Source organism: Streptomyces sp. a15 (assembly GCF_059026085.1).
In genome coordinates this window covers 1-56394 of sequence record NZ_JBWLKM010000027.1, presented here as the reverse complement: position 1 = coordinate 56394, position 56394 = coordinate 1, and the positions used below count along the sequence as shown (strand labels likewise).

The following is a 56394-nucleotide window of genomic DNA, read 5'->3' as shown; positions in this document are numbered from 1 at the left end:
GCCCGTCGGGGCTCGGCGTCGACCGGGCGTGGCATGTCTGTGGTTGTCATCGGTTCTCCACCCGCCGGTTGACCATCAGCTGGATGAGCGCGACGCCCATCAGGAAGAGCATGAGCACGAACGACGCGGCGCTCGCGTAGCCGATCTGGCCTGCCTTGAAGCCGGTTTGGTAGATGTACTGGACAAGCAGGTTGTTCGATGTTCCGGGTCCGCCGTTGTTGAGGGAGGCGAACAGCGGGTATTCCTTCATCCCGTGGATCGTGTTGAGCAGGATGACGATGAAGGAAGTGGGCGCGATGCTCGGCAGTGTGATGCTGATGAACTGGCGCCACGGACCGGCGCCGTCGAGCGCGGCCGCCTCGTAGTACGACGTCGGTACGTTCTTGATCGCCGCGATGAACAGCAGCATGGAGAAGCCCGTCCAGGCCCAGGATGCCGCCACCACGACCACCATCAGCGACAGGTCCGCGTTCGACTGCCACGGCACGGCGCTTCCGCCGAGCTTCTCGATGAGGTAATTGACCAGTCCGAAGTTCTCACCGAACAGCCACCGCCACAGGACACCCACGACGATGGGCGACAGAAGCCACGGGATGAAGAAGAAGACGCGGGCGACCGACACGCCCTTGGCGTGCTTGCTCACCAGCACGTTGGCGATGAGCAGCGAGAACACGAAGTTCAGCGGAACGAAGAGCACGGTGTACAGCAGCGTCCGGGTCCCCGCGTCGTAGAACGTGGAGTCCCCGAACAGCTTGCTGTAGTTGTCCAGTCCGATGTACTGGAACGCCCCCACACCCGTGTAGTTCGTGAACGAGTAGACGAGCCCGATCACCGCCGGCCAGACGAAGAACAGTGCGAAGAGCACGACATTGGCCGCGATGAGAACGAGCGGCGCAAGGGTGTACTTACTGCGTCTCCTGGGCGGGCTCACGGACACGGCGGACACGTCCGAGGCGCGTTTTGTCATCTTCCTGACTCCGTGCTGGGGGATGGGATTGCTGTGGGCTCACGCCATGAGCCCGGCATCACAGGGCCGGCAGGCCCGGGCGGCGGTGTCTCGACCCCGCCGCCCGGGCCTGCCGGCCTACGCTCAGCCGCCGACCTGCTGGTTGTAGCCGTCCACGATGTTCTGCAGGGCCTTGTCGGCCGACTGCTGGCCGTTGATCGCCTTGCCGAGCTCCGTCTTGGTCGGGTCCTCGGTGAGGCTCTTGCCCTTCAGCACCCAGTTCGTCTGCGCGCTGTTGAAGTAGCCGGAGATCGGGTCGTAGAGCGGGATCGACTCGTTGTACAGCTTGAACGCCGCCTGCGCCGCCTCGGACTTGAAGGGGTACTGCGGGTTCAGACCGCTCTCGACCGGCAGGAACCCGGACGCCTCGCACAGCGCCTGGTAGTGGGCCGGCTCGTACAGCCAGGACAGGAACTTCGTCGCGGCGGTGGCCGCGTCGGCGTTGTTGTTGAAGCCCACCGTCATGCCGCCGCTGTTGACGTCGCTGGCCTGCACCGGCTGGGCGGGAGTCGGGACGCTCGCCCACTCGAACTTCTTGATGCTCTCCGCGAAGGCGGGAACCTGCCACACGCCGGACCAGTAAGCGACGACGTCACCGCTCTGGAACATGGCCGACGGGTCGGCGCCGCTGGTCCACACCGACTTCGGCATGGTCTTGTCGTCGTTCAGTCCGACGAAGTAGTCCACGGCCTTCTTGGTCGCCGCGTCCGCCGAGAACTTGCCGGAGGAGTCCGCGTGGACGTACTTCCCGCCCATCTCGTACACCATGGCGCGGAGCCGGGACGGCGACTGGTCGAACGTCAGGGAGTACTTGGCCTTGGTCTTCTCCCGGACCTCGTTCGCCGCCTTGATGAAGTCGGTCCAGGTCCAGGTCTTCTGGGGCGAGGTCGGGAAGGAGACGCCGGCCTTCTCGAAGAGTGACTTGTTGATGAACATGCCGGACGCGGTGACGTCCGAGGGGATGGACAGCACCTTCCCGGACGAGTCCTTGGCGACGAAGTTGGCGTTGATCTTGTTGGTCTTGTCGTTGGCGATGGAGCTGAGGTCGATCAGCTTGTTCGACCAGATCGGGTCCAGCTTCGGCACGGCCGCCACGTCGGGCAGGGAGTTCGCCTGCGCGGCGTTGCGCAGCTTCGCGTCGTAGCCGTCGTAGGGGATGTTGACCAGCTTGACGTCGACGCCGGTTTCCTTCTTGTACTGCGCCACCATCTTCTTCCAGCCCGCGTCCTGTCCCGGAACCGTGGAGATCCAGAACGTCAGCGACTTGGAGTTACCGCCCGAGTCGGATCCCGACCCGCCGCAGGCGGAGAGCAACAGGGCACCTGCCGTGGCCACGGCAGCGAGGGGAACCAGGCGGCGTATACCGCCGCGGCCGAGTCGGCGGGAGCGCCGCACACCCACACTGGTCATGTTCGATCCCTTTTCGTCGTAGCAGAAGAAGCACGGCGCCAGCCGAGGCGGCACGGGTGCATTGTGCAGGGGATTTCGCTTTCCGGGGGCACGGCCTCGCCCGGCCGCGTCGCCTTGACGGGTGGGGTCCCCGGCCATGACGGCCGACGTCGCACAAGCACGCCCTCGTGCGGCTGCCGTACTTCGCGTACGGGCGGGAGGCTCACCCCGAGTCGGCGTCCCGGCCGACTTAGAAAGCGCTTGTCCGGACATTGGCAGACCGAGTCGGAAGCCGTCAATCCTTCGCCCGCGCGGGCTCGGTCACGGTTTGGACTCCCCGGGCGACGGCGAGCCTGGAGGCGCCGACGACCGTGCCGAGTTCCCCGACCGTGCTGCTGACCACTTCGGTGGGCCAGCTCAGCCGGTCCAGCTCGGCCCGTACCCCGGGCAGGAGCTGCGGGTCCGCGCCGGTGCTGCCGCCCAGCACGATCAGTCCCGGGTCCAGCACGGCGGTCACCGCGGCGGTGAGGCGGCCCACGTCCGTGGCATGCCGGCCGACGACCGTGCGGGCCGGGGCCCGGCCCTCGGCGGCGAGGGCGAAAAGCTGCTCGGCGGTGCGGGGGCACGGTCCGTCGGTGCCCTGCCAGGCTTCGGCGGCCCGCCGCAGCAGCGAGCGGGCGCCGATGTACTCCTCCAGGGCCTCCTGGCGCGGCTCGCTGCCGTCGTCCCAGGGGTAGGGCAGCCGGGCCAGCTCTCCGGCGGCGCCGTTGGCTCCCCGCAACACCTGGCCGCCGATCACGATGCCGAGGCCGATGCCCACGCCGATGCGCAGGTAGCCGAAGGTGTGGTGACCGCGCGCGGCGCCCTCGTGCAGCTCGGCGAGGGCGGCGCAGTTCACGTTGTTCTCGAGGTGGAGGGGAACACCCGACGGCAGTGCGACGGCCATGGCGTCGAAGACGGGGCCGGCCTTGGCGGTCGCGGGGCGCATACCGGCGCCTTCCTTCTCCCGCGCGGTGACATCGCCGACGGCGACGACGACCGTGCGCAGCGGGGCGTCGGCGGGCAGCGCGAAGAGGGCCTCGCGCACGACGTCGGCGGCCTCCGCCCGGGAGCCGGTGGCCTGGGTGAGCAGGCTGCCGTCCAGGGCGCAGCCGCGCACCCGGGTGAGGGCGGGTCCGAGGTCGACGGCGAGGACGGCGCCGGCCGCCGGTCCGAGTCCGTATACGGCGGCGGAGCGGCCCGTGCCGCTGGAGGAGGTGCCCGAGCAGGCCGCGAGCCGGGCACCCTCCAGTTCCGCCACGGCGGAGGACACCGTCGGCTTGGACAGTCCCGCCAGGCTCGCGAGCTGCGGCCGGGTCGCGCTGCCCGCCCCGGCGAGCACGGCGAACACCGCGCTCGCGCTCTCGGTCAGGCGGGGCGCTTTCGCCACGTCGTGTTCCACAGTTCTCCCACACAGGTCAAGGCCGCGCTCCCGGGTCGATCGTCTTCGCGGGAAGCGGCGATGGGATGCCCTGGCGTCGCGGATTTCCCCACCGCGCCGGCCGGGCGGGCCCTTGGGTGGTCGAGTGTGCGATGCCTATTGACACGCACTGTACTTCGTTAGTTAACTTCCTAACGAACGTCACGGTACTCGCCTGCCGTGGTCCGTCAGAGGCCCGTCCCGGGGCTTCCCTAGTTCTTCGATTTCCCCAACTCCCCCTGCCCCAGGCACGGTTCGCCCACCGTCGCAGCCAAGCGCAACGACGAAAGAGGATCCGTGCAGGACTCCCCCTCGTGCCCTCTCGTGGTCGGCATCGACGTGGGCGGCACCAAGACGCACCTGCGCGCCTTCGCGGGCGAGCAGGCCGTCGCCGATCGCGTCCGGCCGAGCAGCGGCTGGCGGCCGCACGACCCCGTGGCCGCGGCCGGCTGGCTGGCCGCGCTGGTCGCCGAGGCGCTGCCGGCGGGCGCACGCCCGTCGGCCGTCGCCGTGGGCGGGCACGCCTGCGAGACGCCCCGGCAGTGCGCCCAGATCCGCACCGCGCTGCAACTCCACTTCGACGCGCCCGCGCAGGTTCTGGGCGACGCCGAGCTCCTCGTACCCGCCGCGGGACTGGACCGTGGCGTCGGTCTGGTCGCCGGCACCGGTTCGGTCGCGGTCGGCCGGCTCGACGACGGCAGCCCCGTCCAGGTCGGCGGCTGGGGTGCGTTGCTCGGCGACGAGGGCGGCTCGGCCGGTCTGGTCCGTGAGGCCGCGCGGGCCGTGTGGGCGGCGCACGACCGCGGCGAGGAACCCGACGAACTGGCCAAGGGCCTCATCGCCGCGTTCGGCGTCGCCGAGGTACCGGCGCTCGGGGCGGCACTGGAGAACGCCACGGACGTCTCCGCCGAGTGGGGCCGGCACGCACCCGTGCTGTTCACCGCCGCCGAGGCGGGCTCCTCTCTCGCCCGTACGGTCATCACCGAGGGCGGCAGCGCGCTGGCCTCGCTCGTCGGACGACTCGCGGCACGCGGGGTCGCCGTCGACGACGTGGTGGTCGCGGGCAGTACCGTCCTCGCCCAACCCGCCCTGTACGACGCCTTCGTGTCGTCCCTGGCCGCCCTGGTGCCGGGGGCCCGGCCGAGGCCGCTGACGGTGGCGCCGGTCGAGGGGGCGGTGGCGATGGCCCGTTCACTCGTATGACAGGTGGCGGACGCCGGATCATCCCCGATCCGACACGACTCGCCCGTAGATCTTCGCTCGTACGGCTCGGGAAAGCGCATTCGGCCCTCATGCCACGCGTCGCCCCGCGAGCCGCCATCGATCGCACCATCTTCTTCTTACTCCCGGCCGCAGGGCCGATGAACTCAAGAGAGGCAGACGCATGCCGTCACCAGCCGGGCACCCCTCCCCCTCGTCGCTCCGTGACCGCGCCGTGAACCGAAGGGGGTTCCTCAAGACGTCCCTCGGTGCCTCGGCCGGTGTGCTGGCCGCGCCCACGCTCGCCACCTGGCTGGCCGCCACCGACGCGAAGGCGGCCACGGCCTTCGCCGCGTTCGTCGACGACTACAAGACCAACATCGTCGCGAACACGACGCCCGAGACCAACGCCGTGGTCCGCGCCCTCGGCGGCTTCGCCAAGGTGTGGAAGACCGGCGACGCCTGGAACACCGGCACGCCGCTGATGCCCGAGGTGCTGCGCGCCAACATGCGCTACTGCGCCCGCATCACGGCCGCGCGCACGGAGGCGCAGGCGAAGGAGGCGTTCGTCTACGACCGCCAGCACCAGAGCTACGCGATGATCGGGGCCCTCGGCCCGCTGGCCGACCTGTACCGGGCGGGCGCCAAGGCGGTCACCTCGATCACCAGCGCTCCCGAGGGCACGCCGGCCACCACGATCAGCGACGCCGTCCCGGCCGGCGCCCCCGCGGGCTCCGCGGTCGGCGCGGGCTCCTACGACTCGGCGCTCGGCCAGGTCGCCAAGCTGGTCGACACCGTGCGCGGCCCGTTCGCCTCGGGCAACCCCGCCAAGTTCACGTTCCAGTACCCGCGCCCGTGGCGCATGAACGAGGACAGCGAGGTCGTCGACACCGGCGCGAAGGACGCGCTCGGCTACCCGGTGTACGACTCCGAGGTGGTCGTCGTCACGCAGCTGCTGCGGCAGCGCAGCACCAACGCGGCCGAGGACGGCGGCTTCCCCAGCGGTCACACCAACGCCTTCCACCTGGCGGCCCTGGCCTTCGCGTACGCGGTGCCCGAGCGGTTCCAGGAGCTGGTGACCCGCGCCTTCGAGCTGAGCCACACCCGGATCATGTCGGGCATGCACTCCACCGTCGACGTCCTCGGCGGCCGGATCATGGCCACCGCCCTGGCCGCCGCCGCGCTGGCCGACCCGGCGAACGCCGGCCTGAAGGCCGCGGCCCGCGCCCAGGCCCTGGCGTACTTCCAGGAGAAGACCGGTACGACGCCGGACACGCTGTACACGTACGCCCACTCGGACGGCTCCGACCCGTACGCCGACCGGGACGACAACGAGCGTGCCGTCAAGCCCCGGTTGACCTACGTGCTCACCCGGCACGGTCGCAACGAGCCGCTGACCGTGCCGAAGGGCGCCGAGGTGCTGCTGGAGACGCGGCTGCCGTACCTGGACGCGGCCCAGCGCCGCGAGGTGCTACGGACCACCGCGCTGCCCTCCGGATACGTCCTGCTGGACGGCTTCGAGCAGTGGGGGCGCCTGAACCTGTTCGCCGCGGCGGACGGTTACGGCTCCTTCGACGCCGACGTGACCGTCACGCTCGACGCCGCGGCCGGCGGTTTCCGGGCGGCCGACAGTTGGCGCAACGACATCGACGGCGACGGCGGTCTGACCAAGGGCGGCACCGGCACGCTGACTCTGACGGGCCACAACCGGTACACGGGCGGCACCGTGCTCAAGGACGGCGTGCTGGTCGCCGGTTCGGCGCACGCGCTGGGTCACGGTGATGTGCGGGTGACTGGCGGGACACTGACGCTGGGCAAGTCGCTGCAGGTGCACGGCACGTACGCGCAGGAGTCCGGCACGCTGGAGGTGACGCTGCGTTCGGGTCAGGAGCCGGTCCTGGAGGTGACGCGCCGGGCGGTGCTCGGCCGGGGCAGCACGCTGTCGCTGAGCCTCGACGCGAAGCGGCCGCCGGCCGCGGGCAGCACGGTCCGGGTGCTCGGCGCCCCGGTGCTGCGCGGCCAGTTCGACCGCGTCGAGCTGAACTCCGACACGCTGCGGGCCGTACCCGTCCACACGGCGGAAGGTCTGTCGGTACGACTCCTGAAGCGGTAACGCCCCCGGTGGCGGGAGCTGATGCAGAGTAGGCGCATGAGACGCCCCTGTTTCGCTCCCGCCACCGCCCGCCCGGTGTCACCGCGGGGCGGATGATGACGCACGAACGGCACCCGGTCCTGACGCCGGCCCCTGGGGCGCCCGACGTCCGGCCGGCGTGGCGTTCACGGTCCCGCACACGGTGGCTGGTGCCGCTCCTCGTGGTCGTGCTGCTCGCCCAGATGGCCGCCGCGATGGTGACCACCGCCGTCCAGCAGACCCCGACCATCGACGAGCCGGTGTACGTGGGGACGGCCGCCGACTATCTGCACGAGCACCGCCTGCGCTTCAACCCCGAGCACCCGCCGCTGGGCAAACTGGTCGTCGCCGTCGGCGTGGCACTGGCCGACCCGCACGTCGATCCGTCCTTCACGGGCGGCCAGGGCCGCTTCGGGCAGCACCTCCTGTACGAGTCCGGCAACGACCCCGGCCAGCTGATGCTCTGGGCCCGTCTTCCGGTGATCGCGCTGACGCTGCTGTTCGGCCTGGTCGTCTTCGCCTTCGCCCGTGAACTCACCGGTCCGGTGGGCGCGTTGGCGGCGCTCGCCCTGTACGCCTTCTCCCCCGACGTCATCGCCCACGGCTCGCTGGCCACGCTCGACGTGCCGATGGCCGGGTTCCTGCTGACGTCGGTGTGGCTGCTGTGGCGTGCACGCCGACGGCCTCGGCTGTATCTGCCGCTCGCCTCAGTGGCGCTCGGGGCGGCCCTGGCCACGAAGATGAGCGCGTTGGCGGCGTTTCCGGTGCTGCTGGTGCTGGCCGCCGTGTCGATGTGGTGCGCGGGTGCGGGTTCGGGTTCGGCGGATCGGCGGACGCGGCTGCTGCGGGCGGCCGGGGCGGCCGCCGTCGTGGCGCTGGTCGCCGTGGCCGTCGTATGGGCGTCGTATCTGGCCGTCGATCCGCTGCTGCGCTGGTCGCCGCAGCAGTATGTGCCCGTCGTGCGCGGGCGGCGGGGGCTGCTGGTGGAGCTGCTGCCGTTCCCGGAGGCGTTCCGGGACGGGATGCGGATCCAGTTCGCTCTGGAGAACCGGCCGTGGGAGGGCTTCCTGTTCGGCCAGGTGTACACCGGGTCCCTCTGGTACTACCTGCCGGTCGCGCTGCTGGTGAAGACGCCGCTCGGGATGCTCGCGCTGTGGGCGGCCGGTGCCGTCGCGGTGGTGGCGGTACGACGCCTGCGGCCCGTGGCGCCGTACCTGCTGCTGCCGTCCGCGGTGCTGCTGGCGGCCTCCATGGAAGGGGCGCGGGACTTCGGCACCCGGTACGCCGTCTTCCTGCCGATGTTCCTGGCGGTGGCGGCGGGCTGTGTCCTGGTCGTGCGGTGGCGGTGGGCGCCGGTGCTGACGGCGGCGCTGGTGCTGTTCGTCGCGGTCAGCTCCGTGCGGACGTTCCCCTACTATCTGCCGTACTCCAACGAGGCGTTCGGCGGGCCGTCGAAGACCCGGCTCAGGCTGCACGACTCCAACGTCGACTGGGGCCAGGACCTCGGCCGACTCGCCGACCGGCTGCGCGAGCGGTACCGGGGGGAGCGGGTCTGGCTGGTGTACAAGGGCAGCGGGGTGCCGTCGTACTACGGCATCGACGCGTCCGATCCGCTTGCGGTACCCCGCGGTGCGGTGCGCGGACTGCTGGTCGTGTCGGACTCCTCGGTTGCCAAAGCGAAGGGCCGGCTGGCCGAGTTGATCGAGAGCAGTCGTCCGATCGACCAGGTCGGCCATTCGATCACCATCTATCGCCGCTGACCTCCGCTCCTAGTGGGCCGCGTACTGGAAACCGTCGGCGCTCACATGCGACATCACGCTGCTGGCCACGCGGTAACGGCCGTTGGGCACGTGCGCCGACCTCGTGATGTGCACGGCGAGCGGGCCCGCCCACTCGTAGCCCTTGTGTTCGGCGTGCCGCATCAGGCTGTCGGTGAGCGCCTGGCCCACGTTGGTGCCCCGCCGCGTGAGTTCGTCGTGGACGGAGTCGGCGAGTTCGATGTCGTAGGCGTTGGGGACCACGACCCTGCTCTCGCTGCACACGACCACGTTGCTGTCGCACTCGCGTCGCAGCGCGTCGACGAGTTCGACGGGTTCCTTGTCGAAGACCCGCGCCCACAGCGCCTCCCACCGGTTCTCCAGGGCCTGTTCCACCGCGCTGAGTGCGCTCATTCGCCTCTCACCTGCCGAAGGGTCTGGTTGCGGGGTGCCGCCGGTTTCGAAGCTCGTCGCCGGTCGTCACCGAAGGGCTGTCGCGGGGGCGGGTTCCCGTGCGGAACGCGCGTATCCGTCCTTTCGGCGGGTCGGTCCGTCGCTCGGGCAGGTCGTCGGGCCCTTGCGCGCAAGCCCTGGTCGCCACGGTGTGTGAGCTATGTTGAGGCACTGTGGGAGACAAAGGAGGCGCAGCCGTGCCATCGCCGCAGCAGGCACGCGCCCAGGCGTCCGCGATCACCTCGGGGAAGACCGCACCGGAAGCGGAGGCCTCCCCGACTTCCCAGCTCAGGGGCCTGTTCGACCGGCCACGGCTGTCCCCTGGGCAGCGTCGCATCGCCCAGTACCTGATCGAGCACATCACCGAGGCGGCCTTCCTTTCGATCACCGATCTCGCGGAACGCGTCGGCGTGAGCCAGCCGTCGGTGACGCGTTTCGCCGCGGCGGTGGGCTTCAGCGGTTACCCCGCGCTACGGGAGAGGCTCCAGACGATCGCCCTCGGCACCCTCGCGGGCGGTCCCCCCGCGGCGGAGGAGAACGGCAGCAACGAACTCCAGGCGGCGGTCGACGCGGAGATCGACAACCTGGAGAACCTGCGACGCGACTTCGCCGACCCCGACCAGGTGATCGACATCGGCCGCAAACTGTCCCGGTCGACCCCGCTGACCATCCTGGGCCTGCGCATCTCGGCGTCCCTGGCCGAGTACTTCGCCTACGCCGCGCGCCGGGTCCACCCGGACGTGCGGCTGGTGACCCGGGGCGGCAGCGTCGCCTACGACGCCCTGCTCCAGTCCCGCGAGGCGGGCGGCACCTGGGTCCTGGCGTTCTCGATGCCCCGGCACGCCCAGGAGACCCTGACCGCCGTACGGGTCGCGCGCAGCGCCGGACTCCAGGTCGCCCTGATCACCGACCTGGCACTCGGGCCGGTGGCCGACGAGGCGGACGTCGTCTTCGCCACCGGCACCGGGTCCCGTCTGGTCTTCGACTCCTACGCCGCGCCCGGCGTGATGGCCGCCGCGCTGCTCCAGGCCATGACCGACGCCGACCCGGAACGCACCCAGGCCCGGCTCGAGGACTACGAGCAGATCTCCGACCAGCACCAGTTCTTCCTGCGGGACTGAAACCCACTTCCCTCACATCAGGGCACAAGGGGGTCATCCGTCACATATCCCGCATGAATGTTTTCATGCGTCTTGCAAACCGGACGGCATATATAAATACTGCTCAGGGATCACACCCCGGCCATTCCGGGACACACGTTCCGCTACCCCGCATCCGCCCGCACAGAGACGACGGTCCGCCCATGCGCACGCTGCACCACACCTCGCGCGGGCACCGTCTGACGCCACGGGCCTCTGCACGGACACCTGAAGCCGCCGTCTCCTACCCGCGTCGGCGCCCAGGGTGTTCGGTCGGGCATCGCCTGCGCGAGCGCCCGTGGCGGCCCCGGTCATCCCCTGGACCGGGGCCGCACCAAACCGTCGGACCACCCCCCACGACGCCGCACACCCGGGAGCGATGACCATGCCCCTGACGACCACGCGAACCACCACGCGGATCAGCCCGGACTGGCCGTGCCAGGTCAAGAACCCCGGCAGCTACGACTGGGAGCGCTCGGCGGCCAAGTGGCTGCGCGAACTGGTGCCGGCCCGCTACGCCAGCTACCCGGCCCTGATCCGCCACCCCGTGCTGCTCGCCCGGCACGCGCAGATCCAGGTCCAGCAAGAGGTCCGGGTCGCCCGCACCGCCCTGCAGACCGCCCGGGCCGACCTGCCCGGGCTCGGCATGCCGGAGTCGGTCATCGAACACACGATCAAGCTGTACGCGGCGGAGGTCCTGCAGCTGCAGCACATCGCCCGCAGCGTGCGGGCGGTCACCCAGGCCCTCATCGAGCACGGGCACGGACGCTGACCCTTCCAGGGGCATGAGGCGCGTCTGCCGTGGCACACGTGGTGAGCATGAGCACCACCGATGTACGGCGGGGCGATCCGGTCACCACGGTCCTCACCTGGCGGGTACGCCCCGGCCACGAGCACGAGTTCGAGCACTGGACGCACGGGATCACCCGCTGCGCCAGAGCCTTCCCCGGCAACGAGGGCGTCTCCTGGCTGCGGCCCGAGGACGGTCACCTCTTCCACGCGGTGCTGCGCTGGTCCGATCCGCACCGGCTGGCCGCCTGGCTGGAGTCGGACGAGCGGGCCGCGTGGCACGAGCGGATCGAGGGCATCGCGACCGAGATCGGCAGTGAACGGCAGTCGACGACGGGACTGGAGACCTGGTTCGCCCTGCCCGGCACCACCGTGCAGGCCCCGCCCCGGTGGAAGATGGTGCTCACCACCTTCCTCGGCGCCTATCCGCTCACGTTCCTGATCCAGTGGCTGGCGGCGCCGCGCGCGTTGACCTGGCCCCTGCCGCTGCGTGCCGCCGTGTTCCCGGTGCTGCTGCCGGCCCTGACCTACCTGGTCATGCCACGGCTGAGCCGCCTGCTGCGGCTGTGGCTGTACCCGCCGCCGGACCGCTGACGGGTGCGCGGGAGGACGGTGCGGCAGCGGGGGTCAACGAGCCCGCCGACGCCCGGCTTCACCGGTGCGTGCGATCTCCCTCCAAGGCCGCGATCGAAGCACGCCTGATGTGCGATGCTCAACGCGTGACGAGCGAGCCCGCCAGCCCCGCCGAGTCCGGCGCCGCGCCCGACATGGCAGCGCTGGCCAAGGTCGTCGCCCGGCAGCATGCCGAGATGGACCGGCTGCGTGACCAGGCGGCGACATCGGCCGTCCTGGAGCGGGCCAAAGGCGCCCTGATGGCGCTGACCGGCTGCACGCCGGACGCCGCGGGCGAGGAGCTGCAGCAGCGCGCCAAGGCCGGGAACCGTACCTTGCTGGAGGAGTGCTGGATCACCCTCGGCGGGCTGGTGCCCCCGCTGCACCAGTCCCCACCGCGGCCCGAGCCCCCTCTCTCCGAGCCCGCCGGTTTCCCCGTCGGCGTTCCCAAGCCCGGCGTGCCTGCCACCCGGGACACCCTCGAAGCGCACGGCACCTACGCCACGGACGACGCCTTCGCCGCGCTCAGCCGGCTCGGCGAGGCCCTGGTCCGCGTCGGCACCCCGCAGGACCTCGCCCGGTGCCTGCTGGACCACCTGGCGCCCGAGGCGGGCGCCGACGCGGTCATGATCTTCCGGCGCCTGCCCGCAGGCGGGCTGGAACTCGTCGGGCACGCCGGCATCGAGGACACTCTGGCCGCCCAGTGGCGTCAGGTGCCTCCGCTGACCGGGATCGCCGCCCTGGAAGCGCTGCTGGCACGGGAGCCGCGCTGGCTGGAGGACATCGACTCGGACCGGGAGCGATACCTCCTCATCGGGGACCCGCCCGAGCGCTGGCGCTCGCGCGCCTGGCTGCCGGTGCCGGCCGGGGACACCGCCGAGGTCTGCATCGGCGTCCTGCGCGGCCGCGGCGAGCCCTTCACCCCGCCGGTCCGGCAGCTCCTGCGCGCCGTCGCCCGGCTGTGCGCGGGCCGGCTCCGGGCGTTCGGCGCCCGGCAGGAGTACGCCGCTGACGGTGCCGCCCAGGCGGTGTTCGACGCGCTGCCGGGCGCGGCGATGCTGCTCTCCCCGCTGACGGCCCCCTCGGGGGAGGTCGAGGACTACCGCATCGACGCGGCGACGGCGGACGCGGTCGACGTCGTAGGCCGTACCGGCCGCGAGCTGGTCGGGCACCGGATCCTGGAGTGCTTCCCCGGCATGGCGGACGAGGAGCTGTGGCACGGGTGCCTGCGCACGCTGCGGACCGGGGAGCCGTTCGAGGGTCCGCCGTTCGCCCACCAGGAGGTCGTGGCCGGTTCCGCGGAGCTCTCGACGTACTCGGTGCGGGTGGCGCGGCTGGGCGGCGGGCTGGTCCTCGCCTGGGTCCGGCAGGACTCCTCGGACCGGCAGGAGCAGCGGCTGGCGGACGTGCAGCGGCTGGGCAACCTGGGCTGGGCGACCTGGAACCTGGTCACCCACGAGGTCAACTGGTCGTCCCAGGTCTTCGACATCCTGGACCGGGACCCCGCACACGGCCCGGTCCAGCTCACCGACCTCCCGGGCCTCGCGCTGCCCGAGGACGTGCCGGTGCTGGCCCGCTGCGTCCGGGAACTCGTGCGCGACGGGCGTCCGTTCGACATCCCGTTCCGGATCAGGACGGCGGACGGGGTCCGGCATCTGCGTGCCGTCGCCGAGGCGGTGCCGGCCGCCGACGGCACGCCCGTCGAGGTGCACGGCTTCGTCCAGGACCTCACCGCACAGCGCAGCGCGGAACTCGCCCTCGTCAAGAGCGAGCAGGAGATCCTGACCCAGCACCTCGTGCTGCGCGCCGAGCGGACGCTCGTCGCCCGGCTCCAGCACGCGCTGCTGCCGCTGCCCACCCGGCCGGTGCGGCTGGCCGGCCTGCGCGTCGAAGTGGCCTACCTGCCCGCCCAGTCGGGGATCCATGTCGGCGGCGACTGGTTCAGCGCCATCGAACTGCCCGACGGCGACGCCCTGTTCGTGGTCGGCGACGTCGCCGGGCACGGCATCGACGCCGTCGCCACGATGGCGCAGCTGCGCTTCACAGCGAAGGGCATGGTCATCACCGGCTCGTCACTGACCGGTGCGCTCGCCCGTCTCAACGCGCTACTGCTGCACTCCCGCGACTCCCACGGCACCGCGACCATGGTCCTGGCCCGCTACACCCCCGGCGAGCGCCGGCTGGTCTGGGCGCAGGCGGGCCATCCGCCGCCGTTGCTGCTGCGCGACGGCGAGGCGCGCTATCTGGGCCGCCCGGGCGGGATGCTGCTCGGGGCGAGCTCCTCGCCGGTGTACCAGGAGGCGGAGTGCCGCCTGGAGCCCGGAGACCGGCTGATGCTGTACACGGACGGGCTGGTCGAGCGGCCCGCCGAGGGCATCGACCTGGGCCTGGCGCGGCTCGCCGAGGCGGTCGTCGCCCACCACACGGACGAGCCCGGCTCTTTGAACCCGTTGCTCGCGGCGCTGCTGGAGGGCGAGCGGCGGGACGACGTCTGCGTCGTCGACGTCCGGGTGCCCACCGAGCCGGAGTGACACGCGGCGACGGAGCGGCGAGGGGGTAGCGGCCCTGTCGTCCTTCAGCCGTCCCGCGGTGCCGGTCTTCAGTCGTCCGGTGCCGGTCTTCAGTCGTCGCCGCGATGGCGCCAGTACCAGAACGCGCCCACGACGAGGGCCAGCAGGAACACGGCGGGCAGTACCAGGCCCGGGACACGGGAGGCGCTCATCGGCGTGGCCTTCGGCTGGGGGGTGCGGGGTCCCTCGCTCAGGGAACTGCCCATGCTGACGGCAGCCACTCCGTGGGCGCCGCCACTTTCCCGATGTGTTGCCGGGTGTTCGAGCAGCGGGGCAGAACCTCAGTCCACCGGGTGACCGGGTGCGATGGTGCGGGCGTCGTCGAGCCGCAGCAGCGGTCCGTCGTCGGCCTGCTCACGCTCGCCGCCGGCCACCGGTTCGAGGACGAAGCCGACGTGATCGCCCCCGTCGGCGCGCAGCACGACCGCGCCCACGAACCAGGCCGCCGCGTCCTCCAGTACGAGCGCCCCGCCGTGCTCCTCCCGCACGCCGACATGCTGGAACTTGTCCGTCGTGTCGCCGGTGCGCCCGCCGAACAGCTCCGCAAGCTCCCGCTGTCCGGGGGTGAGCAGATGCACGGCGAGGAACGGAGCGTCCTGTGCGACGCGGTAGGTGTGGTTCACCTTGGACAGCCATACGACGAAGCGCACCGGCCGGATGGAGCACTGCGAGGCGAACCCGACCAGACAGCCCGCCCGCTCCCCGTTCGCCGTGGCGGTGACCACGCACATGTCCGGGTCCAGCCGGTCGATGAACGCGTCGATGCCCGCCATGCTCACGTCGCTCCCGTTCGCTGGATGTCTCGCGACGGGTACCCCGGTTTCGGACGGCCTCCCGTCAGCCGCCCGTACGGGATTCCAGGGCGAGCCGGGTGTCGTCGCCGTAGACGCCGGTCTCGTCGCCGCGGATGCCGTACCAGACCTGGAAGCGGGCCACCGCCTCGGTCAGGGTGGCGTCGTAGCTCCCACTGGTCGAGCCGTGGTCGTAGACGTTCGGGATGCGCAGCAGGCGTTGCTGGAGGTCGGTCACCTCGGCGCCGGCGGCTCCTTCGCGGAGGGTGCCCGGGCCGTCGGGGTCGGTGGCGGCCGAAGCCGTGGGCGTGGCGGAGGTGGGCGTGGACGGGAGGGCGGGCTGTGCCGCACTGGCGTCGCTCCGGTCGGGCAGCAGGAAGGCGCAGCCGAAGCCGATCAGGGCCGCCGCTGCGACGGCGCCCACGACGGCGGTGCGACGCAGGCCGGGCACACGGCCGACGGGAACGGCGCCCCGTGCGGGGTGGTGGTCGCTCGAAGTCGGGTGGCCGGCGGAGGTCACCTGCCCGTTGTCCGCGACGGGAGGCAGTTCCTGCGTCTCCGCCTCGACGGGAGACAGCGGCACCACTTCATAGTCCGCGGTGTGCTCCCGGCGTTCCTGGTACGCCCCGGTCTGCTCCCGGAACTCCCTGATCAGCTCCGCGAGGGCGTCGGTGTTGCGCGGGCGCAGCACCCGGACCGGTTCGAGGGGCGGGCCGTCGGGTCGCTCGGGCGGCTGCCCGCGATCGGTCGGCTTCGGCATACAGCGTCTCCTCCCGTCCCCTCCGCAGGGACCTCCGGCATCCCCCGGGGAGTGATACGCACCTGCCGCACGAGGAGTTCAGTCCCTGCGCCGTTCCGCGGCGAGGAACCGGTGCAGGGACGCCTTCATCGCCGTGACGAAGGTGTCCCTTTCCTTGTCGCTCAGGGCGTCCAGGGACAGGTAGGGGTTGAGGTCCTCCAACTCGACGAGCAGGACCTGCCCGTCCGGGGCACGGCAGGCGTCGACCCGCTGGATGCCGTGGTCGATGCTGTTCCAGTCGATGAACCGCCGTGCGAAGGCCAGGTCCTCGGCGGTGGGTTCGTACGGTTCCAGCTGCCAGCGCCGGTCGGGGTGCGGAGCGTAGAGGGCGTACTGGACGTCGTCGTCGACGAAGTAGAAGGACACCTCGTAGGCGAAGTCGACGCACGGCTGCACCAGGACCTCCCCGTCGACCAGGTCGCGCACACCGTCCGCGGGCACGATCCGCAGGCCCACGGAGTCGGCGCCGAGCTTCGGCTTGACGGCGTACCGGTCCGTTTCGGGCAGCCGGTGCAGATCCTCCGGGCGGTCGACGGTGGGGATGACCGGGTACCCGGCGGCGCTCAGGTCGAGCAGGTACTGCTTGCCGGCCATGTCGGCCTTGCCGGAGAGCGTGTTGTAGACGCGGGTGCCGTCGGCGATCGCACGTTCGCGGAACGCCTCGTACGCCACCTGGTGGCCCAGGACCGGACCGCTGTTGCGGACGACGACGCCGTCGAAGGTGCCCATCAGCGCGGCCGCGTCCCGCGGGTGGCACAGGGCGAGGTCGAAGTCCTCGCGCAGGCGCGAGGTGAGGAAGATGTCCTCGTCGCAGTAGCGCCGTCCGCGCGCCTGATAGGCCAGGTCGGTGACGTACAGGAGACGGGGGCGGGCGCGAGACACGGGACTCCTCGGCGGTTGGGGAGGGTCCGATCGTATGCGACGTACGTTCGACGAACTAGACGAACTAAGGGGGGACGTCGTGGGCACAGAGAGCACTGAGTTCCCCCCAAATGATGCACTGAGTGCCATCGACCCCGGTCAGATGCTACTTTCCCGTCCATGAGCTCCAGCAGCGCAGCGCCCACGCCCCGTCGCGGTGAGAGGGCGCAGGCGGCGGCCGCGAAGCCGCCCATGCGGGACGCGCTGGTCGCGGCGGCCTTTCAGCTGTTCCTGGAGCGGGGATACGAGCAGACCACGGTCGACGACATCGTGGCGCTGGCCGGGGTCGGCCGGCGGTCCTTCTTCCGTTACTTCCCCTCGAAGGAGGACGTGGTCTTCCCCGACCACGAGCGGTGCCTGGCCGACATGACGGAGTTCCTCGCGGCCGGCGACGACGCGGACGAACCGGTGGGCCGGGTCTGCGACGCGGCCCGGCTGGTGCTCCGGATGTACGCCGAGAACCCGACGTTCTCCGTGCAGCGCTACCGCCTCACCAAGAAGGTGCCGGGCCTGCGCGCGTACGAGCTGTCCGTGGTGTGGCGCTACGAGCGGGCCCTCGCCGAGTATCTGCGGGGCCGGTTCACCGGCCGGCGCGACGGGACCCTGCGGGCCGACGTGATCGCCGCCGCCGTGGTCGCGGCGCACAACAACGCGCTGCGCTCCTGGCTGCGTTCGGACGGACAGGGCGACGCCGACACCACGGTCGACCACGCCCTCGGATACGTCCAGTCCGCCTTCGGCGACCCGCCCGCATGCCCCGGCGGCGAGCAGCCCGAGGACGTGGTCGTCGTGGTCTCCCGGCGCGGGGCGCCCCTGTGGCGGGTGGTCCAGGAGATCGAGACCACACTCGGTCGCGACTGAACCCGGCACTCGGAAGCGCACACCCACTCGAGGGTTCCGCGATAAGGGGTACGGAGTACCTTTACGAGTGGCACTGAGTGCCATACCCTGAGGGCGTGCACGGTGGCACGGCGAACCGGGCACGTGCGTGCACGGTGACCCGCGCACGCGGATTCCGGCCGAGTGCAGGGAGTTGACCAGCGTGTACCACCCCTCAGGAAGCGTTGTTCGTCAGACAGCCGGCTCCGCGACGGGCCTCCTGGATCCCGGAGTTCCGGACCGCAGGAGCGCGGACACGGACGCCATCCTCTTCCAGCGCTGCACCTGGTGCGGCACCGCCATGTACCACCGGCTGCTGTGTCCGGTCTGCCAGGGCAGCGACCTGCGCACGGAGCGCAGTGAGGGCGCCGGGACGGTCCGGCACTCCACGGTGGTGCACCGCAACACCCCCGCCGCGCGGAACGTGTCCCTGATCGAGATGGCCGAGGGCTTCGTCGTGCGCGGCCGCGTCATGGGCCCGCCGATCGGCATCCACAGCGGGGACCGGGTCCGGTTGTCCACCGCGAAGGACCCGGTCCGGGGCGAGCCGGTCTTCCAACTGGTCGACGAGCCCTACCGGGCCTGGAGCTGACGAGGACCGCACCTCCCCGCCTCACCCCTCCCCCACCCCGGGCACCAGCTCCCCCACCGCCACCGGCCGCCCCGTCTCGAAGCACCGGTTGGCGGCCAGCCCGACCGCCAGCGCGAGCGCCCCGTCGCGCTCGGTGGCCGTCGGATGCCCCTCGGCCCCGAAGTCGGCAGGCGCACCCTCGTCCGCGCTCCCGAACAGCGCGTCGAGCATGCGCGGGTCACCCCCGCCGTGGGCCTCGTGGGCGGTCTCGAGCGGGACGTCGACCGGGGGCCGCCACAGCGGGCGCAGGGTGAGGCGCGCCCCGCCCGCGTGTTCGGCGGCGGTGTCGCCGTGCAGCGCGCCGCGGCCGGAGCTGATCCGGATCCGGGGCGGCTGCCAGCGGCTCTCCTCCACCTCGAGTTCAAGGCGGCCGACGCTGCCGTTGAACATGACCCGGTAGCCCTCCCACGGGGAGTAGGCGGTCAGGTGGTACGTCATCGTCGCGCCGCGGGTGTAGCGGACGAGGACCGCCATGTCGTCCTCGATGGTGACGGGGCCGTCGAAGACGTTGCGGTCGCGGAGGTAGCCGTCGTCCTGCTCGGCGTCCAGGTAGAGGGCGCGCAGGGTGTCGTCGGCCGCGAGGTCCAGGGCGAAGGGGTCGTCGGCGGCGGGGGCGGCGCCGTGGGCGCGGTCGTAGGCGCGGCGCAGTCCGTGGCGTTCGCCCGCCTCACGGCCGTAGAAGCCGAGCCGTCCGTAGCCGAAGACCTCCTGCGGCCGGTCGGCGAGCCACCAGTTGACCAGGTCGAAGTGGTGGCTCGACTTGTGCACCATGAGGCCGCCGCTGTTCTGTTTCTCCCGGTGCCAGCGGCGGAAGTAGTCCGCGCCGTGCCGTACGTCGAGCAGCCACTCGAAGTGCACGGACAGCACCTCGCCGATCGCGCCCTCGGCGAGCAGGGCCCGGACCTTCTCGTGCACCGGGTTGAAGCGGTAGTTGAAGGCGACGGTCAGGGTGTTGCCGGTCTCCCGGACCGTGTCGAGGATGCGGGCGCAGCGCTCGGCGTCGACGGTCATCGGCTTCTCGGTGACCACCCGGCAGCCGGCTTTCAGGGCCGGGACGATGTAGCGGTCGTGTTCGGCGTCGATCGTGGTGACGACGACCTCGTCGATGTCCTCCTTGGCGAGCAGGTCGGCGAAGCGGTCGGGTTCCCACTGGGTGGCGGCGGGTTCGCCGGGTGCGGTGAGCAGCCGGTTGTGGAAGGCCATCCGGGTCGGGCTGGGGTCGCAGAGGGCGGCTACGCGATGGCCGGGGCGTTCGGCGAGGGCGCGGGTGAACATCTGGGCGCGGTGGCCGGTCCCGACGACGGCCGCGCGGTGGTGGGCGGTTCGGCTCATGGAAAGCGCTTCCCCCGCCATGCTCCCGACTAGTCCTGCGCGCCCTGCTGGCTTGATCGCATCGCTCGGCTCCGGTCATTTCCCCTTCACAGACAACCCACAGCACCCTCCCTTCCGTCCTTTGTGACGCGAGAGGCGTCCGGGACCAACGAGGCGCCTGCGCTTGGGTTTTGAGGAGGGGACCATTGATCCGTGCCCGGCGAATATGTGTGACCGCCGTGGCGGTGCTGGCGGCCCTGGCGAGCTCGCCAGGACTGGCACAGGCCCAACAGCCGCCCGACGTGGGGCGGTCGACCGCGCATGCCGACAACGGGCTGCCGCCGGGCTGGCGGCTCACCGGTCAGGGCGAGGCGCGTGAGCTGGTCTGGCGTGCGCCGAAGACCGTGCCCATGGGGGACGCGCGCGTCGAGTTCCATGCCGAGGGCCGGCTGCTCGGGGTGCCGCAGGCCGGGAAGGACGGCCGGACGTTCCGGCTGAACCTCGGCGAGGCCCGCTCGGAGGAACTGACCGACCTTCAAGTCATGGCCGGGGGAAGGCGGTTGGACGCGAAGGCGACCGATGGGGCCGCTCGGCCGCGCGAGCGGGACTCCCGTGCCGCCGAAGAGCCGCCGGCCCCGCTGCCGGCGGGCGGTGTCGACCCCGGCAAGCCCGGCTCGTACCGCACGGTCACCGGCGAGTACGACCTCGACCCGGTGAAACTGCCCGGGTTCCCCGCCCCGGTCGAGATGCGTGCCGAAGTCGTGGCCCCGCAGGGCGCCACCGGCAGCCGCCCGCTCGCACTGTTCCTGCACGGCCGCCACTCCACCTGCTACAAGCCGGGCGCCGAGGACGACGTGAGCGGTGACTGGCCCTGCCCGGCCGGTACAAAGCCGATCCCCAGTCACAAGGGCTACCTGCGCGACCAGAAGCTCCTGGCCTCCCAGGGCTATGTGACGGTGTCGATCTCGGCGAACGGCATCAACGCCCAGGACTGGGACGCCGAGGACGCCGGTGCGCAGGCGCGCTCCTCGCTGGTACGGCAGCATCTCGCCCGCTGGGCCGACTGGTCGGCCCGCCCCTCCACCGCCCCGGCCGTCGTACGCGAGGCACCGAAGGCGGACCTGTCCCGCGTCCTGCTCGTCGGCCACTCGCGTGGCGGAGAGGGCGTGAACCGGGCCGCCATGGACAGCCTCTACCCGCCGCCCGCCGCCCAGGACGGCTATCGGGGCCCGGTGCGCTGGAAGGTGCGCGGCACCGTGCTCATCGGACCGACCATCTTCGGCCAGAATCCGGTCGCGGACGTGCCGTCGGTGACGATCCTGCCGGGCTGCGACGGCGACGTGTCCGACCTCCAGGGCGAGGTGTACGTCGACGGGACACGCGGCGTCAGCAAGGGCACCGCGCTGCACAGCGCCGTCTACATGGTCGGCGCCAACCACAACTACTTCAACAGCGAGTGGACCCCGGGCCAGGCCGAGGCGCCCGCCTGGGACGACTTCTGGGACGACGAGGAAGCACCCGACCCGGTGTGCTCACCGAGCGCCGCGACCCGGCTGACCGCCGACCAGCAGCATCAGGCGGGGGCCACCTACATCGCCGCCGCGGCCCGGCTGTTCGTCGGCGGCGACGACCGGGTGCTCCCCTTGCTCGACGGCTCGGGCAGGCGGGCGCCCTCGGCGGACCCCGCCCGTGTCCTGACCCACGCGGTCGGTGCGCGCCGCAGTGCCGGACTCCTGCCGGACGGCCCGGTGACGGTGACCGGCGCCGAGCTGTGTTCGGCGATCGACCCCGACTCGGCCGCCGCCTGTCTGGACCCCGAGGCCGCCGGTTCCTCGCCGCACTTCGCATGGTGGGAGACGGAACGGGAGACCGGCCGCCGCGCGGTCGCGCTGAAGTGGTCGACGCCGGGAACGGCGGCGCGCGTCAGCCCCTCCCAGCCGCTCTCCCTCGCCGGTTCCAAGGATCTGGCGCTGCGGGTCTTCGTGCCGCCGAACACGACCGGCACGAAGCTCGACGTCGCCGTCACCGACGCCTCGGGACGCCGGGCCGCACTCGGCCAGGTACAGGTGGACGGGCTGCCCGGCAGCGATCGCACCTCCTCGTACTGGGCGCGCGAGGTCCGCGTCCCGCTGGCTGCCGCCGCCCGGGCCGGTCTCGACCTGAAGCACGTCAAGTCCCTTGAGCTGACCCCGCGTTCGCCGTCGGGGCAGGCCTGGCTGATGGACGCCTGGGGCTGGGCACCCGGCACTCCGGCGGTGAAGCCGGCGGCACTGCCACGCGTCGACATCGGCCGCACGATCGTCCAGGAGGGCGACTCCGGCACCCGCACCTACCGGGTCCCGGTCGAGATCTCCGGGCGCGGCAGCGGCCAGGTCCGCGTGTATGTCCTGGACCCGGACACCGGTCTCGGCACGGACAAGCTGGTGACGGTACGGCCGGGCAGCAACGCCATCGACGTACCGGTCGAGGTGAAGGGCGACACGCGCTTCTCCTACGACGTGCAGCACGACATCGTCGTCAAGGCGGTGCGCAACGCGGTGGTCGGCTCGCACCGGGGCGGGGTCACCGCGCAGAACGACGACCCCGAGCCCGTGGTCACCCTGACGCCGGTGACGGACCGGGTGACCGAAGGGGAGACGCTGACCTGGCGGATGTCCGTGGCCGAGGCGGCGGACGTGGAGATCTGGCAGCCGGTGCGGGTGCTCGGTGTCTCGGAGGGCGCCGAGTTGTCCACCAAGGACGTGGATCCGCAGTGGCTCCTGGACTACTCCGGTGACTCGCCCGACCCGGAGCGCCCGCTGTCCGAGGCGAACCTGTGGGTGTGGATGGAGATCCCGGCCGGGACCACCAGCGTCGAATTCACCGTGCCGACGGTGCGCGATCAGGTGGCCGAGCCGACCGAGTCGATGCGCCTGGCGCTGACCGACTGGGACGCCGAGCCGCTGCCGGACCGTCCGGTGCTGACGGGCACGGTGCTGGACGCGCCGTAACCGCTCGCGTGCGGGGCACGGGCCGCCCGGCCCGTGCCCCGCACGTCACAGTGTCACGCGGATCCCGACGGTCCCGTCCAGTCCCCGGCGCAGTCGGCTGCCGAGCAGGGTGAGGCGGCCGACGACGCCGTACTTGCGGGCGAGGAGCCTGCGGTAGCGGGCGGTGGTCTCCGCGTCGGTGATCTCGGCGGTGGCGGGCACCTGGTCGCCGGTCGGGTTGCCGCGCAGGTCGCAGGGGCCGACCAGGACGTCACCACGCGCCCGGATCCGCTTCACCTTCCAGGCGTCGGCGGCTGACCAGGCGCCGAGCGTGTCCCCGTCCCGTACCACCCACACCGGGGTGGCGACCGGTGTGCCGTTCTTGCGGTAGCTGGTGAGCAGCAGGTACTTGCCCGCGCCGAGCCGCTCCAGCGGCGTGTCGTCCATGACGGGCAGTCTAGGCAGCCGCACAGCATCCGAGGGAGGGCGGAGCACGGCCCGAAGTACCGCGCCGCCCAGCCGCCGTGCGTGCTCGCGTCAGCGCAGCGCCGCCGCCATCCGCCGTACACCTTCCTCGATGATCTCCGGCGAAGTCGCCAGATTCAGGCGTACGTGTCCGGCGCCGCCGGTGCCGAACGGGAGCCCGGAGTTGAGCGCGACCCGGCCGCGCCGCAGGAAGACGTCCGCCGGGTCGTCGCCGAGATCCAGTGCCCGGCAGTCGAGCCAGGCCAGGTACGTGGCCTCGCCGGGGCGGTACCCGATCGCGGGCAGGTGCTCGGCGAGCAGGTCGGCGAGCAGGAGCCGGTTGTCGTCGAGGCCGGTGAGCAGGGCGTCCAGCCAGGCGGTGCCGTCGCTGAGGGCGGCGGTGTGGGCGATGACGCCGACGTGGCTGGGGCCGTGCCCGACCTCCTCGGGCAGCCGGGCGAGGTCGGCGGCGGCCGCGGGGCCCGCGACGGCGAGCGCGGCCTTGAGACCGGCGAGGTTCCACGCCTTGGACGCCGACATCAGGGACAGGCCGCTCTCGCCGCCCGGCACGCTCAGGTACGGCACGAAGTCCACGCCCTGGGCGACGAGCGGCGCGTGGATCTCGTCGGCGACGACCCGCACACCGTACCGGTCGGCGAGGGCGGCGACTGCGGTCAGTTCGCCGGCGGTGTGCACGGTGCCGGTCGGGTTGTGCGGGCTGCACAGGAGGTGGGCGGCCCGGCGGCCGCCCGCGACGGCCTGCCGGAAGGTGTCCTCCAGTATGCCGAGGTCGAGGCGCCCGTCCGGGCCGAGCGGGGCTTCGACGACCTGTCGGTCCATGTGGTCGACGAACTGGAAGAACGGCGGGTAGACGGGCGGGTTCACGACGACCGGGTCGCCGGGTCCGGTGACCAGTTTGATCATTTCGACCACGCCGAACATCACGTCCGGAACGATCGCGGTGCGTTCCACCGCGAGCCCGTCCCAGCCCCACCGTTTGTCGGCGAAGGCGGCGAGCGCCTCGGCGTACGCGGTACCGGCCGGGTAGCCGGTGTCGCCGAGTTCGAGGGCGTCGGTGACCGCGCGGACCACGGCTTGGGCGAGCGGGACGTCCATCTCGGCGACCCACAGGGGAAGGACGTCCTCGGGATAGGTGCGCCATTTCATGCTCGTACGGCGTCGGAGGCGGTCGAGGGTGAGCGCGCGCAGGGGATTCGGTTCACCGGACGTTTCGTGCGGGATCCTGGTCATGGGGCACAAGATAGGGGGCTGTGGTGTGACCTGGAATCGTGAGGTGGCCTGCGACGAGTCGGGGTCGGACGGCGAGAACCTCACCGGCGGGAACACCGACGTGTTCGCGCACGCGAGTGTGCGGCTGTCCGTGGAGTCGGCCGCCGGGTATGTGCAGGAGATACGGGACCGGATCCGCTCGCCCGCCGAGGAGTACAAGGCGAACCATCTGCTGCGGGAGAAGCACCGGGCCGTTCTGGAGTGGCTGCTCGCGCCCGCCGGCCCGATCCACGGGCACGCGCATGTGCATCTCACCGAGAAGACGTTCTTCGTCGTGGACCGGGCCGTCGACCTGCTGCTCGGCGAAGGCGAAGGCGAAGGCGAAGGCGAGGCGTCGGGCGAGGCCGTCACGCTGTTCCGGGAGGGGCGGCGGACCTTCGGGGCCGAGCGGTGGCGCGGGTTCCTCGCGGCGGCCAACCAATTGCTGCGGGTCAGGAACGACGGCGAGCCGCAGGAGCCCGTGGACGCCTTCTTCCGGAGCGTGGACAGCCTGCGGCGCGCGGAACCCCGTCCGCCCGTGTCGGACATCCTCGACCGGCTCGCGGCGACCCGGTCCCGCGCCGACTCCTACCGGGCGGTCGTCACCGGCGGCCCCACCCTGATCCCGGTCCTCAACCCCCTGCTGCCCGCCATCGTCGCCACGGCCGCGCACTGGAGCGCGGACGGCCGGCCCGTCCGGCTGGTGCACGACCGTCAGAACATGCTGACGCCGGAGCGCATCGCGTGGATCGAGGAGACGGCCCGGCGGACCGGGGCCGGCCTCGACGGGTTCCGGCTCGTGGTCGCGCGGGAGGATCCGCGGGTGCAGTTCGCCGACTTCCTCGCCGGTGTCGCCCGCAGGATCGCCTCGGACGAGCTGAACGGACGCGGCGATCCCGTGCTCACCGCGCTGCTGCGCCCCTACGTCGACACGGCGTCCGTGTGGGGCGACGCGTCCAGCTGGGCGCGGCTCGGGCCGACGCCGGGCGGCACACCGGTCGACTCCGGTGTCCGGTCCGCCGGATGACACCGGTCGACGCGCCGGTCGACGCCGGTCGGGCAGGGGTCCGGCCTCGGCGGATTCGGAGAGATCGCCCGTGCCGTGAACATGCCGGTCCCCGGCCACGTATGGATGGTGGGCGCTCAACAACCGGAGGGCCCCGCGGTGTTCACACCGCGTGTTCGGGTTCGGGAGCCATGCATGAGGCACGCACGACGACGGGTCGTCCGGCGAGTGACACGGCTGGCGGCCGTCGGCGGACTCCTCCTGGGAGGCACGATGGTGACGCGGGCCATGGCGAGCGAGCCGCCCGCCGCCTCGGCCGTCCCGCGGACGTACGCCCAGGAGGCCACGGACACCGGGGCCGGGCTCGCCTCACGGCTCGGCAGCTCTCGTACGGCGGGCACCTGGATCGGTGACGACGGCCGGCCGGTCGTCGCGGTCACCGACAAGGAGGCCGCCGCCGAGGTCCGGCGCGCGGGCGCCGAGGCCAAGGTCGTCTCGCACAGCATGAACGAGCTCAAGTCGGCGACGGCGACGCTGCGTTCGGCGCCCCGGGTGACCGGCACGGCGTGGGCGATGGACTACCGCACCAACCAGATCGTGGTACGAGGGGACAGCACCGTCTCGGCCGACGACTGGTCCCGGATGACGCAGGTCGCGGACGGCATCGGCACGTTCGTCCGCATGGAACGCACCGAGGGCACGTTCACGCCCCGGCTCAACGGCGCACTGCCGCTCCTGTCGACCGCCGGACGCTGTTCGGCCGGCTTCAACGTGACCGACGGCCAACGTGACTTCATCCTCACCGCCGGGCACTGCGGACCCACCGGTTCCGTCTGGTTCTCGGACACCGGCGGCAGGGAGCAGGTGGGCAAGACGGTCACGCAGAGCTTCCCGGGCAATGACTTCTCCCTGGTGCAGTACGCGAACGGCAAGGCCGGCGACGGTGCCGCCGTGGTGGCCATCGGTGACGGCAAGGGCGTGCAGATCACGGGCGCGGCCGATCCGTCCGTCGGGCAGCGCGTGTTCCGCAGCGGCAGTACCAGTGGGCTGCGCGACGGTCAGGTGACGGCGCTGAACGCGACGGTGAACTATCCCGAGGGCACGGTCACCGGCCTGATCGAGACGAACGTGTGCGCCGAACCCGGCGACAGCGGGGGGCCGTTGTTCTCCGAGGGCGTCGCGCTCGGCGTGACCTCGGGCGGCAGCGGGGACTGCCAGTCGGGCGGTACGACGTTCTTCCAGCCGATCACCAAGGCCCTGACCGACCTCGACGTCCAGTTGCTCGTGGCGGCCCCTGCCGCGGGCGGCAGCGCGGCACCCTCGCCGACGCCGTCGGCCTCGGCCACGCAGAGCGCGATCGCGCCCGGTGCGGCCACGCCCGGGGCGTCGGCTCCGGTGGCGGGCGGTACGGCGGGCGAGCCGCTGCTGTCCCGGCTCACCGACCCCAGGAACGTCGGTCCCGGGTTGCTGGTCATCGCGGGCAGCCTGATCGCGTTGGTGGCCACCCGGTACATCCGGGCGGAGCAGGACCGCAAGGCGTATCGGCGGTACTACTCGGCGACGTGGGGCTGACCGGCCGGGGCTCCCGACGGGGCTCATCCGAGGGTCAGCAGCACCGTGGCCACGGCTGCCCCCAGCAGACCGGCCGTCTGTCTCCGGGTGACCTTCTCGTGCAGCAGGGCGAGGCCGAGGACGACCGGGAGGGCCGGATAGAGGGAGGCGAGCACCACGGCGACGGCCAGCAACTGCCGTTGGGCGGCGAGCAGATACAGCACGAGTCCGAGGGCCGCCCCCGCCCCGACCAACAGCGCCTCGGCGCATCGCCCCGGCGGTATCCGCAGGCGCCCGGCGTGCCGTACGGCGCCGGGCAGCAGGACGAGGACGGCGGCGACCCGGCCCGCGGCCACCGGCCACAGCCCGCTCGCCGCGTCCGTCTGGGCGAGCGCGATGTACTGCACGGCGACGCCCGCGCTGGCGAGCAGGCCGTCCGACACTCCCCCGCCGCCGTCCCCGTCACCCCCGGCCACGAACCAGAGCGCGGGCACCGTCACGGCAATGCCCACCCACGCCAGCGGCGTCGGCCGGTCGCCGAGAAGCAGCACCCCGCACAGCACGGACAGCGCGACCCCCGTAACCGCGCTCAACGGCACCACGACGCTCATCGCGCCGCGGCTGAGCCCCCTGTTGAGGCAGTGCATGGCGGTGCCGCTGCCCACGCCGGACAGCGCACCCCACAGGAGATCCGCCGACCGGACGCCGTCGGCGGGAAGCAGGAGGGCTGCCGCGAGGGCCAGCAGCAGTCCGCCGATCTGGCCGAGGAAGGTGACGGCGGCGAAGTGGGTACGCCGGGACAGAAGCCCGCCGGCGAAGTCGACGATGCCGTAGCAGACGGCCGAGGCCAGTGCCAGAAGGGGGCCCATCCTGTCGGGGGTGCCCCAGGACGGCGCCACGATTCACGGCGGGCTGCGTCAGGAGGCCGGGCCGGCCGGCCCGGGCTCGGAACGCAGCGGCGGGAGTCAGAAAAAGTAGCGATGGTTCTCAGGAAACGGCGGTGGGATTAAGGAGGTGGCGGCGGGGTCTTCGAGGGGCGCTCAGGCTGCTTCCGCCGACGGCGGGGCCGCGGCGGCCCACTCCATGACGAGCCGCCGGTACTCCTCGCGCTGCTCGCCGTTCAGTGTCCCGCCCGACCGGAGCCACAGGGCCCTGATCTCCTCGTTGACCTCGTCAGCCGACCGTTCGGTAGCGGGTTCAACACTGGTGGACATGATGTGAAGCATACGGCTCCGGACGTGAAGGCCACGTGAGTAATCATGAGCTAAATGGACATTCCGGACCGTGTTGCTGATCACGTCCCTTCGTCAAACCCCGTGTCCCACTTCACACTTCGCCCGTTCCCAGGACCAGCACCTGGATCGCCAGCACGGCGGCGCCGCGTGCCCAGTCGTGAAAGTCGGACACCTTGGTCTCCAGGTCGATCGGGGCGGCGAGCGGGTGGCGGTGGGCGCGGATCGTGTCGTCGACTGTCTTGCCGGCCACGTCCATCAGTCCGACACCCTCGCCGGCGAGCAGGATCTTCTGCGGCATGGCGAAGTTGGCGATCTGGGCGACCAGGGTGCCCAGGGCGCGCGCGGCCTCGTCGATGACGCGGGCGGGCATGGACTCCCCGGCGGCGGCGAGGGCGAGGATCTCCTCGTAGGTGTGGTCGCGGCCGGTGGCGGCATGGACCTGGTAGCGGATGTTGGGGATGGTCAACAGGGAGACGGCGCTGCCGCGTTCGCCGTCGAGGGTGAGAGGGCCGTAGGGGTTCACGATCCAGTGCCGGCCGAAGCCGCGGTCCTCCTCGGCGTTCGGCACGCGCCTGCCGCCCAGGACGAGGCCGTAGCCGATGCCGGCGCCGATGGTGAGGACGACGAACCGGTCGAGGCCGCGCCCGGCGCCGAACCAGGTCTCGGCCTCGACGAAGGCGGCGACGTCGTTCTCGACGACCACCGGCAGACCGGTGCGCTCCTCGACGAGCTCGGCCAGCGGTACCTCGCGCCAGTGCAGGTACGGGGACTCCCCCACCACGGCCCGGTCCTGGACCAGGCCACCGACTCCGATGCCGACGCCCGCGATCCGGGGGTGGACCCGGGCGAGCTCGCCGGTCATCTCGGCCAGCAGGTCGGCGACATGGGCGGGGTCGTGGGTGGTGAGCGGCCGGTCGTGGCGGGCGACGATGTCGCTGCGGAGGGTGGTGACGACGCCGTAGACCATGTCCTCGGTGATCTTGAAGCCGAGGAAGGAGCGGGACTCGGCGACGATGTCGAGCGGCTGCGAGGGGCGCCCCTGGCGGACCTCCGCCGAGGTGCCTGCCTCGGGGACCTCGACCAGCAGGCCGGACTCGATGAGCGGCTTGGTCAGCCGGGTGAGGCTGCCCGCCGAGAGGTCGAGGCGCCGGGCGAGCTCGGTGCGCGACAAGGGGCCGTGGACGAGCACCTCGATCGCCACCGAGCGTTCGCCGGAGCTCAGGGGAAGCCAGCTGGCGGCACCTGCGGTCATGTAAGTCAGACTCCCACAGAGATTTCTTTCGTCATAAAACCAACGTGGCCACTCTATGGCGTCCAGCAGGTCCTGGGAAAGATGTTTGCACGCCTCTTGACGGCTGGATTCTTCCGCCACAAAAGTAAGTGGCTCGAGGACGAGCCGCCGCAGACGAGGGAGTCTCCCGATGACTATCGCCTCCAGCAGCCCTCCATCGCGTCTGCCAGTGGGCAGCGTCGAGGGGGCACGGACCAAGCCGAGGACAAAACGGGCGGGGGCCGGTGAGAACCGGGGCGACGGGCGTCTGGCCGCGGTGTTCATCGCGCCGGCGCTCCTGGGTTTCGTGGTCTTCCTGCTCTGGCCGACGCTGCGGGGCATCTATCTGAGCTTCACCCGCTTCAACCTGCTGACCCCGGCGGAGTGGGTGGGCCTGGACAACTACACGCGGATGGTCCAGGACCCGATCTTCTGGGACTCCCTCACGGTCACCGTCGAGTACGTGATCATCAACATCGGTGCGCAGACGGTCTCGGCCCTCGCCATCGCCGTACTGCTCCAGCGGCTGACGCAGTCCGCCCTGCTGCGCGGCATCGTGCTCACGCCGTATCTGATGTCGAACGTGGTCGCGGGCATCGTCTGGCTCTGGATCCTGGACACCCAGCTCGGCATCGGCAACGAGATCATCGCGGCGGTCGGTGCCGACCGGATCCCGTTCCTGGCGGACGAGACGTGGGCGATCCCGACGATCGCCCTGATCAATGTGTGGCGGCACGTCGGCTACACCGCGCTGTTGCTGTTCGCGGGGCTGCAGGCCATCCCCAGCGACATGTACGAGGCCGCGCGGGTGGACGGCGCGAGCGAGTGGCGGATGTTCTGGCGGATCACGATGCCGCTGCTGCGGCCGGTCCTGGCGGTCGTGCTGATCATGACGGTGATCGGTTCGTTCCAGGTGTTCGACACGGTCGCCGTGACGACCGGCGGCGGACCGGCGAACGCCACCAACGTGCTCCAGTTCTACATCTACGGCGCCGCCTTCGGCCGCTTCCAGTTCGGCTACGCGTCCGCGATGTCCGTGGCCCTGCTCGTGGTCCTGAGCGCGATCACCGTCATCCAGTACCGGCTCACCCGGGCCGGCCAGACCGACCTCGGCTGAGCGGAAGGAGTTCGACATGGCCACTGTGACCGCTCCGACGACACAGACACACGTACGCCCCCTCAGGCGCCGGCCCTCCCTCGGGCGGGTCGCGGCCTGGGCGGTGATGGTCGCGATCGTGCTCATCACCCTGTTGCCGTTCTACTGGATCCTGCGCACCGCGCTGTCCTCGAACGCCGGGCTCGCCGCCAACCCGGCCGACCCGCTGCCGGTCGACGTGACCACCGGCGGCTTCGAGCGAGCGCTCGGCCTCCAGTCGACCCAGGAGGCGATCGCCCAGGGCGGTGCGGGCGGCGGGCTGAAGTTCTGGCGCTATCTGCTCAACTCGCTGGTCGTCTCGACCCTTGTCACCGTCTGCCAGATCTTCTTCTCCGCCATGGCCGCCTACGCCTTCGCGCGGTTGCGCTGGCGCGGCCGGGACAAGGTGTTCGCGCTGTTCCTCGCCGGGCTGATGGTGCCGACCATCTTCACGCTGCTGCCGAACTTCGTGCTCATCAAGGAACTCGGCCTGGTGGACACGCTGCTCGGGATCTCTTTGCCGACGATGTTCATGACGCCGTTCGCGGTGTTCTTCCTGAGGCAGTTCTTCATGAACATTCCGAGGGAGGTCGAGGAGGCCGCCCTCCTCGACGGCGCCGGGAAGGTGCGGATCTTCTTCCGGGTGCTGCTGCCAATGGCGTCCACACCGGTCCTGACCCTGGCCGTGCTGACGTACATCACCTCCTGGAACGACTACTTCTGGCCGCTGATGGTGTCCTACAGCGACAGCTCGCGCGTGCTGACCGTGGCCCTGGCCATCTTCCGGGCGCAGACTCCGCAGACCGGCATCGACTGGTCGGGCCTCATGGCGGCCACGCTCATCGCCGCCCTGCCGATGCTCGTGCTGTTCGGGTTCTTCGCGCGCCGCATCGTCGGGTCCATCAGCTTCACCGGAATCAAGTAAGGGGACGACATGCGAATTCGTACGGTCGCGGCACTGGCCGGAGCGCTGGCGCTCTCCCTGGTGAGCGGATGCGCCCAGGGCAACGGCACGGGAGCGTCGGCGAACACGGTGACGTACTGGCTGTGGGACGCCAACCAACTGCCCGCCTACCAGGCGTGCGCCAAGGACTTCGAGAAGCAGAACCCCGGACTGAAAGTGAAGCTCACCCAGATGGGCTGGGACGACTACTGGACCAAGCTGACCGCGAGCTTCATCGCCGGCACCCAGCCGGACGTGTTCACCGACCACATCCAGAAGTTCGGCCAGTTCGCCGACCTCAACGTCCTGGAGCCGCTCGACGATCTCGGGATCGAGGACGCCGACTACCAGCCCGGCCTCGCCGCCAACTGGATGGGCCAGGACGGCCACCGCTACGGCGCCCCCAAGGACTGGGACACCGTCGCCCTCTTCTACAACCGGAAGATGGCGAACGACGCGGGCCTCACCGCCGGCCGGCTGAACGACCTGGCCTGGAACCCGAAGGACGGCGGCACCTTCGAGAAGGCCATCGCCCATCTGACGATCGACAACAAGGGCAGGCGGGGCGACGAGCCCGGCTTCGACAAGAACAACGTCAAGGTGTACGGCCTGGCCACCAACGGCGGCGGGGACGGCGACGGCCAGACCCAGTGGAGCAACTTCACCGCCTCCGCCGGCTGGTCCTACACCGACAAGAAGCGCTGGGGCACCGAGTACCAGTACGACAGCGAGACCTTCCAGTCGGTCATCAAGTGGTACTTCGGCCTGGCGAAGAAGGGCTACCTGGCCCCCTTCACCGACTACAACTCCCAGTCCAACCAGGCCAACACACAGGTCGCCGCGGGCAAGGCGGCCGCCGCCTTCGACGGGGCCTGGATGATCTCGTCGTACGACGGCTTCAAGGGGCTGGACATCGCCACCGCCGTCACCCCCGTCGGCCCGACCGGCAAGCGCGCCACGATGATGAACGGCCTCGCCGACTCGATCACCAAGAACGCCCACAACAAGCAGGGCGCGAAGAAGTGGGTGAAGTACCTGGCGTCGAACGAGTGCCAGAAGACGGTGGGGAGTTACGGCATCGTCTTCCCGGCCACGCCTGACGGCACGAAGGCCGCGGTGGCGGCGTACGAGAAGAAGGGCATCGACGTCTCGGCGTTCACCGAGCCGGTCGCCGACAAGAAGGACTTCACGACCTTCTCCTTCCCGATCACCAACTACTCGGCGGACATGTTCGCGCTGATGCACCCCGCCATGCAGGACATCTACGGCAACGGCAAGTCCGTGAGCAGCCTCGACGAGACCAACGACCAGATCAATCTGATTCTCGACCAGTGAGTCGACCAGTCAATCGACCAGTGAAGGGCACGCCATCCATGACGTTCTCCCTCGGCATCGTCGGCGCCGGACAGTTCTCGGGCCAGTTCGCCAAGCTGTTCCTGGCCCATCCCGGCGTCCGCGACGTCTACGTCACCGACCTGCTCCCCGAACGGGCCGGGCAACTCGCCGCCGCCGAAGGCCTCACCGGCACCTTCCCCTCGTACGAGGCCATGCTGGAGTCGAAGGCCGTCGACGCGGTCGCGATCTTCACTCAGCGCTGGACGCACGGACCGCTGGTCGTCCAGGGTCTGAACGCCGGCAAGCACGTGTACTCCGCGGTCCCGATGGCGATCACCGCCGGGGAGATCGCGGCGATCATCGACGCGGTCAAGGCGACCGGGCTGACGTACATGATGGGTGAGACCAGCCAGTACAACCCGGCGACCGTGCACGCCCGCAACCAGATCGCCGAGGGCGCCTTCGGGCGGATCTTCTACGCCGAGGGCGACTACGTCCACGACATGGATCTCGGGTTCTACGAGGCGTACCAGTACAGCGGCGGGGAGGGCTGGAAGGCGACCGCCAGCTATCCCCCGCTGCTGTACCCGACGCACTCGATCGGCGGCGTGCTGGGCGCCTGGCAGACGCACGCGGTGAGCGTGTCGGCGATCGGGGTGGTCGACGACCGCGGGGACGGGGTGTTCGACAAGGACGTCAGCCAGTTCGGCAACGACGTCTCCAACGCGACCGCGCTGTTCGAGGTGGCGGGCGGCGGGTCGTTCCGTACCAACGAGTTCCGGCGGGTCGGCTATCCCTCCCACATAAGGGAGTCGCGTTTCCGGTTCTTCGGGACCGAGGGGAGCATGGAGCAGCTCGCCACGGTCGCCCTGTGGCAGGACAAGAACGGGGTGAAGGACATCAGCGAGCTGCTCGAGCCCAAGCCCACCATGTCTCCTGACGATCCGTCGCTTCAGCACATCGCGCCGGACCTGCGGGCGGCCTTCACCTCGGGATCGGCGCCGGTGCACGACCGGGCGCGGCTGCCGCGGGAGTTCGACAACCTGCACAACGGCCACGAGGGCAGCCACCACTTCCTGGTGGACGACTTCGTGACCGCCGTGAACACGCGGACGCTGCCGTCGGTGAACGCGTGGGTGGCCGCCCGCTACACCCTGCCGGGCATCGTCGCGCACGACTCCGCGCGGCAGGGCGGGGCCAGGCTGGAGATCCCGGACTTCGGGGACGCGCCGGGGGCCTGAGCGTCCCGTGCCGGCCGGGTACCTGTGCTGCGTCAGGTGCCCGGCTTGCGGCCGTACACGAAGACGTCGTCGCCCTTCTTCAGCAGCGACCAGTACTTCTTGGCGGAGGTCTTCGTCATGTTGACGCAGCCGTGCGAGCCGGGCGGGTTCCACATGCTGACGCCGACCGAGTGGAAGGCCTGGCCGCCGTCGAAGAACTGGCTGTAGGGCATCGGCACGTCGTAGATGCTGGAGACGTGGTCGATGTTCCGCCAGTAGATCTTCTTCAGGCCGGTGCGGGTCTCGTAGCCGTTGCGGCCGGTGCGGACCGGGACGGGGCCGTGGACGAGCTTCTTGCCGTCCTGGATCCAGCTCAGCTGGAGGGTCAGGTTCACGCAGGCGATGCGGCCCTTGTTGACCGGGCACTTGCCGGCCTTGTTGGGGTTGGTCCCGACGGCCTTCTGCTTCAGCATCAGGTCCATCACGCCCCAGGTGACGGGGCCCGCGTAGCCGGCGTTCGGTGTGATGCCGTGCTTGTTCTGGAAGCCCTGGATGGCCTTGCAGTCGGCGGCGGACTGCTTGCCGTCGACCGGCCGGCCGAGGAACTTCTCCACCTGCTTCTGGTAGGGGCCGGTCTGTGTGGTGCAGCTCGCCGCCTGCGCGGGCGTGGCGCCCAGCGCGAGCGTGAGCGGTACCACCAGTCCGGTGATCCCGAGTGCGGCGGCGCCCCGTCTGCGTATGTCCCCCATGGCCTGACCTCTCCCTGCGTGTGACGTTTCTTCGACTGCTAGACCGGTGTGCGGGGGTGTCGGTTGTAGGGCTGGTCAGGCTGTGACAAAACGGTGAAGTTTCGCGTCCGGCGCCCGACCCGCCCTCATGTCGGCTCCGGTTCTTTCAGCTTCGGCTCTGGTTCTCCGGCCATCGGCTCCGGCTCCGTGTGCTGACGCGGGAGGTCCCGGCGGGTGCGGACCGGCGAGAGGAAGACCGGCAGGAAGGCCACCGCCAGGAAGGCTCCGCCCACCCAGAGCGTCGCCCGCACACCGGCCAGTTCACCGAGCAGGCCCGCCACGGCGGCACCGATGGCGAGCGCGCCGGTCAGAAGGAAGCGGAACGTGGCGTTCATGCGGCCGAGGAGGTCGTCGGACGTCATCCTCTGGCGCAGGCTCACGCCGAGGACGTTGTCCACGCCGGTCTTGAACATGGCCAGCGTCCAGCCCGCTCCGGCGATCCACAGCCAGGGGCCGGGGCCGATCAGCGGGACCAGGAGTCCGGCGGGCGCCAGGACGAGGCCTCCGAGGCCCAGCGTTCGGCCGTGGCCGAGGCGGGCGGCGAGGGGGCGGGCACACCGGGCGCCGAGCAGGAGGCCGACGCCGCCTGCCGCCCAGTACAGGCCCAACGCACCTGCGGAGAGGCCGAGTTCCTGCACGAACAGGATCGGCAGCATGGTGTTGACCAGCTGGGAACCGTGGTTGGTGAGGGCCCCGGTGAGAGCGAGCGCGCGCAGTTCCCGGTTGCCGAGGACGTGTCGCAGGCCCTCGGCGATCTGCGCGGCCAGCCCCGTGTCCCGTGCCGGTCCGGACGGGGCCTCCTTGCCCCGGACGAAGACGAGTTGGACGGCCGAGGCGAGATGGGCGACCGCGGTGCACAGCACGGCCACGGGCGCGCCGAGGAGCTGGACGAGGCCCCCTCCCGCACCCCGCCCCGCGACGTTGCCCACCGCCTGCAGGCCGACCATGGCGGCGTTCGCCGGCACCAGGGCGTCCCGGTCGACGAGTTGGGGCAGGGCGCTCTGCGAGCCGACGTCGAAGAACACGGTCGCGCAGCCGCTGAGCAGTACGACCGCGTACAGCTGGCCGAGCGTGAGCGCGTCCAGCCACCAGGCGAGCGGTATCGAGGCGAACAGCACGGTACGTGCGAGGTCCGCCGCGATCAGCACCCGGCGGTGCCGCATCCGGTCCACCCACGCCCCGGCCGGCAGCCCGATGAGCAGGAACGCCAGGGTGCCGAGCGTGGCCAGGGCGCCGACCTGTCCCGGGCCCGCGTCCAGTGCGGCGACGGCCAACAGGGGCAGGGCGACGTAGCCGATGTTCGTGCCGAGCTGGCTGAGCGCGGTCGCGGCGAACAGGGCGCGGAAGTCGGCGGTACGCCAAGGGGATTCGGGCTGCACACGAGAACGCTGCCCCGCACGAGGCGTAAGGACAAGTGAAAAGATCTACATGGACACTTAAGCATCCCTACCTAAATGCTCTCACCTCCTTGAACAGCGCGACGGAATCCCGTGTTGACCGCCATGAGTCCGCCGTCGACCGTGAGGGTGGTGCCGGTGATCCAGGACGCGTCGCGCGAGGAGAGGAAGGCGGCGGCCGCGGCGATGTCCTCGGGCTCGCCGACGCGGCCCAGGGGGTAGAGGCCGCGCACCGCTTCGAGGTCGTCGTCGCGGCCCTCCCAGGCCGAGGTGCGTACGGTGCCGGGTGCCACCAGGTTGACGCGGACGCCCCGCGCGGCCGCGTGTCCGGCGAGGGTGCGGGTCAGGGACACCAGTCCTGCCTTGGCGGCGCTGTAGGCGTGGTTGCCGAAGTCCTGGAGGCCGTTGACGGAGCCGACGCTGACGATGGCGCCGCGGCCGGAGGCGACCAGATGCGGGAGCGCCGCACGGCAGCAGCGGTAGGCGCCGGTCAGCGTGATGTCGAGGTCGCGCGCCCACTCCTCGTCCGGCTCGTCCTCGAAGAGCGGGACGTCGGGTGTGCAGCAGGCGGCGCTGTTGACGAGGACGTCGAGCGCGCCGAAGGTCCGGACGGCGTACGCGACGGCCGCCTCGACCGCGTCCCGGTCGGCCACGTCGCACGGGTAGGCCTCGGCGGTGAGCCCTTGTCGGCACAGGGCGGCGGCGGTCTGCTCCGCCGCGGGCGCGTCCACGTCGGTGACCAGGACCTGTGCCCCTTCCTCGGCGAACCGCCGGGCGATGGCCGCGCCGATGCCGCGGGCCGCGCCGGTGACGAGAACGCCGTATCCCTCGAAGCGCTGTGTGTGCGTCATGGTGCCGAAGGTAGTGCCGGAACGATCAACCGGGCAGGTACCGTGCCGCCATGTCCGCGTTCCTGCAGCAACTCCCCGCCCTCTTCGGTGTCGTGATCGGCGCGCTCGGCTCGTACGTCGCCCTCGTGCGCAGCGACCGGGCCAGGTTCCGCCGTGAGCAGGCGGCCCGTTGGGAGGAGCGCAAGCTGTCCGTGTACGCCGAGTACGCACGGACGCTGAAGAAGTCGGTCACGCTGACGTACCGGGTCGCCGCCCACCTCGGCAACGACCCGCACCCACATCCGATGTCCCCGCAGCAGGCGGCTCCGCTGATGGCCGAGGCGACTCAGGCCCGGGATCCGTCCGGGAGGCGCTGATCCTGCTGGGCAGTCCGCAGGTCGTGGAGCGGGCCCGGACCTGGGTGGTTTCCGTGATGGAGATGGAACGGTTCCTGCGCGAGGAGACTCGTGACCAGCGGGCGTGGCAGGCCCTGATGGAACGGCAGCGCATCGGACGCGAGGGCTATTACGCGGCCGTGCGGGAGGATCTGGCGCTGCCGCCGGGGCATGCGGCGCGTTGGCCGCTGCCCTCGGGTGACACAACACTTCAGCGGTAGCCGGTCGTGTCCGCCGGCTTGTCCGCGTCCTGCACCTCGACGAGGTAGCGCCAGGCGTCCGGGCGGCTGCCGTCGAGGTCGGTGAAGCCGTACACCTGGGCCAGCCCGCCGCTGGAGAGGGACTGGCCGTTCCATCGCGCCACGTCGGGGTCGGCGGCGAGGGCGGCCACGGCGCGGCCCACGTAGCGGGGTGTCTCGGAGATGGCGAAGTGCGGGACGCGGGTGGTGGCCTCGCGCCAGTTGTCCTCACGTACGCCGAAGTTGTCGAGCATCATCTCCGACCGCAGCCAGCCGGGGGTGAGGGCGACGGCGGTGGCGCCGCGAGGTCCGAGTTCGTGGGCGAGGGCGAAGGCCATCCGCAGGACGGACGCCTTGGCGAGGTCGTAGTAGAAGTTGACGCGGTAGGTGTCGCGGTTGTACTCGGCGGTGCCGTCGGTCATCTCGACCACCAGCCCGCCGGGGTGGCGCAGGAGCAGCGGCAGGGCGTGGTGGCTGGTGATCGCGTGCGTCTCGACGGCGAGCCGGAGCAGTCTCAGGCCCTTGTCGAGGTCGTGCTCCCAGACGGGAGTGTCCCAGGCGAAGAGGGTCTCGCCGCCCCAGATGTCGTTGACGAGGACGTCGAGGCGGCCCTGTTCGCCCGCGATGCGGTCGACGAGGGTGCGGACCTGTGCCGGGTCGAGGTGGTCGGTGGGTACGGCGATGCCGTGGCCGCCGGCCTCGGTGACAAGGTCGGCGGTGTCCTCGATGGTCTCGGGGCGGTCGTACTCGGAGCGGTGGGTGCGGGTGCTGCGGCCGGTGACGTACACCGTGGCGCCGGCCGCCCCGAGCTCCATGGCGATGCCCCGCCCGGCTCCCCGGGTCGCCCCGGCGACCAGGGCGACCTTGTCCTTCAGTTGTTCCGGCATTGTCCGGCCTCCCGTTTCCCTGCGCTGCGATCGGTCTCGCTACGAGGGTGGCGGGTAAGCCGGACATCTTCTGTCGCCTTTCAGGGCGAGGTCACCCGGCCGCGCGCAATTTGTCCTCCAGTGCGTCGAAGTCCGCCACGAACCAGATGTGGCCGCCCTGGTTCGTCTCGTGGACGAAGTCCCGCAGAGCCGTGCTGCCGGTGACGTGCCGGGAGACGTCGCCGATGACGGCGAGGCGCAGCCGGTAGTTCACGAACTTCTGCATGACCTCGCCCGCGACCCCCGACCGCAGCCGGAAGAACTCCTCGGCCACGCGCTCCGCGGGGACGGCGACGACCTGCGCGTCACGTCCGAACGCGTCGCCGATGAGGTCGAGCGCCGCCCGCTCGCCGTCGAGGGGCGGGCCGTCGGGGGCGCAGCGCAGGACGCCCACACCGTGCAGGCGCACGACGTCGTCGGCGGGCGCGGCGGCTTCGTCGGCGGGCACAGCGGCTTCTTCAGTGGCCACGGGCGATCCACTCCTGAAGGTGCGGGGCCTCCGCCCCGATGGTCGTCGGGTCGCCGTGGCCGGTGAGGACCTTCGTCTCGGGCGGGAGCGCCAGCAGGCGGTCGCGGATCGAGTCGATGATCGTCGGGAAGTGGGAGTAGGAGCGGCCGGTGGCGCCGGGCCCGCCCTGGAAGAGGGTGTCGCCGGTGAAGACGGTGGCGAGGCCCGGGTCGTGGAGGCAGACCGCGCCGGGCGCGTGCCCGGGGGTGTGCAGGACGCGCAGGTCGGCGCCGGCGGCCTCGATGACCTGGCCGTCCTGGAGCCAGGCGTCGGGGTCCCGGTCCGGGTGGGTCTGCTTCCACAGCGGCAGGTCGTCCTGGTGGAGCCAGATGGTGGCTCCGGTGCGCTCGGCGAGGGCGGGCGCGGCGTCGATGTGGTCGTTGTGGGCGTGGGTGCACACGATGGCGGTCAGCCGGCGGTCGCCGACGGCCTCGGCGATGGCGTCGGCGTCGTGGGCGGCGTCGATGACGATCACTTCGTGGTCGTCGCCGACGATCCACACGTTGTTGTCGACGTCCCAGGTGCCGCCGTCGAGCGTGAACTGCCCGGAGGTCACGAGGCGTTCGATGCGGGCGGCCATCACAGCACCACCACCGAGCGCAGGACGTCGCCGCCGTGCATCCGCTCGAAGGCCTTCTCCACGTCGGTGAGTCCGATCGTCTCGGTCACGAACGCTCCCAGGTCCAGGCGGCCTTGGAGGTGCAGGTCGATCAGCATGGGGAAGTCCCGGGAGGGCAGGCAGTCGCCGTACCAGGACGACTTCAGCGCACCACCGCGCCCGAACACGTCCAGCAACGGCAGTTCGAGCTTCATCTCCGGGGTGGGCACACCCACCAGGACGACCGTCCCGGCCAGGTCGCGGGCGTAGAACGCCTGCTTGTAGGTTTCCGGGCGGCCGACCGCCTCGATGACCACGTCCGCGCCGAACCCGCCGGTCAGCTCACGGATCGCCTCCACCGGATCGGTCTCGCGGGAGTTGACCGTGTGGGTGGCGCCCATCGAGCGCGCGGTCTCCAGCTTGCGGTCGTCGATGTCGACGGCGATGATCTTCGCCGCGCCCGCCAGGTTGGCCCCGGCGATCGCCGCGTCGCCGACGCCGCCGCAGCCGATGACGGCGACCGTGTCCCCGCGGCCGACCTGGCCGGTGTTGATCGCGGCACCGATTCCGGCCATCACGCCACAGCCGAGCAGGCCCGCCACCTGTGCCGAGACCGACGGGTCCACCTTCGTGCACTGGCCGGCCGCCACCAGGGTCTTCTCGGCGAACGCGCCGATCCCGAGCGCCGGGGACAGTTCCTGGCCGGTCGAGGCGAGGGTCATCTTCTGGTCGGCGTTGTGGGTGTCGAAGCAGTACCACGGCCGGCCGCGCAGACAGGCCCGGCACTGCCCGCACACCGCACGCCAGTTGAGGATCACGAAGTCGCCGGGGGCGACGTCGGTCACCCCCTCGCCGACCGACTCGACGACACCGGCCGCCTCGTGCCCGAGCAGGAAGGGATAGTCGTCGCTGATGCCGCCCTGCTTGTAGTGGAGGTCGGTGTGACAGACCCCGCAGGCCTGCACCTGCACCACGGCCTCACCGGGGCCGGGGTCCGGCACCACGATCGTCTCCACTCGCACCGGCTCGTCCTTGCCCGGTGCGATCACGCCGCGTACTTCCTGCGCCATGGTGCCGGCCCCTTCCATCGACTCGTGTCCGTCCCTGCTCCGACCCTACGCACAACTGATCAGTAACAGCACGACATCCTTACAAAGCAGGTGCCGGCCTCGCGCCGGGAATCCGTCCGGGGCGCCGACGTAGCCTGAATGCCCCGCCCGCCGCAGGCCAGAAGGAGTGCCGTGAGCATTGCAGAGACCGAGACCGGACCGCCCGCGTGGCGGCTGATCCTCGGATACGTACGGCCGCACCGGTGGGCGCTGCTGGCGGGCGCCGCGCTCTCGCTCGTCACGGGGGCCACGGGGCTGATGCTGCCGCTGGTGGCACGGGAGTTGATCGACGACCTGTCGCACGACCGGGCCATCACCGGCTGGCTGGTCCTCATGTCGGGGTTGGTGATCGCCAACGCGGCGCTGGGGGCGCTGGGTTCGTTCGTGCTGCGCCGTACCGCCGAGTCGGTGGTGCTCGGCGCGCGGCGCAGCCTGTCGTCGTATCTGCTGCGGTTGCGGATCGCGGCCGTGGACCGCAGCGAACCGGGCGACCTGATGGCCAGGATCACCTCGGACACCACGCTGCTGCGAGAGGTCACCACGGACTCGCTGGTGGGCCTGGGCACCGGCGGGCTCACGATGGTCGCGACGGTGGTCATGATGGGCCTGGTGGATCCGGTGCTGCTCGGCGTGACGATGGCGGTGATCGCGGGCGCGGGCACGGTTCTCGGGGTGATCGTGCCGCACATCAACCGGGCGAGCCGGCAGGCGCAGGACGCGGTCGGGGTGATGGGGGCCTCGCTGGAGCGGATACTCGGCGCGCTGCGCACGGTGAAGGCGTCCGGCGCCGAGCACCGGGAGGAGCGGACGCTGCACGAGGCGGCCGAGGAGTCGTGGCGGCAGAGCGTGCGGGCCGCCAAGTGGTCGGCGGCGGCGGGCAACACGGCGGGGCTGGCCATGCAGATCGCGTTCATCACCGTGCTCGCGGCCGGCGGAGCGCGGGTGGCGACCGGGGCGATCGACGTGGGCACGCTGGTGGCGTTCCTGCTGTTCGTGTTCTACCTCATGTCGCCGATCCAGCAGGTCGTCGGCGCGATCACGCAGTACCAGACGGGCGCCGCCGCCCTCACCCGCATCCAGGAAGCGATGCGGCTGCCCGCCGAACCGGCGGCCGAGCCCGCGCCGCTGCCGTCCACGGGCGCGGAACCCGCGTCCGTCGCCTTCGAGGACGTCCGGTTCCGGTACGCCGACGACCTGCCGTACGTCCATCACGGGGTGACGTTCGCCGTGCCCGCGCAGGGCATGACGGCGTTCGTCGGACCGTCCGGGGCGGGCAAGACCACCGTCTTCTCGCTCATCGAGCGGTTCTACGACCCGGAGTCCGGGACCGTGACGCTGGACGGCCGGGACCTCGCGGACTGGGATCTGCCCCGGCTCCGTTCCGCCATCGGCTATGTGGAACAGGACGCCCCCGTCCTGTCGGGTTCGCTGCGGGACAATCTGCTGCTGGGCAACCCGGAGGCCGACGAGGACGCGGTCGCCCGGGTGGTGAAGACGACCCGGCTCGACGGCATGGTCGCCCGGTTGCCCGCCGGTCTCGACACGCTCGTCGGGCATCGCGGGACCAGGCTGTCGGGCGGCGAGCGCCAGCGGGTCGCCATCGCCCGCGCCCTGCTGCGGCGCCCGCGCCTGCTGCTCCTGGACGAGGCCACCTCGCAGCTGGACGCGGTGAACGAGGCGGCGCTGCGCGACACCGTCGCGGATGTCGCCCGTACGACGACGGTGCTCGTGGTGGCGCACCGGCTGTCGACGGTGACCATGGCGGACCGGATCGTCGTGATGGACGCGGGGCGGGTACGGGCCGTGGGCACCCATCGTGAACTGGTCGCCGCCGACCCGCTGTACGCGGAGCTGGCCGCCACGCAGTTCCTCGCGACGGCCGGGTGAGCCGTCCGGCCGCTCAGTTCTCGAGTCGGCGCAGCCGTTCCGCGTCGTTGGTGCGGGGGCAGGTCACGCAGGCCTCGGCCGGGCGGATCGCGTAGAACATGCAGCAGCCGGCGCGGGTGCGGGTGACGTGCCGTCGGCCGTCGTCGCCGACCAGCTGGCGGAAGTCGGCGCCGGAAGGGTACGGCGGCACGGGTGCCGGCAGCACCTCGGTGGCGGCCCGCAGGGCGTCGCCCTCCTGGCCGAGCATCCGGCCGAGGTACCAGATGCCGGAGACGAGGTCGTCGGAGACCATGCCCCACAGGGTGCGCGCGCCGCGTCGTACGGTCGGGCCGATCGCGGCCAGCAGCGGGCGCATGTGATCGGCGACCGCCATCCTCAACGCGGCCCGCAGCTGCTCCTCCTGACGGAGCGTCAGTACACCGGGCAGCGCGGCCACGGGGTCGCCGGCGAGACAGGCGAGCTCGCCGCCGGGGGTGATCACGAAGCTGCCGGAGGCGAGGTCCAGGCGGAGATCCTCGGGGCGGATCCGGGGCACCCGCCGGTCGAGATACCAGACCCCGCCCATCAGCAGCCCGACGGACCAGGCGTAGTCGTGCAGGGCGCGGGAGGCGGCGACATGGCGGCGCGGGACGATCCCGTAGCGGTCCTCGATCCGGGCCGCCTCGGCGTCGACGAAGGTGTCCAGCGCGCTGGGATCCGACGTCAGTTCCGCTGCCGACACGCCTACTTGAGCGGTCTCGTCGCCCGGTTCCCCGATCCGTACGGCGAGCGCCTCGCAGACGTCGGACAGTCGCCGGTACGCGTCGGCGAGGGCGTGGGAGACGGCACGGTCCGGCGGGGTCTTCAGGGCCACGGACATCGGCGCTCCAGAGCAGGAAATCGGCGGATCAAGGTAGGCAAGGCTTACCTTACCCATAAGATCACGGTGAGCCGATCAAGGGGTTCTCCTGCCGTGACCGCAGAACCCGCACGTCACAAGGGCGCCATGGCCATTGAGAACTAAAGCAAGCCTCACCTAAGCTCACGCCTCGTGACTGCGACCCACCCAGGCGCACCCGACACAGGTGTGCCCTTTCGTGCCCTCAGGCACATGCCTCTCTTCCCGGCCGGTTTCGGAGCCCTTGCGCGGGGCGCGGATCAGATGCTCGCGGACGCGGCTCGCCCCGGCCCCCGCCCGCTAGCGGAAGTTGTTTCTCAGTCATGCGTCTGTACCTGCTCGCCCTCAACCCGACCGACTCCGTCACCGAGGGCTTTCTGCCCGCCGCCGCCCGGCTGGACCTGGACGTCACCGTCCTCACCGACCAGCCCGCCGCGCACCGTGCCACGTATCCGGACGTCGAGATCCTGGAGTGCGATGTCCGTGACTTCCGGGCCGTGATCACCCGGATCTCCCCGCACCACCGGCCCGACGCCGTCTTCACCAACAGCGACCACCTCCAGACCCAGGCCGCCCTGGCCGCCGCCTACTTCGGCCTCCCCGGCAAGGACTGGCGGGCCACGCTGCGCACCAAGGACAAGGCCGAGATGCGCCGCCGGCTCGCCGCGGCCGGCGTGGACCGCGTGTGGTCGGCCGAGCTCACCGAACCCGCCGCGCTCGTCGCGCCGTACCCCTGTGTGGTCAAGCCGCGCGAGGGTGTGGCCAGCGAGGACGTCGTCCTGGTCGAGAACGCCGAAGAACTGGTCGCCTGCTCCAAGGAGATCCTGGACCGGCGCCCGGGTGCCGTCCTGGTCGTGGAGGAGTACCTCCCCGGCGAGCTGTACACCCTGGAGACCCTCGGCGACGGCGCCGCCCGCCATGTCCTGGGCGGCTTCCACACCCAGCTGTCGGCGCCGCCGTACTTCGTCGAGGAGAGCATGACCTTCGTCCCGGCACACCCCGAGCCGGTCGTCACGCAGGTCCTGGCGCAACTGGACGCGCTCGGCGTCGGGTTCGGGGCCTGTCACACCGAGTTCGTGCTGCACGCGGGCCGGGCGCGGATCATCGAGGTCAACTACCGCGCCATCGGCGACCAGTGCGACCTGCTGCTGGCCCGGCTGCTGGAGGTGCCGCTCTTCGAGCACATCCTGCGCACCCACCTGGGCGAGCCGCTCCCCGCCGGCCTGGGCGCCCGCCGTGACGGGGCCGCGCGCGTGGAGTACCCGTGCGCCGACCGCGCCGGAACCCTCGTCGGGGCCCCCGCCGCCACCGAACTCACCGTCAACGGCGCTCATCTGACGTACCGTCCGCTGCGGGCGGTGGGCGAGCGGCACGAGCTGTACCGCACCAACCGGGACTATCTCGGTGTCCTGCGGGCCACCGGCACCGACCAGTCGACGGTGGACCGCATCTCGGCCGAGTTCCTGGCCGCCCGGCGCTGGGAGATCCAGCCGTGACCGCGCCGACGGCCACGGACCCCTGCGCTGCGGAGCTGCTCACCCGCGTGCTGAGCGCCCTTCTGCGCGAGGACGTGGTCGGGCTGCGCACCCGGAGCACGCTCGCGCACCGGCCGGACGGCGACTGGCTGCGCCTGGCGACACCGGAAGGCGACGCTCTGCTGCTGCCGGTCGCCGAGGACGGCTACCAGTGCGTGTACGCCGCCCGGCTGCCGCTCCTCGTGCGCGAGTCGGACGGCGTCGAGCTGAGCTCGTACGACAGCGTGCTCGGCGCGCTGCGTGCGCTCGCCGAGCCCGAGGACCGGGGCGGCTTCGACGCGTTCGCCGAGGAGTGCCGGCAGACGCTGGCCACACTGCGGCTGCACGCGGCGACGCGGACGCGGGTGGCCGGGCTGCTGACCGCCCGGCACGGCGCCGACCCGGCACGCTGGACCGGCCTGACCGCCGGCCTGGCCTACGACACACTCGCCGCCCGGCTCGACCACCCCGTCTACCCGACGGCACGCGGACGTGCGGGGCTCACCGATGCCCAACTGCGCGCGTACGCACCCGAGTTCCATCCCCGGTTCGCGCTGCGCTGGCTCGCCGTGCCCCGGGACGCGGTCACTCTGACGGGGGCGCTTCCGGAGGTCTGGCCGTCGCCGACGGTGCTCGGTCTGCCCGAGCGGCAGAGCACCCATGTGACGTTACCGGTCCACCCGTTGACGCTCGGTGCCCCGCTGGACGAGGCGCTGCGGACCACCGGCCTCGCGGACAGTGCCGTGCTCGTCGACCGGCCCCACCTCGATGTCGTTCCGACGCTGTCGATGCGTACCGTGGCAACGGTCGCGGATCCGGCCCTGCATCTCAAACTGCCCCTGGCCACCGCCACGTTGGGCCTGCGCAACAAACGGTCCGTCAAGCCCGGGACGCTCGTGGACGGTGCGGTGGGGCAGCGGTGCTGGAGGCGGTGATCGCCCGTGAACCCCGTTTCCGGGACACCATCCTGCACGCCGACGAGACGACGTACGCACACGCCGGGCACGAGCTGCTCGCCGTCCTGTGCCGCCGGTACCCGGCCGGGCTCGACGACTCGGTGGTCGTACCGATGGCGGCTCCTCGCCGAGGCCCCCGACGGACGGCCGGTGGTCGATCACCTCGCCGACCGCTTCCACGACGGGGACCCCCTCGCTCTCCTCGACGCCTGTCTGACGCTGCTGTTCGACTGGCAGACGACCCTGTTCGGGTACGGGATCGCGCTGGAGTCGCATCAGCAGAACATCTCGCTGGTGCTGCGACCGGGCAGTGTGCGGCTGCTGTTCAAGGACAACGACGGTCCCCGGGTCAACACCGAGCGGCTGGACGCCGTACTCCCCGGGCCGTGGGGCTTCGACGACGTGCGGACCCTCGGCCGGGGCTACGGGCCGGTCGCGGACCTCTTCGCCACCATCACCGTCCATCTGTGCGCGGGCGCCTACGCGTTCGGGCTCGCCCGGCGGGGTCGCGCCCCGCTGACCGCGCTGCTGGGGCTGGTGCGGGAGCGGCTGACGGAGGCGGTCGACAGACTCGCGGCAGAGGCAGGGGAGGCCGGGGCGGTGTTGCGCGCCCGCGTGCTGGACGCGCCGACGCTGCCGGTGAAGGCGATGGTCACGGCCGGGACACTGCTGTCCAAGGAGCGGTCGGGCGCCACCGACATCAACAAGCACTACACCACCGGCCCCAACTACCTGCTGAACGCCCGGGATTCGGCATGAGCGCCGAGGCCCTGCACCTGCCACGGTCCTCGTTCGGCCGGCGCCGGGTGCACGCGGTGGCGGGCTGCTGCTTCGCGGCGTCCTTCGCGGCGTCCTTCGCGGCGCTGGGGACGCCGCCGTATCTCACCGAGATCCTCCCCGGGTTGGGTGACCGGAACGCTCGCTGGGCGGGAGTGCTCTACGTCGTCCCGACCGTGTTCGGCGCGCCGGCCGCGCCGCTGTGGGGGCGGCTGGCGGACCGCTACGGCCGCAAACGGCTGCTGCTGGGTGCCGGGCTCACCCTCGGACTGGTCTGCCTCCAGGTACTGGCCGCCGACTGCGCCCGGGGCCGCGCACCCGGCGGGCTGTTCGGCTCGCTGGAGTTCTTCTCCAAGGCCGGCGCGGTCGCCGCCGGCGTGGCCGCGGCGGTGGGCAGTGCCCGCTTCGGTCCGGCCGCACCCGTACTGACCGGCGGTGCCGCTGCCGCCGTCACCTTCCCCCCGCTGAAGTTCCGCACCCGCTGGAGCCGTTGATGCCCTCGCTGACCCACTCGCCCGCGAGCTCCCCGAAGCTCTCGACCTCGCTCGAGCCCGGGCGGACGCCCGTCGCTCCCGCCGCACTGCCCACCGCCGACGAGGCGGTGGCCCACACGCTCCTCAACTGTCTGCTGCGCGAGGTGTCCGGCCCCGAACGCCAGTCCGTCGTGACCGACGGCCGGCTGCTGCTGCGGCTGCCGCGCCGCGGTGTCCTGCTGCGCGTCGCCCTGCGCCGCACCTCGCTGCTGGGCGCACACCGGTTCACCGGCCCGGTGAGCGAGCAGCGCGAGGGCGGCTGGGCGGAGATGGACTGGCGACGCCTGGCCGAGTACACCCACGACGAGCTGTGGCTGCGCACCGGCGTGCGCAACGAGGAGTTCCTGGAGCAGATCGCCTCCAGCCACTCGGCGATCACGACCGCCCTGACCGCCGTACGGACCGACCGAGCCCCGGACGACCGGCTGTCGGCCTACCTCGCCTCCGAGCAGTCGCTGCTGTTCGGGCACCGCTTCCACCCCACGCCCAAGGCCCGCACCGGCGACCCGCGCGCGTGGGCCGCGTACGCCCCGGAGGCGGGCGCCGCCTTCCCGCTGCGCCACCTCGCGGTCCGCAGCCACCTGATCGCCGAGGAGTACGCCGACCCCGCGGCCGTCGCCCCCTTGGACCGGCAGCGCGAGGACGTCCCGGACGGCTACCGGCTGCTGCCCGCCCACCCCTGGCAGTACGAGACACTCGGCGAGCACCCCGCGCTGCGCGCCGCCCTGGCGGCCGGTGACATCCTCGACCTCGGACCCGGCGGACAGCCTTTCGCCGCCACCGCCTCCGTGCGCACCCTGTACGACGGCGAGACGTTCCTGAAGTTCAGCCTCAACGTGCGGATCACCAACTGCCTGCGCAAGAACAGCAGTTACGAGCTGTCCGGCGCGGTCGCCCTCACCCGCGCCCTGGCCCCGGCACTCGCCGACCTCGCCGAGCGTTTCCCCGGCAGCGCCGTGCTCCGCGAGCCCGCCTACCGCTCGCTCGCCCTCCCGGGCCCCGACGGGACACCGGACCGCGCGCTGTTGGAGGGCTTCGGCGTCATCGTCCGCGAAGGCCTGCCGCGCCGGCTCGCGCCCGGCACCACTCCCCTGCTGGCAGCCGCGGTCGCCGACGAGTACCCGACCGGCGCCGCCCACATCTCCCGCCTCCTCGACGGCGCGGACGAGCGGCGGGCCCTGGACTGGTGGTCGGCGTACCTCGGCCTCCTCCTCCCACCGGTCCTGGCCGCCTACTTCGACCACGGACTGGTCCTGGAGCCGCACCTCCAGAACGTCCTCATCTGCGTCGACGGCGACGGCATGCCCGCCCAGGTCCTCTTCCGCGACCTGGAGGGCGCCAAGCTGGTCCCCGAGCACCACGCGGACACGCTCGCCGCGCTGCCGCCCGAGGTCGCGGGTCCGATGACGTACGACGCACAGCGCGGCTGGGACCGGGTGGTGTACTGCCTGCTGGTCAACCATGCCGCCGAGCTGCTCGCCGCCCTCGCCGACCTGCACCCGCGGGCCGAGGCCGCGCTGTGGGGCCGGATGCGGGACACCCTGCGGGCGTACGCCGACCGGAGCGGCTGTCCGCCGCGCCTGGCCGCCCTGCTCGCCGGGGTGCCGCTGCCCGCCAAGGCCAACCTGCTCACCCGCTGGGAGCGCAAGGCCGACCGCGCGGCCGGATACGTCCGGCTGCCGTCCCCTCTCGCCGAGGGCATCCTGCGCGACACGACCGGGAGCACCCGATGACCGATCCGACGCCCGCGGTCCGCGACCGCATCCTGTCCCTTCCCTCCACTGAACTCCCCGCCTACCTCTACGACTTGGCGGCACTGCGCACCCACGCCGCGGCCGTGCGGGCCGCGCTCCCGGAGCGGGTCGAGCTGTACTACGCCGCGAAGGCCAACCCCGAGCCGGAGATCCTCGGGGCGCTCGGCCCGTACGTCGACGGCTACGAGGTCTCCTCGGGCGGCGAACTCGCCCACGTCGCCGGGGCGGTACCGGGTCGGCCGCTCGCCTTCGGGGGTCCCGGCAAGACGCCGGACGAGGTGACGGCCGCGCTGGAGCGGGGAGTCGAACGCTTCCACGTGGAGAGCACCTACGAGCTGCGCATGCTGGCCGAGTTGGCGCGGCGCGTCGCTCCGGGGCGACGGGTGCCGGTGCTGCCCCGCGTCAACCTGCCGGTCGCCGACGGCTCGTTGGCGGGCAGCTCGCTGGCGATGGGCGGCAGGCCCACACCCTTCGGTATGGACCCCGCCCAGGCTCTCGAAGCCGTCCGCGCGCTCGCCGACGGCACCTACCCGCAGCTCGAACTGCGGGGCATCCACGCCCACTTGGCGAGCGGCCTGGAGGCAGCCGAGCAGCTGGCCGTGGCCGAGTCCGTCGTCTCGTGGGCGACGGACCTCGGTGTGCCGCTCGCCGAGGTGAACGTCGGCGGCGGCATGACCGTCGACTACACCCGTCCGGAGCTCCGCTTCGACTGGGCCGCGTACGGCAAGGGCCTCGCCCGGCTGAGCGAGGCGCACCCCGGACTCACCCTGCGCATCGAGCCGGGGCGAGCCCTGACGGCGTACTGCGGCTGGTACGCCACGGAGGTACTGGACGTGAAGGGCAGTCACGGCGAGGAGTTCGCCGTCGTCCGGGGCGGCACCCACCATCTGCGCACCCCGGCGACGAAGGGGCACGACCAGCCGTGTTCCGTACTGCCGGTGGACGCCTGGCCGCATCCCTGGCCGCGATCCGAGTCCGTGGGCGACCGGTTCACCCTGGCCGGACAGCTGTGCACACCGAAGGACGTGCTGGCCCGACGCGTGCCCGCGCCCGGGCTGAAGGCCGGTGACCGGGTGGCGTTCTCGCTGACAGGTGCCTACGCGTGGAACATCTCCCACCACGACTTCCTGATGCACCCCCGGCCCGGCTTCCACTTCCTGGACCCCGCCCCCGCGTGCTGAGACTCCGACACGCGTCGAGGGCCGCCCGGAAGGATCCGGACGGCCCTCGGGCAACAGGCGAGAACGGTCAGCCCCGGACAGCGGGCAGCAGCCCGGTGACGGGGGCGACGAGGTCGGTGACCTGGTGCAGCTGGTTCAGGTCGTTGACCCGGTTGAGCCCGGCCAGCTGCGCCGAGATCCGCGGAATCTCGCCCCGGTGCTCCGCGGGGATGTCGCTCACGACGAGCGAGTCGAGCGTGGCGATGGGGTTCAGCTGACCGGTACCACGGAGCAGCCGCGTCGGCCGCGTTCGCGAGCGGAGCGGCGAGGCCGGTGACCCCGACGGCGAGACCCACGGCGGCGACGATACGTCGTGTTGAGATCATGCCCTCAGCAACGCCGAGGGAGCCCTGCCGGACACGGGCGGCCGCCGCCGCTCACCCGTGAGGCGCAGCGCGCGGACTGCGCTTGCCGAGCCCGCCGGGGCGGAGGAGCCTCGAAGGGAGAGGCCCCTCGCGGCCCGCTCCTCGCCGGGCCGCGGCCTTTTGAAGGAGGTCACATCATGGGCAGTGCGGCACGCTCCGGCTTCGACGCCGAAACCCTGCGTCGGGCCATCGAAGGACACACTGCGGCGAATCTTCTGTCGCTCTACGCGGACGACGCGGAGATACGCGTCGTGGACCGCAACACCCAGCCCAGCCACCCCAAGGTCCTGCACGGCCGGGACGAGATCGGCGAGATGCTCGAGGACGTGTACAGCCGCGACATCAAGGCGCACAAGCTTGAGCAGTGCGTCGTCCAGGAAGACCGCGTCGCCTTCACCGAGAGCTGCGAGTACTCCGACGGGGTGCGCGTGTTCTCCGAGTCGATGGTGTCGCTGCGGGACGGGAAGATCGCCGACCAGACCATGGTCCAGGCCTGGGACGAGTAGCCGAAGCAGGAGGTTAGGCTGTCGGCGGGCCGTGACTGGCGCTGAGGTGGAGCACCACCGGGGAGCGGCCCGCCGTAAACGAATGCCGTGCGCCTGGGCGATCCCGTCGACTCAGCTCAGGAGTGGATCATGTCTCAGGCCCGGCTCATGGACGGCACCGCGCTCGCCCGGCGCACCCTGGAGGACACCGCCAAGCGGGCGGCCGACCTCACGGAACGTACGGGAGAGGCTCCTTGCCTGGCGACCGTCCTTGTGGGTGAGGACCCCGCGTCCGTCACCTACGTCCGGATGAAGCAGAACCGCTGCCGCAAGGCCGGCATCGAGTCGCGGCACGTGGCGCTGCCCGCCGCCACGACCACCGAGGAACTGGTCGGCACCCTGCGGACCCTGTCCGAGGACGCCGGTGTGCACGGCATCCTGCTCCAGCATCCGGTGGGCGCCCACATCGACGAGCGGGCCGCGTTCGAGGCCATCGCGCCCGAGAAGGACGTCGACGGCGTCACCTTCTCCTCCTTCGCCACGATGAGCTTCGGCCTGCCGGGCTTCGTGTCCTGCACGCCGGGCGGGATCATGCGGCTCCTCGACGAGTACGACGTCGACCCGGCCGGCAAGCGGGCCGTGGTCGTGGGCCGCAGCGCGATCCTCGGCAAACCGGTCGGCATGCTGCTGCTCGCCCGGGACGCGACCGTCACCTACTGCCACTCCCGCACCCGGGACCTGTCCGCGGCCGTCCGCGAGGCGGACATCGTGGTCGCCGCCGTGGGCCGGCCGCGGCTGATCCGGGGCCAGGACATCAAGCCCGGCGCCGTGGTGGTCGACGCCGGGTACAACGCCGGGAACGTCGGTGACGTCGACTTCGACTCCGCCGTGGAACGGGCCTCTCTGATCACGCCGGTGCCGGGCGGTGTCGGTCCGATGACGATCGCCACGCTGCTGGAGCAGACCGTGGACGCGGCCACCCGGCAACTCGGGGTGTGATCAGCGCATCCAGGCGCTGTACTCCATGACGTCGCCGGTCCTGAGGCCCCACTCGGGCTCGGCGACGGTGGCGGTGCTCTCCAGCCCCAGGACGGCGCCCGTGGCCGGGTCCATGATCAGCATCCGGCGGGCGCCGGAACCGTCGTACACATACGCCTGACCACGCCGGCCGAGGCGGTCGGTCACCTGACCGACCGGCCGCAGCCCCTCGGCGTCCGCGAGGAGCCGGGCCAGCGCCGCGTTCTCGCGGGCGCCAAGGGTCCAGTGACCGAGCAACACGCCGACGGAGTCGAGCAGTTGGGGCGTGCTGAGCGGCGTATCGCTATACCCCGCCTCCTGCAGATAGGCGCGCAGCCGCGTCGGGTCGTGCGGCGGCGCCGACTCGGGTGGCGCGTCGCTCCAGCTCGGCCCGAAGGTCTGTCTGCTGATGACGTGCCCGTCCGCCACCAGGCGGGGCTCGCCGTCCTCGTCGGACAGGACCGGCCGGCCGGGATGCCTCGGGTCGGTCGCCACGACCAGTTCCGTGTGCGTGTCGTCGGCCTTCCAGCGCACGATCCGCTCCTCGGCGAACGTGACCGGGGGCTTGTCCTCCGCCATTCCCATGCTCCACGTCAGGACGTGCGTGCCCTTGCGCAGCCCGGGCGAACCGTCGGCCGCGTCCTGCCCGGCACGCTCGGCCAGCAGCTGGAGGGGTACGAGGGCGGAGTCGGCCCGCACGACCAGCGGGCGGGGAGCCGCGACCGCGGGGGGTGTGTTCGGGCCGCCGAGTACGAGGGTCAGCGCGAGGGCGGCCACGACGGCGGTGGCGACCAGGCCCCAGGCCAGCCGGGCGCGGCTGCGGGAGCCGGGGGTCTGCCCGTGCAGGAGCCGGTTCAGCTGCCGCTCGGCGTGATGGTCCAGGGGCCCGTCGCCGAAGTGGGGGGCGTCGACCGGGACCGGGTTGGCGCGGCGCAGGAGTTCCAGTTCGTCAGCCATGGCCGTGCTCCTTCGACGGGTTGGACGGGTGTGCGCCGGCGGCGAGCGCGGGGTGGAGACGGTCGATCTCGGCTCTCAGCCGGCGGCGGGCCCGGTGCAGCCGCATCGACGCGGCCCGTCGTCCGCAGCCGAGGGCGACGGCCACCTCGTCGATGCCGAGTTCCTCCCAGGCCGTCAGGCGCAGTACCTCCTGGTCGGCCGGGGAGAGCCGGGCGAGCGCGTCGTGCACCCAGCCGCCCGGTGTCTCGGCGTCGGGGCCTGCCGCGAGGTGCCGCCCGTGCACGGTGTCGTCGTTGCCGAGCCGGTCGACGAGCCGGCGGCGGCGTCCGTGGCCGCGTACCGCGTTGGCCAGGCAGTTGCGTGCCACGCCGTACAGCCAGGGCAGGGGGGACGCCGGAAGGTCGGCCCGGCGGCGCCAGGCGACCGTGAACACGTCCGCCACCACTTCCTCCACCTCGCTGGTACGCCCGTCCAACCGCCGCGCGACGTAGCGGCTGACCGCCCAGTAGTGCTCGCGATAGGCAGCGGCGAAGTCCTCGTCGTTGCTCATGTTCCGTTCGTGTCCGGCACCTTCGTGATCGTCACACCCGTCTTGGGTGACGCTCGTCGCTCCCGTCCCGGGGGCGAGCGCGGCCGTCAAGTTGTCTTGCTCGGACACAGGCCCGTCTCTTCAGCCCGACCGGGGCGCCGCTGGCAAGGAGTTGGCCATGGACGCGCAGGACACGGCCAAGAGACTGCGGGCGATCAGCGACGAGTTGTCGGACCGTTTCTACGAGCGGGCCGACGTGGTGCGGACTCTGGTGGTGACGCTGCTGGCCGGACAGCACTCGCTGGTCCTCGGCCCGCCCGGAACGGCGAAGTCCGAGTTGGCCCGGGAGCTCACGGGCCGGGTCGAGGGGGCGTCGTACTGGGAGATCCTCCTGTCCAAGTTCACCGCGCCGACCAGGATGTTCGGTCCCGTCGACGTCGCCGCGCTGGCCCGGGGCGAGTACCGCCAGGTCTACGAAGGCCGCGCCACGACCGCGCATGTCGCGTTCATCGACGAGATCTTCAAGTGCTCCACGGCGGCGCTGAACGAGACGCTGGGCTTCCTCAACGAGCGGATCTATCACCCCGAGAGCGGCGGCGAGCCGATCCGCTGCCCTCCGATCGGGGCCATCACGGCGAGCAACGAGCTGCCGAGCGGCGAGGACACGGCCGCGATCTACGATGGCCTGGCCGTTGCAGTCCCACTACGTGTACCCGGCCGCGGGCAGGCCCGCGGCGACGAACGCGTCGACCTGCTGCTTGATCACGTTGTAGTCGATCTTCGCGGCGAAGCTGTTCCAGGAGGCCCAGCCCATCGGGGCGGTGGGCACCGGTATCTGACGGGCCGTCGCCGCGAGCGCAGGAGCCGGCTGGACGAACAGCAGGGCGGCCGTCGCGGTCAGGGCGAGGACGAGGGCGCGTACGGCCGTGGCTCTGCAGCGCTGCATCAGGCCTCTGACGGCCGATCGGGGGGAACGCGGTGGGGGGTACATGCGGCTCCTTCGCGCGGGAAGAACACCCGAGACGGTCGAGATTTCGAACGGAGATCGGTTCTTCGAACGGTGTGCGCGCCGAACGTAGAGCCACCGGAGGGGCAAGTCAACGGACGTGACAAGGGTGAACTCGCCGTTGTGCACGGGTCGTTCGCCCGGGACGGCGTACCCTCTCCGCCATACTGGCCGTCGTGCGCGTAGCGATCATGACGGCGGGATCCCGGGGTGACGTGGCCCCCTACACCGGCCTGGGGCACGGCCTGGCCCGTGCCGGACACGAGGTCACCCTGGTCACCCACGCCCGGTTCGAGCCGCTGGCGGTGCGGGCGGGGCTGCGGTTCCATCCGCTGCCGGTGGACCCACTGGCGGAGCTGGAGTCAGCTCGCGGGCGGGGGCTGCACCGCAGCGCGACCGGGGTGGGCAAGCTGGTGCGGGTGGTGGCGATGGCGCGGGCGCTGGCCGGGCGGATGACCGACGACCTGGTGGCGGCGGCCCGCACCAGCGACGCGCTGCTCCTCGCCGCCTCCCTCGGCCCGCTGGGGCACACCATCGCCGAGGGGCTGTCCCTGCCGAGCATGGGCGTCCACCTCCAACCCCTCTCCCCCACCCGGGAGTTCGCACCGCCGATGCTGGGTGTCGGCTCCTGGGGGCCCCTCGGCAACCGGGTCGCCGGGGTGGGTGTGAGCCTGGCCGTCGAGCAGGTCTTCGCCGCGGCCGTACCGCCCGTGCGGGCCCGGCTGGGGCTGCCCCGCGCACGTACCACCGCGGGGCTGCGGACCCGGGAGCGGCAGGGCTGGCGGGTGCTGCACGGTTTCAGTCCGCTGGTGGTCGCCCGGCCGCGCGACTGGCGGGCAGGGCTCGACGTGACGGGCTACTGGTGGCCGTACGACGGTCAGGCCCGGCTCCCGTCCCGGCTGGAGGAGTTCGTCGACGCCGGACCGCCGCCGGTCTTCGTCGGGCTGGGCAGCGCGACCGTGCCCGATCCGCGGCGGCTCGGCGCCGAGATCGTGCGCGCCCTGCGGGCGGCCGGACTGCGCGGGGTGATCCAGCGGGGCTGGGCCGGGCTGGAGGCCTCCGGCGACGACATGCTGACCATCGACGAGGTCCCGCACTCCCTGCTCTTCCCGCGGATGGCGGCGGTCGTCCACCACGCGGGGGCGGGCACCACCGCGGCCGGGCTGCGGGCGGGGGTGCCGGCCGTTCCGGTGCCGATCCAGTTCGACGAGGGGTTCTGGGCGGCGCGGCTGGTCGGCCTGGGCGTGGCCCCGCGCACGCTGCCGCTGCGCCGCCTCACGGCCGACGCGCTGGCCTCGGCGCTCGTACGGGCCACGCGTGAACCCGGGTACGGGGAGCGGGCGCGGGCGCTGGGGGTGCGCATCCGGAGCGAGGACGGGGTGACGCCGGTGCTCGACGCGGTGAACCGGCTGGGCGGCTAGGGGGTGTTTCGAAAGTCCCGCACAGCACCCACGGCGCCCGGCACGCACTCTCGCCGCACCGGCCGAAACCC

Annotated in this window: 50 protein-coding genes, 3 pseudogenes and 1 riboswitch (1 of these 54 only partly in view); of the genes and pseudogenes, 27 read left to right on the top strand and 26 right to left on the bottom strand. The window is 71.7% G+C overall.

Annotation, left to right across the window (positions count from 1 at the left end):
- The 4 genes from AC5P09_RS26065 to AC5P09_RS26050 all read right to left on the bottom strand — a co-directional run.
- On the bottom strand, positions 1-50 hold the beginning of the coding sequence (locus AC5P09_RS26065; protein ID WP_493876196.1) for a carbohydrate ABC transporter permease. Its footprint begins 853 nt before the window's first position; 50 of the gene's 903 nt are visible here — the first part of the coding sequence; it begins with the start codon at positions 48-50; its stop codon lies off the left edge, out of view.
- Complete coding sequence (locus tag AC5P09_RS26060) at positions 47-967, bottom strand: carbohydrate ABC transporter permease (protein ID WP_493876195.1); 921 nt, start codon at positions 965-967, stop codon at positions 47-49. Before AC5P09_RS26060 ends, AC5P09_RS26065 begins: the two co-directional genes overlap by 4 nt.
- Positions 968-1090: 123 nt before the next feature.
- Positions 1091-2416 (bottom strand): ABC transporter substrate-binding protein, encoded by a 1326-nt coding sequence (locus tag AC5P09_RS26055; protein ID WP_493876194.1) that lies wholly within the window; start codon positions 2414-2416, stop codon positions 1091-1093.
- A gap of 274 nt (positions 2417-2690) precedes the next feature.
- Positions 2691-3824 carry an ROK family transcriptional regulator gene (locus AC5P09_RS26050; protein WP_493876193.1) on the bottom strand — a complete coding sequence of 378 codons (1134 nt, stop codon included), beginning with the start codon at positions 3822-3824 and terminating at the stop codon, positions 2691-2693.
- A gap of 327 nt (positions 3825-4151) precedes the next feature.
- Here AC5P09_RS26050 and AC5P09_RS26045 point away from each other — a divergent pair, with 327 nt between their 5' ends.
- The 3 genes from AC5P09_RS26045 to AC5P09_RS26035 all read left to right on the top strand — a co-directional run bounded on the left by AC5P09_RS26045 (position 4152) and on the right by AC5P09_RS26035 (position 8945).
- A complete protein-coding gene (locus AC5P09_RS26045) occupies positions 4152-5057 on the top strand; it encodes an N-acetylglucosamine kinase (RefSeq protein ID WP_493876192.1) in 906 nt (301 codons plus the stop codon).
- Between the two features lie 181 nt (positions 5058-5238).
- The gene (locus tag AC5P09_RS26040) at positions 5239-7167 is read left to right on the top strand and encodes a phosphatase PAP2 family protein (protein WP_493876191.1); all 1929 of its coding nucleotides are present in this window, start codon (positions 5239-5241) and stop codon (positions 7165-7167) included.
- Positions 7168-7259: 92 nt separating this feature from the next.
- Complete coding sequence (locus AC5P09_RS26035) at positions 7260-8945, top strand: phospholipid carrier-dependent glycosyltransferase (RefSeq protein WP_493876190.1); 1686 nt, start codon at positions 7260-7262, stop codon at positions 8943-8945.
- A 9-nt stretch (positions 8946-8954) separates the two neighbouring features.
- Here the strand turns inward: AC5P09_RS26035 and AC5P09_RS26030 are convergent, their stop codons facing one another.
- On the bottom strand, positions 8955-9356 hold the full coding sequence (locus tag AC5P09_RS26030; RefSeq protein WP_493876189.1) for a DUF3662 domain-containing protein: 402 nt from the start codon (positions 9354-9356) through the stop codon (positions 8955-8957).
- A gap of 236 nt (positions 9357-9592) precedes the next feature.
- Here AC5P09_RS26030 and AC5P09_RS26025 point away from each other — a divergent pair, with 236 nt between their 5' ends.
- From AC5P09_RS26025 to AC5P09_RS26010, 4 genes are all read left to right on the top strand, one after another.
- On the top strand, positions 9593-10516 hold the full coding sequence (locus tag AC5P09_RS26025; RefSeq protein ID WP_493876188.1) for a MurR/RpiR family transcriptional regulator: 924 nt from the start codon (positions 9593-9595) through the stop codon (positions 10514-10516).
- Between the two features lie 397 nt (positions 10517-10913).
- Positions 10914-11306: a hypothetical protein gene (locus AC5P09_RS26020; RefSeq protein WP_266451322.1), complete on the top strand. Its 393-nt coding sequence runs from the start codon at positions 10914-10916 to the stop codon at positions 11304-11306.
- Positions 11307-11353: 47 nt separating this feature from the next.
- Positions 11354-11917 (top strand): antibiotic biosynthesis monooxygenase, encoded by a 564-nt coding sequence (locus tag AC5P09_RS26015; RefSeq protein ID WP_493876187.1) that lies wholly within the window; start codon positions 11354-11356, stop codon positions 11915-11917.
- 173 nt (positions 11918-12090) lie between these two features.
- A complete protein-coding gene (locus AC5P09_RS26010) occupies positions 12091-14466 on the top strand; it encodes a SpoIIE family protein phosphatase (RefSeq protein ID WP_493876241.1) in 2376 nt (791 codons plus the stop codon).
- An 89-nt stretch (positions 14467-14555) separates the two neighbouring features.
- Here AC5P09_RS26010 and AC5P09_RS26005 read toward each other — a convergent pair whose 3' ends face one another.
- The 4 genes from AC5P09_RS26005 to AC5P09_RS25990 all read right to left on the bottom strand — a co-directional run bounded on the left by AC5P09_RS26005 (position 14556) and on the right by AC5P09_RS25990 (position 16977).
- Entirely contained in the window at positions 14556-14711 is a 156-nt protein-coding gene (locus AC5P09_RS26005) for a hypothetical protein (protein ID WP_493876186.1), read from the bottom strand.
- Between the two features lie 75 nt (positions 14712-14786).
- Positions 14787-15278 carry a flavin reductase family protein gene (locus AC5P09_RS26000; RefSeq protein ID WP_493876185.1) on the bottom strand — a complete coding sequence of 164 codons (492 nt, stop codon included), beginning with the start codon at positions 15276-15278 and terminating at the stop codon, positions 14787-14789.
- Positions 15279-15342: 64 nt separating this feature from the next.
- Positions 15343-16056: a peptidoglycan-binding domain-containing protein gene (locus AC5P09_RS25995; protein WP_493876184.1), complete on the bottom strand. Its 714-nt coding sequence runs from the start codon at positions 16054-16056 to the stop codon at positions 15343-15345.
- A gap of 78 nt (positions 16057-16134) precedes the next feature.
- On the bottom strand, positions 16135-16977 hold the full coding sequence (locus AC5P09_RS25990; protein WP_493876183.1) for an ATP-grasp domain-containing protein: 843 nt from the start codon (positions 16975-16977) through the stop codon (positions 16135-16137).
- A gap of 159 nt (positions 16978-17136) precedes the next feature.
- On the opposite strand from AC5P09_RS25990, the gene AC5P09_RS25985 reads away from it, so the two are divergent.
- Together AC5P09_RS25985 and AC5P09_RS25980 are read left to right on the top strand one after the other, a co-directional pair.
- Positions 17137-17877 carry a TetR family transcriptional regulator gene (locus AC5P09_RS25985; RefSeq protein WP_493876182.1) on the top strand — a complete coding sequence of 247 codons (741 nt, stop codon included), beginning with the start codon at positions 17137-17139 and terminating at the stop codon, positions 17875-17877.
- Between the two features lie 181 nt (positions 17878-18058).
- Positions 18059-18487: a Zn-ribbon domain-containing OB-fold protein gene (locus AC5P09_RS25980; protein ID WP_493876181.1), complete on the top strand. Its 429-nt coding sequence runs from the start codon at positions 18059-18061 to the stop codon at positions 18485-18487.
- 21 nt (positions 18488-18508) lie between these two features.
- Here AC5P09_RS25980 and AC5P09_RS25975 read toward each other — a convergent pair whose 3' ends face one another.
- Positions 18509-19858, bottom strand: a complete 1350-nt coding sequence (locus tag AC5P09_RS25975) for a Gfo/Idh/MocA family protein (protein ID WP_493876180.1) — start codon at positions 19856-19858, stop codon at positions 18509-18511.
- Between the two features lie 185 nt (positions 19859-20043).
- On the opposite strand from AC5P09_RS25975, the gene AC5P09_RS25970 reads away from it, so the two are divergent.
- A complete protein-coding gene (locus AC5P09_RS25970) occupies positions 20044-22827 on the top strand; it encodes a hypothetical protein (protein WP_493876179.1) in 2784 nt (927 codons plus the stop codon).
- Positions 22828-22872: 45 nt separating this feature from the next.
- Here AC5P09_RS25970 and AC5P09_RS25965 read toward each other — a convergent pair whose 3' ends face one another.
- Together AC5P09_RS25965 and AC5P09_RS25960 are read right to left on the bottom strand one after the other, a co-directional pair.
- A complete protein-coding gene (locus tag AC5P09_RS25965) occupies positions 22873-23253 on the bottom strand; it encodes a PPOX class F420-dependent oxidoreductase (protein WP_493876178.1) in 381 nt (126 codons plus the stop codon).
- Positions 23254-23343: 90 nt separating this feature from the next.
- Positions 23344-24522, bottom strand: coding sequence for a MalY/PatB family protein (locus AC5P09_RS25960; protein ID WP_493876177.1), 1179 nt, complete (start codon positions 24520-24522; stop codon positions 23344-23346).
- Between the two features lie 25 nt (positions 24523-24547).
- Here AC5P09_RS25960 and AC5P09_RS25955 point away from each other — a divergent pair, with 25 nt between their 5' ends.
- Both AC5P09_RS25955 and AC5P09_RS25950 read left to right on the top strand, forming a co-directional pair.
- Positions 24548-25567 carry a hypothetical protein gene (locus tag AC5P09_RS25955; protein WP_493876176.1) on the top strand — a complete coding sequence of 340 codons (1020 nt, stop codon included), beginning with the start codon at positions 24548-24550 and terminating at the stop codon, positions 25565-25567.
- A 174-nt stretch (positions 25568-25741) separates the two neighbouring features.
- Positions 25742-27118: a S1 family peptidase gene (locus AC5P09_RS25950; protein WP_493876175.1), complete on the top strand. Its 1377-nt coding sequence runs from the start codon at positions 25742-25744 to the stop codon at positions 27116-27118.
- A 23-nt stretch (positions 27119-27141) separates the two neighbouring features.
- Here AC5P09_RS25950 and AC5P09_RS25945 read toward each other — a convergent pair whose 3' ends face one another.
- From AC5P09_RS25945 to AC5P09_RS25935, 3 genes are all read right to left on the bottom strand, one after another.
- Entirely contained in the window at positions 27142-27966 is an 825-nt protein-coding gene (locus tag AC5P09_RS25945; RefSeq protein ID WP_493876174.1) for an EamA family transporter, read from the bottom strand.
- Positions 27967-28137: 171 nt separating this feature from the next.
- Positions 28138-28323 (bottom strand): hypothetical protein, encoded by a 186-nt coding sequence (locus AC5P09_RS25940; protein ID WP_266451309.1) that lies wholly within the window; start codon positions 28321-28323, stop codon positions 28138-28140.
- Positions 28324-28423: 100 nt separating this feature from the next.
- Positions 28424-29584 (bottom strand): ROK family protein, encoded by a 1161-nt coding sequence (locus AC5P09_RS25935; RefSeq protein ID WP_493876173.1) that lies wholly within the window; start codon positions 29582-29584, stop codon positions 28424-28426.
- 169 nt (positions 29585-29753) lie between these two features.
- Between AC5P09_RS25935 and AC5P09_RS25930 the strand changes: the two genes are divergently transcribed.
- The 4 genes from AC5P09_RS25930 to AC5P09_RS25915 are packed head-to-tail and all read left to right on the top strand — an operon-like array spanning position 29754 to position 34256.
- Complete coding sequence (locus AC5P09_RS25930) at positions 29754-30719, top strand: carbohydrate ABC transporter permease (RefSeq protein ID WP_493876172.1); 966 nt, start codon at positions 29754-29756, stop codon at positions 30717-30719.
- Between the two features lie 16 nt (positions 30720-30735).
- A complete protein-coding gene (locus AC5P09_RS25925; RefSeq protein ID WP_493876171.1) occupies positions 30736-31662 on the top strand; it encodes a carbohydrate ABC transporter permease in 927 nt (308 codons plus the stop codon).
- Between the two features lie 9 nt (positions 31663-31671).
- On the top strand, positions 31672-33015 hold the full coding sequence (locus tag AC5P09_RS25920) for an ABC transporter substrate-binding protein (RefSeq protein WP_493876170.1): 1344 nt from the start codon (positions 31672-31674) through the stop codon (positions 33013-33015).
- A gap of 38 nt (positions 33016-33053) precedes the next feature.
- Positions 33054-34256, top strand: a complete 1203-nt coding sequence (locus tag AC5P09_RS25915; protein WP_493876169.1) for a Gfo/Idh/MocA family protein — start codon at positions 33054-33056, stop codon at positions 34254-34256.
- Positions 34257-34288: 32 nt separating this feature from the next.
- Here the strand turns inward: AC5P09_RS25915 and AC5P09_RS25910 are convergent, their stop codons facing one another.
- From AC5P09_RS25910 to AC5P09_RS25900, 3 genes are all read right to left on the bottom strand, one after another.
- Positions 34289-34984, bottom strand: a complete 696-nt coding sequence (locus AC5P09_RS25910; protein WP_493876168.1) for a L,D-transpeptidase family protein — start codon at positions 34982-34984, stop codon at positions 34289-34291.
- 125 nt (positions 34985-35109) lie between these two features.
- Entirely contained in the window at positions 35110-36402 is a 1293-nt protein-coding gene (locus AC5P09_RS25905) for an MFS transporter (RefSeq protein ID WP_493876167.1), read from the bottom strand.
- A gap of 71 nt (positions 36403-36473) precedes the next feature.
- Positions 36474-37271 (bottom strand): SDR family NAD(P)-dependent oxidoreductase, encoded by a 798-nt coding sequence (locus AC5P09_RS25900; protein WP_493876166.1) that lies wholly within the window; start codon positions 37269-37271, stop codon positions 36474-36476.
- Positions 37272-37321: 50 nt separating this feature from the next.
- Here AC5P09_RS25900 and AC5P09_RS25895 point away from each other — a divergent pair.
- A pseudogene (locus AC5P09_RS25895) lies at positions 37322-37866 on the top strand (hypothetical protein).
- On the opposite strand, the gene AC5P09_RS25890 reads toward AC5P09_RS25895, so the two are convergent.
- The 4 genes from AC5P09_RS25890 to AC5P09_RS25875 all read right to left on the bottom strand — a co-directional run bounded on the left by AC5P09_RS25890 (position 37857) and on the right by AC5P09_RS25875 (position 40986).
- Complete coding sequence (locus tag AC5P09_RS25890; RefSeq protein ID WP_493876165.1) at positions 37857-38771, bottom strand: SDR family oxidoreductase; 915 nt, start codon at positions 38769-38771, stop codon at positions 37857-37859. The pseudogene AC5P09_RS25895 and the gene AC5P09_RS25890 sit on opposite strands and share 10 nt — an antisense overlap.
- Before the next feature lie 91 nt (positions 38772-38862).
- Positions 38863-39279, bottom strand: coding sequence for a DUF4180 domain-containing protein (locus AC5P09_RS25885; protein WP_493876164.1), 417 nt, complete (start codon positions 39277-39279; stop codon positions 38863-38865).
- Positions 39269-39898 (bottom strand): MBL fold metallo-hydrolase, encoded by a 630-nt coding sequence (locus AC5P09_RS25880; protein WP_493876163.1) that lies wholly within the window; start codon positions 39896-39898, stop codon positions 39269-39271. The genes AC5P09_RS25885 and AC5P09_RS25880 overlap by 11 nt, the downstream gene beginning before the upstream one ends.
- Positions 39898-40986: an S-(hydroxymethyl)mycothiol dehydrogenase gene (locus AC5P09_RS25875; RefSeq protein ID WP_307679013.1), complete on the bottom strand. Its 1089-nt coding sequence runs from the start codon at positions 40984-40986 to the stop codon at positions 39898-39900. The genes AC5P09_RS25880 and AC5P09_RS25875 overlap by 1 nt, the downstream gene beginning before the upstream one ends.
- A 171-nt stretch (positions 40987-41157) precedes the next feature.
- Between AC5P09_RS25875 and AC5P09_RS25870 the strand changes: the two genes are divergently transcribed.
- Positions 41158-42912 (top strand): ABC transporter ATP-binding protein, encoded by a 1755-nt coding sequence (locus AC5P09_RS25870; protein WP_493876162.1) that lies wholly within the window; start codon positions 41158-41160, stop codon positions 42910-42912.
- A 13-nt stretch (positions 42913-42925) separates the two neighbouring features.
- Here AC5P09_RS25870 and AC5P09_RS25865 read toward each other — a convergent pair whose 3' ends face one another.
- On the bottom strand, positions 42926-43771 hold the full coding sequence (locus AC5P09_RS25865; RefSeq protein ID WP_493876161.1) for a (2Fe-2S)-binding protein: 846 nt from the start codon (positions 43769-43771) through the stop codon (positions 42926-42928).
- Positions 43772-44112: 341 nt separating this feature from the next.
- Here AC5P09_RS25865 and AC5P09_RS25860 point away from each other — a divergent pair, with 341 nt between their 5' ends.
- The 5 genes and pseudogenes from AC5P09_RS25860 to AC5P09_RS25840 all read left to right on the top strand — a co-directional run bounded on the left by AC5P09_RS25860 (position 44113) and on the right by AC5P09_RS25840 (position 50504).
- The gene (locus AC5P09_RS25860) at positions 44113-45285 is read left to right on the top strand and encodes an ATP-grasp domain-containing protein (RefSeq protein WP_493876160.1); all 1173 of its coding nucleotides are present in this window, start codon (positions 44113-44115) and stop codon (positions 45283-45285) included.
- Positions 45267-46997, top strand: a pseudogene (locus tag AC5P09_RS25855) (IucA/IucC family protein); the annotation flags it as partial. The gene AC5P09_RS25860 and the pseudogene AC5P09_RS25855, both read left to right, overlap by 19 nt.
- 17 nt (positions 46998-47014) lie before the next feature.
- A complete protein-coding gene (locus AC5P09_RS25850) occupies positions 47015-47530 on the top strand; it encodes a hypothetical protein (protein WP_493876159.1) in 516 nt (171 codons plus the stop codon).
- Entirely contained in the window at positions 47530-49302 is a 1773-nt protein-coding gene (locus AC5P09_RS25845) for an IucA/IucC family protein (protein ID WP_493876158.1), read from the top strand. Before AC5P09_RS25850 ends, AC5P09_RS25845 begins: the two co-directional genes overlap by 1 nt.
- The gene (locus AC5P09_RS25840; RefSeq protein WP_493876157.1) at positions 49299-50504 is read left to right on the top strand and encodes a type III PLP-dependent enzyme; all 1206 of its coding nucleotides are present in this window, start codon (positions 49299-49301) and stop codon (positions 50502-50504) included. Before AC5P09_RS25845 ends, AC5P09_RS25840 begins: the two co-directional genes overlap by 4 nt.
- 67 nt (positions 50505-50571) lie before the next feature.
- Here AC5P09_RS25840 and AC5P09_RS25835 read toward each other — a convergent pair.
- Positions 50572-50869 (bottom strand): annotated as a pseudogene (locus AC5P09_RS25835) (hypothetical protein).
- A 176-nt stretch (positions 50870-51045) separates the two neighbouring features.
- Here AC5P09_RS25835 and AC5P09_RS25830 point away from each other — a divergent pair.
- Together AC5P09_RS25830 and AC5P09_RS25825 are read left to right on the top strand one after the other, a co-directional pair.
- A complete protein-coding gene (locus AC5P09_RS25830) occupies positions 51046-51414 on the top strand; it encodes a nuclear transport factor 2 family protein (protein ID WP_493876156.1) in 369 nt (122 codons plus the stop codon).
- 21 nt (positions 51415-51435) lie between these two features.
- Positions 51436-51520, top strand: a riboswitch (ZMP/ZTP riboswitch).
- Between the two features lie 23 nt (positions 51521-51543).
- Entirely contained in the window at positions 51544-52392 is an 849-nt protein-coding gene (locus AC5P09_RS25825; protein WP_493876155.1) for a bifunctional 5,10-methylenetetrahydrofolate dehydrogenase/5,10-methenyltetrahydrofolate cyclohydrolase, read from the top strand.
- Here AC5P09_RS25825 and AC5P09_RS25820 read toward each other — a convergent pair whose 3' ends face one another.
- Together AC5P09_RS25820 and AC5P09_RS25815 are read right to left on the bottom strand one after the other, a co-directional pair.
- Entirely contained in the window at positions 52393-53367 is a 975-nt protein-coding gene (locus tag AC5P09_RS25820; protein ID WP_493876154.1) for a CU044_5270 family protein, read from the bottom strand.
- A complete protein-coding gene (locus tag AC5P09_RS25815) occupies positions 53360-53917 on the bottom strand; it encodes an RNA polymerase sigma factor (protein ID WP_493876153.1) in 558 nt (185 codons plus the stop codon). The genes AC5P09_RS25820 and AC5P09_RS25815 overlap by 8 nt, the downstream gene beginning before the upstream one ends.
- A 157-nt stretch (positions 53918-54074) precedes the next feature.
- On the opposite strand from AC5P09_RS25815, the gene AC5P09_RS25810 reads away from it, so the two are divergent.
- Positions 54075-55088, top strand: a complete 1014-nt coding sequence (locus tag AC5P09_RS25810; RefSeq protein WP_493876152.1) for an AAA family ATPase — start codon at positions 54075-54077, stop codon at positions 55086-55088.
- Between the two features lie 5 nt (positions 55089-55093).
- Positions 55094-56323, top strand: coding sequence for a glycosyltransferase (locus AC5P09_RS25805; RefSeq protein WP_493876240.1), 1230 nt, complete (start codon positions 55094-55096; stop codon positions 56321-56323).
- Positions 56324-56394: the final 71 nt, after the last annotated feature.

Coding starts and splice junctions, on each gene's coding strand:
- AC5P09_RS26060 (WP_493876195.1), bottom strand. CDS start 967: ATGACAAAACGCGCCTCGGACGTGTCCGCCGTGTCCGTGAGCCCGCCC.
- AC5P09_RS26055 (WP_493876194.1), bottom strand. CDS start 2,416: ATGACCAGTGTGGGTGTGCGGCGCTCCCGCCGACTCGGCCGCGGCGGT.
- AC5P09_RS26040 (WP_493876191.1), top strand. CDS start 5,239: ATGCCGTCACCAGCCGGGCACCCCTCCCCCTCGTCGCTCCGTGACCGC.
- AC5P09_RS26035 (WP_493876190.1), top strand. CDS start 7,260: ATGATGACGCACGAACGGCACCCGGTCCTGACGCCGGCCCCTGGGGCG.
- AC5P09_RS26030 (WP_493876189.1), bottom strand. CDS start 9,356: ATGAGCGCACTCAGCGCGGTGGAACAGGCCCTGGAGAACCGGTGGGAG.
- AC5P09_RS26020 (WP_266451322.1), top strand. CDS start 10,914: ATGACCATGCCCCTGACGACCACGCGAACCACCACGCGGATCAGCCCG.
- AC5P09_RS26015 (WP_493876187.1), top strand. CDS start 11,354: ATGAGCACCACCGATGTACGGCGGGGCGATCCGGTCACCACGGTCCTC.
- AC5P09_RS26010 (WP_493876241.1), top strand. CDS start 12,091: ATGGCAGCGCTGGCCAAGGTCGTCGCCCGGCAGCATGCCGAGATGGAC.
- AC5P09_RS26005 (WP_493876186.1), bottom strand. CDS start 14,711: ATGGGCAGTTCCCTGAGCGAGGGACCCCGCACCCCCCAGCCGAAGGCC.
- AC5P09_RS26000 (WP_493876185.1), bottom strand. CDS start 15,278: ATGGCGGGCATCGACGCGTTCATCGACCGGCTGGACCCGGACATGTGC.
- AC5P09_RS25995 (WP_493876184.1), bottom strand. CDS start 16,056: ATGCCGAAGCCGACCGATCGCGGGCAGCCGCCCGAGCGACCCGACGGC.
- AC5P09_RS25985 (WP_493876182.1), top strand. CDS start 17,137: ATGAGCTCCAGCAGCGCAGCGCCCACGCCCCGTCGCGGTGAGAGGGCG.
- AC5P09_RS25975 (WP_493876180.1), bottom strand. CDS start 19,858: ATGAGCCGAACCGCCCACCACCGCGCGGCCGTCGTCGGGACCGGCCAC.
- AC5P09_RS25965 (WP_493876178.1), bottom strand. CDS start 23,253: ATGGACGACACGCCGCTGGAGCGGCTCGGCGCGGGCAAGTACCTGCTG.
- AC5P09_RS25960 (WP_493876177.1), bottom strand. CDS start 24,522: ATGACCAGGATCCCGCACGAAACGTCCGGTGAACCGAATCCCCTGCGC.
- AC5P09_RS25950 (WP_493876175.1), top strand. CDS start 25,742: ATGAGGCACGCACGACGACGGGTCGTCCGGCGAGTGACACGGCTGGCG.
- AC5P09_RS25945 (WP_493876174.1), bottom strand. CDS start 27,966: ATGGGCCCCCTTCTGGCACTGGCCTCGGCCGTCTGCTACGGCATCGTC.
- AC5P09_RS25940 (WP_266451309.1), bottom strand. CDS start 28,323: ATGCTTCACATCATGTCCACCAGTGTTGAACCCGCTACCGAACGGTCG.
- AC5P09_RS25935 (WP_493876173.1), bottom strand. CDS start 29,584: ATGACCGCAGGTGCCGCCAGCTGGCTTCCCCTGAGCTCCGGCGAACGC.
- AC5P09_RS25930 (WP_493876172.1), top strand. CDS start 29,754: ATGACTATCGCCTCCAGCAGCCCTCCATCGCGTCTGCCAGTGGGCAGC.
- AC5P09_RS25925 (WP_493876171.1), top strand. CDS start 30,736: ATGGCCACTGTGACCGCTCCGACGACACAGACACACGTACGCCCCCTC.
- AC5P09_RS25920 (WP_493876170.1), top strand. CDS start 31,672: ATGCGAATTCGTACGGTCGCGGCACTGGCCGGAGCGCTGGCGCTCTCC.
- AC5P09_RS25915 (WP_493876169.1), top strand. CDS start 33,054: ATGACGTTCTCCCTCGGCATCGTCGGCGCCGGACAGTTCTCGGGCCAG.
- AC5P09_RS25910 (WP_493876168.1), bottom strand. CDS start 34,984: ATGGGGGACATACGCAGACGGGGCGCCGCCGCACTCGGGATCACCGGA.
- AC5P09_RS25900 (WP_493876166.1), bottom strand. CDS start 37,271: ATGACGCACACACAGCGCTTCGAGGGATACGGCGTTCTCGTCACCGGC.
- AC5P09_RS25890 (WP_493876165.1), bottom strand. CDS start 38,771: ATGCCGGAACAACTGAAGGACAAGGTCGCCCTGGTCGCCGGGGCGACC.
- AC5P09_RS25880 (WP_493876163.1), bottom strand. CDS start 39,898: ATGGCCGCCCGCATCGAACGCCTCGTGACCTCCGGGCAGTTCACGCTC.
- AC5P09_RS25875 (WP_307679013.1), bottom strand. CDS start 40,986: ATGGCGCAGGAAGTACGCGGCGTGATCGCACCGGGCAAGGACGAGCCG.
- AC5P09_RS25865 (WP_493876161.1), bottom strand. CDS start 43,771: ATGTCCGTGGCCCTGAAGACCCCGCCGGACCGTGCCGTCTCCCACGCC.
- AC5P09_RS25860 (WP_493876160.1), top strand. CDS start 44,113: ATGCGTCTGTACCTGCTCGCCCTCAACCCGACCGACTCCGTCACCGAG.
- AC5P09_RS25850 (WP_493876159.1), top strand. CDS start 47,015: ATGAGCGCCGAGGCCCTGCACCTGCCACGGTCCTCGTTCGGCCGGCGC.
- AC5P09_RS25845 (WP_493876158.1), top strand. CDS start 47,530: ATGCCCTCGCTGACCCACTCGCCCGCGAGCTCCCCGAAGCTCTCGACC.
- AC5P09_RS25840 (WP_493876157.1), top strand. CDS start 49,299: ATGACCGATCCGACGCCCGCGGTCCGCGACCGCATCCTGTCCCTTCCC.
- AC5P09_RS25830 (WP_493876156.1), top strand. CDS start 51,046: ATGGGCAGTGCGGCACGCTCCGGCTTCGACGCCGAAACCCTGCGTCGG.
- AC5P09_RS25825 (WP_493876155.1), top strand. CDS start 51,544: ATGTCTCAGGCCCGGCTCATGGACGGCACCGCGCTCGCCCGGCGCACC.
- AC5P09_RS25820 (WP_493876154.1), bottom strand. CDS start 53,367: ATGGCTGACGAACTGGAACTCCTGCGCCGCGCCAACCCGGTCCCGGTC.
- AC5P09_RS25815 (WP_493876153.1), bottom strand. CDS start 53,917: ATGAGCAACGACGAGGACTTCGCCGCTGCCTATCGCGAGCACTACTGG.
- AC5P09_RS25810 (WP_493876152.1), top strand. CDS start 54,075: ATGGACGCGCAGGACACGGCCAAGAGACTGCGGGCGATCAGCGACGAG.
- AC5P09_RS25805 (WP_493876240.1), top strand. CDS start 55,094: ATGACGGCGGGATCCCGGGGTGACGTGGCCCCCTACACCGGCCTGGGG.